Source organism: Streptomyces anulatus, from assembly GCF_014650675.1.
In the GTDB taxonomy this organism is placed as follows: Bacteria; Actinomycetota; Actinomycetes; order Streptomycetales; family Streptomycetaceae; genus Streptomyces; species Streptomyces anulatus.
This window is the reverse complement of the sequence record NZ_BMVK01000015.1, coordinates 115,009-170,475: the sequence shown is the minus strand read 5'-3', so window position 1 is coordinate 170,475 and position 55,467 is coordinate 115,009. Positions and strand designations below refer to the sequence as shown.

The window sequence follows — 55,467 nt, the reverse complement described above, 5'->3', positions numbered from 1 at the left end:
CGTCCCCGGGGCGGCGGGTGCTCGCCCCGCTGCCCCGGGCGTCGAAGGCGACCACCCGGTGCGTGGACGCGAACCGGGCCGCCAGCGCATCCCACTCGCCGGAATGCCCGGCCAGGCCGTGCAGCAGGAGCAGGGGCGGGCCGTCGCCGCCGTGGTCGGTGCAGAAGAGACGTACGGGGCCGGTCCCGCCCGCCGCTCCGCCCTCCTCGACCGTCACCGTCACCGTCGCTGTCACCGTTCCCACCCGACACTCCTGCCTCTCCCCGTGGCTTCCCCGTACTCCCCGGACCGGCCCGCCCGGCGGCACCGTCGCCCCGAACGCTAGCCTCGGGCGGAGGAGCCAACCACAGGTATGCCGACCACAGGTATGCCGACGGCTCACAGGAAGCGATGGTGGCGGCGATGGCGAAGATTCCGGCAACGGCAGTGGCGGCGAGCGGGCTCATCGGGGGCTACGGCGTCGCCCGGTGGACCGAGAAGCGGCCGCTCGGCGGCGTCGCGCTCGCCGCCGCCGGGTCCCTCGCCGCGTACGGGTGGAACCGCCAGGCCGGGCCCCGTGCCGCCGCCGGGCTGACCGTCGCCTACGTCGCCGCCTTCGCCGGATCGCACCCGCTCGCCAAGAAGGTCGGTGCGTGGCCCGCCGTCTTCGCCGTCGCGGGCGGCGTCGCCGCCGCGTCCTGGGCCGTCACGCGTCGCGCCGCGAACACCTGAGCCGCCCGCCGGCCCGACCTCGCCGCCGACGCCTGGGCCGAAGTGATCCGCCGCGGCGCTGAACACCCGCCGCACCCCGCCCGTACCTCCTGGCAACTCCCCGCGCAGGCGGGTGCGTACCCGTACGACAGGACGGGTACGCACCCGGAGCGGAGCCCGTCCGGGCTCCGGCGGGGCCGCTCAGCCGCTCAGCGCGTGCGACACCGTGTAGATCGCCAGGCCCGCCAGCGCGCCGACCACCGTGCCGTTGATCCGGATGAACTGGAGGTCGCGGCCGATGTGCGCCTCGATCTTCTTCGAGGTCTGGTCCGCGTCCCAGCCCGCGACCGTCTCGCTGATCAGCGAGGTGATCTCCGCGCGGTACGTCGTCACGACGTACACCGCGGCGTCCTCCAGCCAGCCGTCCAGCTTGCCCTGGAGCCGTTCGTCGCTCGCCAGCCGCGCACCCAGCGACATCAGCGAGGCGCGCGCCCGCATGCGCAGTTCGCTGCGCTCGTCCTCCGCCGCCGAGAGGATCATCGTCCGTACGGAGGACCAGGCCGAGGCGATGACGTCCTGGACCTCGCCGCGGCCCAGGATCTCCGACTTCAGCCGCTCCACCCGGGCCCGGGTGTCGGCGTCGCTCTGCAGATCGGACGCGAAGTCGGTCAGGAACGTGTCGATGGAGCCGCGCGCCGGGTGCTCCGGCATGTCCCTCATCTCCGTGACGAACCGCAGCAGTTCCTTGTAGACCCGCTCCCCCACCCGCTTGTCGACGAACCGCGGGGTCCAGCCGGGGGCGCCGCCCTGCACCGCGTTCATCACCGAGTCGCCGTGCTCCACCAGCCAGTCGTGCGCCCGTACGCAGACGAGGTCGACGACCTTGCGGTGGCCGCCGTCCGTGACGATCTTCTCCAGCATCTTGCCGAGGCCCGGGCCGACTTCCACCGCGTTCGCGCGCCGGGTGATGGCCTCGCCGACCACCGCCTGCACGTCGGAATCCCGAAGGACCGTCAGCGCACCGCGCAGGGCGGTCGCCAGCTCGGCGGTGACCCGGTCGGCGTGGGCCGGCTCCGCGAGCCACACACCGACCCTCCGACCGACCCCCAGAGCGTGAATTCGGTCACGAATGACGTCTCCGGAGAGAAAGTTCTCGCCAACGAAGGAACCGAGGGACTGTCCCAGCTGATCCTTCTTGGTGGGGATGATGGCTGTGTGCGGAATGGGCAGGCCGAGCGGGCGCCGGAAGAGCGCCGTGACGGCGAACCAGTCCGCCAACGCGCCCACCATCCCCGCCTCGGCAGCCGCCGCGACGTAGCCCGGCCAGCCCCCCACGCCTGAGTTCTTCGCCCAGGTGGCCAGGACGTAGACGAGCGCGACGAGCAGAAGGAGGCCGGTGGCCGTGAGTTTCATGCGCCGTACGCCGCGCTGTTTCTCCTCGTCGGCGGCGGTGTACGCGAACGAGGCCAGCGGGCCCGCACCCGCCCTCGGCCCCCGCACCCGCTCCGCCGTACGCTCCGACGACACCTGCGACTGCTCCGCCGTACGCTCCGACGGGTCCTGCGACTGCTCCGACTTCTGCACCGCGCCCTCGTCCTGCCCCTGCTCGCCGGATCCGGTCCGTTCCATCCGCTCCACCCGTCCGCGTGCGCCTCGCCCCCGTGACGTACGCATTGTCCCTACCTCCCCTACTCCCGGGCCGCACGTCGAGTTCCCGACGGCCTGTCGCATCATGGGACCAGCACGATCATCACAAGGAGAATCACCGCACATGCCCAGGCGCCAGGGGTATGCCCTGCTCATCGCCCTAGTGGCGGGCACCGCCGCGCTCGCCGCCGCCGTCGCCTTCGGTACGACGCTGCTCTCCGGCCCCCGGTCGACCCCGCTCCCGCCCGCCGAGACCCAGGCGGCGGCCCGTAACCCGGTCGACCCCGCGACCTCGGGCGGCAGGTGGGTCGCGACCTGGACCGCCGCACCCGTCGGCGCCGAACCGGGCACCGAGGACGGGCTCCCCGGGCGCACCATCCGTAACGTCGTGCACACCAGCGTCGGCGGGGAGGTCGCCCGCATCACCCTGTCGAACCTCTTCGGCACGGGCCCCCTGGTCATCGACCAGGCCACCGTCAACACCCGGCCGGTGACCTTCAAGGGCGCCGACTCCGTCACCGTCGCGCCGGGCAAACAGGTCGTCAGCGACCCGGTCGTGGTGCCCGTGGCCCCCGACTCCGACCTCCAGGTCAGCTTCCGCACCCCGCAGGCGGGCGGTCCGGTCACCTACCACCCCTACACGCACCAGACCTCGTACCTGATCGACGATCGCGGCACCTGGAGCAGCGCCCACTGGCGCTATCTGACCGCCGTGGACGTCCGCAGTGAGAGCGCGCGCGGCGCGATCGTCGCCTTCGGGGACTCCCTGACGGCGGGCAGCGGCTCCACCACCGACGCCAACGCCCGCTGGACCGACGTCCTCGCCGACCGGCTGGGCGGCCGGTACGGAATCGCCAACGCGGGCATCGCGGGCAACCGGGTCGTGGGCGTCGGCCGGGGCACCGGGGGCCAGTCGGGCACCGACCGGCTCGACCGCGACGTCCTGTCGGTCGCCGGGGCCCGGACGGTCGTCGTGGCGCTCGGCATCAACGACGTACAGCAGTACCCCCAGGAGGCCGACGCGCAGCGCATCGTGGACAGCCTGCGCGCCCTCACCGACCGGGCGCACGCCCGCGGGCTCAGGGTCGTCGGCGCGACGCTGACCCCGTTCGAGGGCTTCGCCACCTGGACGCCCCAGCGCAACGCCGTGCGCCAGGCGGTCAACGAGCAGATCCGGGCGGGCACGGTGTTCGACGCGTACGTGGACTTCGACGCGGCGGTACGCGACCCCGTCGCGCCGAACCGGATCCTCTTCTCGTACGACTCCGGCGACCATCTGCACCTCAACGACGACGGGTACCGGGCGCTCGGCGACCGGCTGGACCTGAAGATCCTGGACCGGGCCGGCACACCCCGGTCCGACGCTCTGTGAGGCGCTGAGGGGTCGCGTGGGGCCCGGCCCCTCAGAGTTCCTTGCGGCCGCCGCCCGCCGCGCCGCCGTCCGGGCCCTCCAGCCCGCGCCGGTGGCGCGCCTCCCGTTCCGCCTCCTTCGCCTCCTTCAGCCGGCGGCGCTCCGCCTTCGTCCGCTTGCGGTCCACCCCGACGCCGCCCATCAGGGCGAAGCCGGTGATCCGCACGTACGGGGCGTCCGGGGCGGGCTCGCCCTCCTCGTTGGAGCCCTCCCCGAAGCCGCCCATGATGCCGACGCCCCTGACGTCGACGTTCAGCTCCGGCGGCGCGGTCACATGGATGCCGCCCATGATGGTGATGCAGCGGATGACGGTCTCGCGGTCCTCGAAATGCGCCTCGCGCAGATCGATCTCGCCGCCGCCCCACATCGCGAACGCGGTGAACATCCGGCCGACCGTCCAGCGGCCCTTGCGGTTGAACCCGCCCCACAGGGCGAACGCCCCCTTCGAGGTGGCGTTGCCGCCGATCCTCGCGGGCCAGTTCGCGGCGGAGCCCCGCAGCGGGGCGGGGGCGGACGAGCCGACCGGAGCGACCACCGAGCCCGGTGCCGGAAGGTCCTGGACCAGCGGCTCCAACTCCCCGTGCGTGCGGGCCTTGTAGGCCGTTTCGAGGCGCTGGTCGAACTCGTCCATGTCCAGCCGGCCCTCGGCCACGGCCTCGCGCAGCAGTTCCGCGATCCGCTCACGCTCGGCATCGGAGGCGCGCATGTCCGGACTCTCACTTGTCATACCGCGCAGCCTATTGAACACATCCGTTCCCGGCACAGACATCCAGGCCCATGACCTGCGCGCGTCGCTCCGGCAGAGCGCCCGTCAGGGCGCGGACTCGTACATCCTCGCGATCACGGCCTCGATGTCCGGCTCCCGTACCGACAGGTCGACCAGCGGGTAGTCCGCGGCGATCCGTGCCACCAGCGGGGCCGCCGACGCGGCGGCGGGGAACGCCAGCCACTGGCGCGGGCCCTCCACCTTGACCGCCCGCAGCGCCGGACCGCCGCCCGCCCCCTCCGACTCCAGGACGATCGGGGGGAGTTCGCTCTCCAGGTCCACCACGAGCATGCGTTCGCTCTCCCCCACCTCGTGGAGGCCCTCCAGGGAACCGTCGTACATCAGACGGCCGTGGTCGATCACCATCACCCGGTTGCACAACTGCTCGATGTCGGTGAGGTCGTGCGTCGTCAGCAGGACCGTCGTCCCGCGCTCGGTGTTCAACTCCTTCAGGAACTGACGCACCTTGGCCTTGGAGATCACATCGAGGCCGATCGTCGGCTCGTCGAGATAGAGCACCTCCGGATCGTGCAGCAAGGCCGCCGCGATGTCGCCGCGCATCCGCTGTCCCAGGGACAGTTGACGTACGGGTACCTCCAACAGCTCTGCGAGATCGAGAAGTTCGACGCAGCGGTCCAGGTTCTCCCGGTAACGCCGGTCGGGGATGCGGTACATGCGGTGCATCAGCCGGTACGAGTCGCGCAGCGGCAGGTCCCACCAGAGGGTGGTCCGCTGGCCGAAGACGACACCGATGCGGTGCGCCAGGCGCGTACGTTCGCGGGAGGGGTCGATGCCCGCGACCCGCAGCCGGCCGCCGCTCGGGGTGAGGATGCCCGTCAGCATCTTGATCGTGGTCGACTTCCCGGCCCCGTTCGGGCCGATGTAGCCGACCATCTCGCCGCGGGCCACCCGGAAGCTGATGCCGTCCACCGCCCGCACCTCGCGGCGCTCGCGGCGCAGCAGTCCGGTGCGGCGGCGGACCTGGAAGACCTTCTCGACGCCGTCGAGGGTGATGAAGCCGTCGCCGCCGGCGCCCGTGGCCGGGCTCATGTCCGTGGCTGTGCCCACACCTGTGCCCGTGCCTGTGCCCGTGCCGTCACCCATGCCCGTACCCTCCTCCGTGATCATTCCCGGTCAACTGCCCGTGCTCCGGTACGCCCGCAGTCCCGTCCGCCACGCGAGCCCCGCCAGCGCCCAGCAGGCCACCGCCACCAGCGGCGGCAGGAACGCCACCCACTGCGGCAGATCGACCGGGTACTCCCGGTCCAGCACGTACAGCGCGGGCAGCCAGCTGACGAAGGCCAGCGGCACCACGAACGTCACCCCGCGCACGAGGTCCTTCGCGAAGATCGTGGGCGGGTACTGGAGCAGCGTCGTCCCGCCGTACGTGAAGGAGTTCTGCACCTCCGAGGCGTCCTGCGCGACGAACTGGAACGCCGCCCCCGCGACGAAGATCGCCCCGAAGATCGCCGCACCGCTCACCACCATCATCGGCAGCATCAGCACCTTCAGCGGCGTCCACGCGATGTCCAGCGAGACCAGCGCGTAGCCGAGCACCAGCAGCCCCTGCGTGATCCGCCCCAGCCGGCGCAGCGCGAACCGGTCCGCCGCCACCTGCGCCAGCACCGGGACCGGTCGCACCAGCAGGGTGTCGAGTGTCCCGTCCCGGACCCGGCGGCCCACCCGGTCCATCGAGCCCAGCAGCAGGTCGCACAGCCCGAACGCGGTGGCCGACAGCCCGTACAGCAGGGCGATCTCGGGCAGGGTGTAGCCGCCCAGCGCGTCGACGTGCGTGAACATCAGCAGGATCGTCGCGAAGTCGAAGGCCGTCACCGCGAAGTCGCCGAACAACGTCATGGCGAACGAGGCCCGGTACGCCATCGTCGAGCGCACCCACATGGCCATGATCAGCCCGTACGCCCGGACGCCCTCCAGCAGCCGGGACCGCTCCGGGAACGGGAAGGCTTCCGACACCTCCGTCACCGGGACCTTCTCGTCCGCCGCCACCGCGCTCTCAGCCACCCTGCACCACCACCCTCCTGGTCGCCGCGGTCTGCAGCAGCCGGCCCGCCAGCAGCAGCACCACCGCCCAGCCGCCCTGGAACGCGTACGCCTCCACCAGCCCCCACCCCGTGTGCTTGCCGAGGAACACATCGGCCGGGACCTGGAGCAGCGAGGACCACGGCAGCGCCCGCGCCACCTCCCCCAGCAGCCCGGGGAACAGGTTCAGCGGCAGCAGCATCCCGGAGAAGAACAGCCCGGCCAGCGACACGATCCGCATCGCGCCCGCCCCGTCCATCAGCCAGAACGCCGACATCGCGACCAGATAGCGCATCGCGAAACTGACCACCACACCCAGGAACACCGAGACGAAGAACGCCGGCCAGGTCCACAGCGATCCCGGGAGCGCCAGATCGAAGGCGAGCGCCCCCAGGAACATCGGTACGACACCACGCCCCAGCAGATGGAACGCCGCCCGGCCCAGATCCCCCGCCAGCCACCACAGCTGGAGGTCGACCGGACGGTACAGGTCGATGGCGATGTCCCCCGTACGGATACGCTCCGCCAACTCGTCCTCGAAGCCGCCGCCCATCATGGCGCAGGCCATCAGCAGGGCCTGCCCGAGCCAGACGTAGGTCAGCGCCTGCGACGTGTCGTACCCGCCGAGCTGCGGACGCGCGTCCCACAGGGCGACGTAGGTGTACGCCACGATGAAGCCGAAGACCGTGTTGGTGAAGACCCCCGCGGCCGTAGCCGTCCGGTAGGTGGCGTAGCGCCGGAACGCACCCCCCGCCACCACCGCATAGAGCCGCACGTCGTCCCCTCTCCCCCGCCACCACCGGCTCCCGACACCAAAGCGCACGAGCCTAGTGCAGGCGCCCCGGCCCCCGCGACCGTGTTTTCGGGACGGCGATGACGACCGGTGGAGGGAACGACCCGGGGAGAACCGAAGGTTTCCGGACTAAACGGGCACTATGGGAGAACTGACCACGCCCGAGGAGCCCCACGGACATGAGCGACGAGTCACAGCACTGGGCCCCCCGCGACCCCTCGGGCGCGGCGGCCGCACCCGGAAGCCACCACGAGGAGCCGCCCGGGAAGAGCGGGAAGAGCGAGAGGGGCCGGAAGAACGGCAGGAAGCGGCGCACCGGCTGGCGGCGTGTCATCCCGACCTGGCGGATGACGCTCGGCACCGTCCTGGGCCTCGCCCTCCTCCTCGGCGCCGGCGTCTTCGCCGCCTACCGGCTCATCGACATCCCGGCCGCCAACGCCGCGGCCACCGCCCAGTCCAACGTCTACCTCTACCGCGACGGCAGCGTCATCGCCCGGGACGGCGACGTGAACCGGGAGAAGGTCAGGCTCTCCCAGGTCCCCCCGACCGTCCGGCAGGCGGTCCTGGCCGCCGAGGACCGGGACTTCTACTCCGACGACCGCGCCGTGGACGTGAAGGCGATGGTCCGGGCCGGCTGGAACACCGTGACCGGCAAGGGCAAGCAGGGCGGCTCGACGATCACCCAGCAGTACGTGAAGAACTACTACCTCGGCCAGGAACGCACCGTCCTGCGCAAGGCCAAGGAAGCCATCATCGCGGTCAAGCTCAACCGCGAGGAGACCAAGGACCAGATCTTCGAGGGCTACCTCAACACCAGCTACTTCGGACGCAACGCCTACGGCATCCAGGCCGCCGCCCAGGCGTACTACGGCAAGAACGTCGAGGAGCTCACCACCGCCGAGGGCGCCTACCTCGCCTCCCTCCTGAACGCCCCCAGCGCCTACGACGTCGTCGCCCACCCCGACAACAAGCCCGCCGCCCAGAACCGCTGGAACTACGTCCTGGACGGCATGGTCAAGGAGGACTGGCTCGATGCGGCCGAACGGGCGACGACGGAGTTCCCCACCCCCGGCGAGACCAAACCGTCGACCGGGCTCTCGGGACAGCGCGGCTACATCGTGCAGGCCGTCGAGGACTACCTGAACCGGCGCGGCATCCTCGACGAGAAGACCCTCGCCACCGGCGGCTACCGCATCACCACGACCCTCGACAAGACCAAGCAGGACGCCTTCGTCAAGGCCGTCGACACCAACGTGACGGCCAGGACCAGCGCCGAACGCAAGGCCGACCGCAACGTCCGCGTCGGCGGGGCCTCGATCGTCCCCGCCACCGGCAAGGTCGTCGCCCTGTACGGCGGGATCGACTACACGAAGCAGTACGTCAGCAACGCGACCCGCCGCGACTACCAGGTCGGCTCGATCTTCAAGCCGTTCGTCCTCACCTCCGCCGTCGTCAACGGCTCCACCACCCAGGACGGCGAACGCATCACGCCCAACACCGTCTACGACGGCGCCAACAAGCGCATGGTCGTCGGACCGCAGGGCCCCACCGACTACGCCCCCGCCAACGAGGACGACGTCGACCACGGCGACATCACCGTGCGCACCGCCACCGACGAGTCCGTCAACTCCGTCTACGCGCAGATGGCCCAGGACGTCGGCCCCGGGAAGGTCCGGGACACCGCGGTCGCCCTCGGCATCCCCAACGACACCCCCGACCTCACCGCCTCCCCCTCCATCGCGCTCGGCACCGCCAACGCCAGCGTCCTGGACATGACCGAGGCGTACGCGACCCTCGCCGACCACGGCCGGCACGGCCGTCACGTCCTCGTCGAGAAGGTCACCAAGGACGGCGCGGAGATCGAACTGCCCGAGCGCACGACCGACCAGGCCGTCAGCCGCGAGGCCGCCGACACCACCACCGCCGTGCTGCGCAGCGTCGTGGAGGGCGGCACCGGCACGGCGGCCCTGGCCGTGGGCCGCCCCGCCGTGGGCAAGACCGGCACCGCGGAGGAGGACCGGGCCGCCTGGTTCGCCGGGTACACCCCGGACCTCGCGACCGTCGTCGCCGTGATGGGCCAGAACCCGGACACGGGCGCCCAGACCCCGCTGTACGGAGCCCTCGGCCTGCCCCGCGTCAACGGCGGCGGCGCCCCGGCCGAGACCTGGGCCGCCTACACGGAAGCGGCGCTGCGCTCCTCCCCGGCCCAGGACTTCGACCTGGAGACGGCTCCGGGCTCCGACGAGGAGGACGAACCCACGCTCGACGCGGACTCCGACAGCAGCACGGACCCGTCCGCCTCGTCGGAGCCCACCACCGGCCCCTCCGGCACCACGGAGAGCAGCCCGGCAGGCGACAGCACGGACACCGGCGGCACGGACACCGGCGGAACGAACGGCACCGCCGGCACCACCGGCGGCTCCGGAGAGACAGGGAGCACCGGAGGCACCGGAGGCACCGGCGGTGACGGCGGTGACGGCGGTGACGGCGGTGACGGCGACAGCGGAGGGACCTAGGACAGCGGGGGCGGCTCCGTCCATAGCCAAAAACAGGGAAAGGGCCTGGTGACACCGGTCACCAGGCCCTGAACAGCACGGGTCCTACAGATACAACCCGGTCGAATCCACCGAACCCTCGAACCGGTCGGCGGCCACCGCGTGCAGATCGCGCTCCCGCATCAGGACGTACGCCACGCCCCGCACCTCGACCTCGGCACGGTCCTCGGGGTCGTACAGCACCCGATCTCCGGGCTCCACCGTCCGCACGTTCTGCCCGACCGCGACGACGACGGCCCAGGCCAGCCGCCGGCCCACCGCGGCCGTCGCCGGAATCAGGATGCCGCCACCGGAGCGCCGCTCGCCCTCGGACGCGTCGTTCCGCACCAGCACCCGGTCGTGCAGCATCCGGATGGGCAGCTTGTCGTCGTCGGCGGAGCCGGTGGCGCCGCGATGGCCCTCGTGGGTGTTGTCGCTCACGCCCGCAACCTACCTGCCGGGCCCCGGACCGCACGCGTCCGGGTGCGGAACGCCTCCGGACGCGCAGCGACCACCACCGGTCACGTGCGGCGGCGCTTGGACACCGTGAGCAGCCCCACCACGCCGACCACCAGCAGAGCCGCGGGAATCACCCGCTCCAGCCGCGGGGAGCCGTCCTCCGCGACGAACTGCGCCTTCACCTCCGACACCGAGCGGTTCACCGCGACGAAGGCGCGGCCGGCCGTCCGGTCCACGGTCTGGGCCGCCTTCGCCCTGGCGTCTCCGATGATCGTCTTCGGGTGTACCCGCACCCCGATCTCGTCGAGCACCACAGCGAGCTGCTCGCGCCTGCTGATGATGTCCGCCTCGATCTGCGCAGGGGTCCTGGCATCCGACACTGCGCCGCCTCCGTGGTCGTCGTCCGGTAAACCTTCGTCTGAACCTTCATCGACAGTCTGTCAGCTCGAACCCCCGCACACCCGGCGGCACCCCTATTACCCTCGGTCCCGTCCGACCCGTGCACCACCCGAGGAGAACCACATGAGCGAGCGACTGAAGCCCGGCGACACCGCTCCCGCCTTCACCCTTCCCGACGCCGACGGCAACGAGGTGTCGCTCGCGGACCACAAGGGCCGCAAGGTCATCGTGTACTTCTACCCCGCCGCGCTTACCCCCGGATGCACCAAGCAGGCCTGCGACTTCACGGACAACCTCGACCTCCTGGCGAGCGCCGGGTACGACGTCATCGGCGTCTCCCCCGACAAGCCGGAGAAGCTCGCGAAGTTCCGCGACACGGAAAACCTCAAGGTCACCCTGGTGGGCGACCCGGCGAAGGAAACTTTGGAGGCCTACGGCGCCTTCGGCGAGAAGAAGCTTTACGGCAAAGTGGTGACGGGCGTGATCCGTTCCACCGTCGTCGTCGACGAGGACGGCAAGATCGAGCACGCGTTCTACAACGTGAAGGCGACCGGCCACGTGGCCAAGATCATCAGGGATCTGGGGATCTGACACCCGTCGGCCCGGGGCACCGGCCCCGGGCCACCCTCACAGGATCCTTCACGGGATTCCGGCGAATACGGCGATTCCGACCGGCGTCCGACCGGAGAACGTGTTCAGATCATGTGAGGGAGATCGCATCGGCCCACGAAGTCGGTTTGCGACCGCCATGACTGCGCAGAAGCTTTTCCTGGAACACACTCCGAGGAAAGGACCCGGCCATGGCGGCCCCCGACCCCCACCAGGCGGCCGACCCCGAAGCGGTCAAACGCCACCCCGCGCTCTTCCGGGCCATCCGGAAACGGCGGAACCCGCGGCTGCGCCGGACGGACATCACGGTCACCGACGACGCCGCGGTGAAGCGTGCCGTGAAGGCCGCCTCACTCGGTAACGCCATGGAGTGGTTCGACTTCGGGATCTACTCCTACCTGGCCGTGACGATCGGACACGTGTTCTTCCCGTCCGGGAACGACACCACCCAGCTCCTCTCCTCCTTCGCGACCTTCGCGGTGGCCTTCCTCGTACGGCCGCTCGGCGGCATGTTCTTCGGCCCGATGGGCGACAAGGTCGGCCGCAAGAAGGTCCTCGCGCTGACGATGATCCTGATGGCCGTCGGCACGTTCGCGATCGGCCTGATCCCCTCGCACGACACGATCGGCGTCTGGGCCGCGGTCCTGCTGATCTTCTTCCGGATGCTCCAGGGCTTCTCGACGGGCGGTGAGTACGGCGGGGCCTCGACGTTCATCGCCGAATACGCCCCCGACAAGCGGCGCGGCTTCTTCGGCAGCTTCCTGGAGTTCGGCACCCTGGCCGGCTACGTGGGCGCCGCGGGCCTCGTGACGGCCCTGTACGCCCTCCTGACCGACGCGCAGATGGAGGCCTGGGGGTGGAGGATCCCGTTCCTCGTCGCGGGCCCGCTGGGCCTGGTCGGCCTCTACCTGCGGCTGCGCCTGGACGAGACCCCGGCCTTCCAGAAGCTGGAGGGCGGCACGGCGCACGCGAGCGAGGCGGCGGACGGCGTCGAGTCCACGGCCAAGGGCGACCTCGCGAAGATCTTCCGGCAGTACTGGCCGACGCTGATCCTCTGCATCTGCCTGGTCGGCGCGTACAACATCACCGACTACATGCTGCTGTCGTACATGCCGACGTATCTCTCCGACGAACTCGGCTACAGCGAGACCCACGGCCTGCTGATCCTGCTGGCGGTGATGGTGTTCCTGATGCTGATCATCAGCCAGGTCGGCAAGCTCTCCGACCGCTTCGGCCGCAAACCGCTGCTGATGACCGGAATGCTGGGCTTCCTCTTCCTCTCCCTGCCCGCATTCCTCCTCATCCGGGTGGACGGCATCCTCCCGATCACGGTCGGCATGCTGATGCTGGGCCTCTCCCTGGTCTGCATGCTCGGCACGATGTCGGCGGCGCTCCCGGCCCTGTTCCCGACGAACGTCCGCTACGGGTCCCTGTCGGTCGGCTACAACCTCTCCGCGTCGATCTTCGGCGGCACGACCCCGCTGGTGATCACGGCCCTGATCAACTGGACCGGCTCCAACCTGATGCCCGCGTACTACGCGATGGCGGCGGCCCTGGTCGGCGTGATCGCGGTCGCCTGCATGAAGGAGACGGCCCAGCAGCCGCTGATCGGCTCCCCGCCGTCGGTCGAGACGGACGAGGAGGCGGCGGAACTGGTGCAGGCACAGGCACCGGAGCCGAAGTTCTGAAAGAACAGCACGCCGACTGTACGCACTCGTGAAACTCGCTCATCACCGCCGCCACCCGCCCGGTACGATGACATGCGTCTGGCGGCGGTGGTGCAACTGGCGACACAGCAGACTTAGGATCTGTGGCCCGTGAAACGGCTTGAGGGTTCGAATCCCTTCCGCCGCACCGAGAACGGCCTGCGAACCGAAGACTGGTTCGCAGGCCGTTTCTGTCACCCCGCCAACTCCCGCACCACCGGCACCAACGCCCGGAACGCCTTCCCGCGGTGGCTGATCGCGTTCTTCTCCGCCGGGGTCAGCTCCGCGCATGTGCGGGTCTCGCCCTCCGGCTGGAGGATCGGGTCGTAGCCGAAGCCGCCCGTGCCGGACGGGGTGTGGCGCAGGGTGCCGTTCAGGCGGCCCTCGACCACGCGTTCCGTGCCGTCGGGGAGGGCCAGGGCGGCGGCGCAGGCGAAGTAGGCGCCGCGGTGTTCGTCGGCGATGTCGCCCAGCTGGGCCAGGAGCAGGTTCAGGTTGGCCCGGTCGTCGCCGTGGGTGCCGGACCAGCGGGCCGAGAAGATGCCGGGGGCGCCGCCGAGGACGTCCACGCAGAGGCCCGAGTCGTCGGCGACGGCCGGGAGACCGGTGGCGCTCGCCAGGGCGTGGGCCTTGAGGAGCGCGTTCTCGGCGAAGGTGACGCCGGTTTCCTTGACGTCGGGAATGTCGGGGTACGCGTCCGCGCCGACGAGGTCGAGGTCGAGTCCCGCGTCGGCGAGGATGGCGTGGAGTTCGGTGATTTTCCCGGCGTTGCGGGTGGCGAGGATCAGGCGCTTCATGGGGCGATTATCGCCCCGGGCGGCCTGGGCGGGCCGTGGTGCCCCCGGCCCGGGCCGCCCGTGATCGACGGGACGACGTCCTACGGGCTGCAGACCTTGCCGATCTCCGTCGCCGCGTCCGTCACCGGGGTGATGTCGGGGGTGGCGTCGCCGGCCTCGATGGACTTGCGGACGCCCGTGACGCCCGCCTGGAGGTCGTCGACGGCCTTGGAGAGGTCGGCGTTGTCCGTGGTGTCGTCGAGCTTCTTCAGTTCGCGGTCGATCTCGTCCAGGGACTCGGAGGCCTGGGTGATGTCCTCGGAGGCGTTGGAGACGGCCTTCTGGAGGTTGCCGACGCTGGTGGCGATGGCGTCGGCGGTGCGGACGCAGTCGAGCGCCTTGTCGAGTCCTGCGCAGCCCACGGCCGTGGTCAGCGTCAGCAGGGTGGCGGCGGTGGCGAGTGCGAGGCGTTGGTGACGGCGCGATGCCATGGTTCGGTCCCTCCCCGGGGATCGTTACGTGGACGGACGCACGGTTCGACCCGTGCGCCCGTATCCGTAACGACGCTGTGCGGTGCTTATTTGGTTGCTTCTTTACCCGCGGAGGGCGGGTCGCTACGCGTCCTGGGTGCGGGCGAGCGCGTCGCGCTGGAGTGCGGCGAGGTCGACGCAGCCGGCGGTGGCGAGGTCGAGGAGCGCGCCGAGTTCCTTGCGGTCGAAGGGTGCGCCCTCGGCGGTGCCCTGGACCTCGACGAAACGGCCGTCCCCGGTGCAGACGACGTTCATGTCGGTCTCGGCGCGGACGTCCTCCTCGTAGCAGAGGTCGAGGAGCGGGGTGCCGTCGACGATGCCGACGCTGATGGCGGCGACGGTGTCGGTGAGCGGCTTGCGGCCGGCCTTGACGATCTTCTTGCCCTGGGCCCAGGCGACGGCGTCGGCGAGGGCGACGTAGGCGCCGGTGATGGCGGCCGTACGGGTGCCGCCGTCGGCCTGGAGGACGTCGCAGTCCAGGACGATGGTGTTCTCGCCGAGGGCCTTGTAGTCGATGACGGCGCGCAGCGAACGGCCGATCAGGCGGCTGATCTCGTGGGTGCGTCCGCCGATCTTGCCGCGTACGGCTTCGCGGTCGCCCCGGGTGTTGGTGGAGCGGGGCAGCATGGAGTACTCGGCGGTGACCCAGCCTTCGCCGCTGCCCTTGCGCCAGCGCGGGACGCCTTCGGTGACGGAGGCGGTGCAGAAGACTTTGGTGTCGCCGAAGGAGATGAGGACTGAGCCCTCGGCGTGCTTGCTCCAGCCGCGTTCGATGGTGACGGGGCGGAGCTGTTCGGGCGTGCGGCCGTCGATGCGAGACATGGGCCCGACTTTATCCGGTGGCGGGGGTGGCTCCGTTCGGGTGCGGTGGCGGCCGCCGTGGAGTGCGTGCGCGGGGGTGTGCGGACATGGCGCGGCCCCGTCCTCCGGCGGTGGACGGGGCCTGCGGTTTCCGGCGTGGGGTCAGCCGGTCACATCATGTCTTCGATGTCGGCGGCGATGGGGTCCGCGTCGGTGCCGATGACGACCTGGATCGCGGTGCCCATCTTGACGACGCCGTGGGCGCCGGCGGCCTTGAGGGCGGCTTCGTCGACCTTGCTGGGGTCGTGGACCTCGGTGCGGAGGCGGGTGATGCAGCCTTCGATCTCGTCGATGTTCTCGATACCGCCGAGCCCGGCGACGATCTTCTCAGCCTTGGTGGCCATGTCCTTCTCCCTGGTTTCGCGCGCAGACGGCCGCCCGCTGCGGGTCCGTTTCGTCACGGTAACGCACGGTTGGCCCAACTTCGCGGGCGGGTAACCGGACGATCCCGAAAGATGACGATCACCGGCGCCCTGCCTTCGGGACGGACCCCGGACCGTGACGCAACTGGTCTACACCAGTTTGCAACGACCGCCAAACGTGAAGTGTTCCGGGAGGACGCCCATGAGTTCGAGCGCCGCTGCGGTACCGCAGCAAAAATGGTGGAACGGACCGGTCCAGGGCTTGCAGAAGGTCGGGCGGAGCCTTCAGCTCCCGGTGGCCGTCCTCCCCGCCGCCGGTCTGCTCGTCAGCCTCGGCAACCTCTTCAGCTCCTACCTGGACGGCACGTTCTGGGACAAGACCTCCAAGGTCCTGCTCAACGGCGGCGGCGCGATCCTCGACGGCGAGCTCGGTCTGCCCCTGCTGTTCTGCATCGGCGTCGCCATCGGCTTCGCGAAGAAGGCCGACGGTTCCACCGCGCTGGCGGCCGTCGTCGGCTTCCTGGTCTACCGGGGAGTGCTGACCGCCTTCCCCATCGACGGCACCGTGACGGAGGCCCTGCCCGACGGCGAGCCGCAGAACCCCGGCGTGCTCGGCGGCATCCTGATCGGGCTGCTGACCGCGGTCGTCTGGCAGCGCTACCACCGCACCAAGCTGGTCGACTGGCTCGGGTTCTTCAACGGGCGACGCCTGGTGCCGATCCTGATGGCGTTCCTCTGCGTGATCCTCGGCGTGCTGTTCGGCCTGCTGTGGCAGCCGGTGGGCGACGCGCTGACCTGGTTCTCCAAGCAGCTGATCGACCTCGGCTCCTGGGGTGCGGCGATCTTCGGCTTCGCAAACCGGTTGTTGATCCCGATCGGCATGCACCAGTTCCTCAACACGTTCTTCTGGTTCCAGGCGGGCGAGTACACCGGAACGGACGGCCAGACCGTGCAGGGCGACATCTCCCGGTTCTTCGCCGGGGACCCGTCGGCCGGTCAGTTCACCTCGGGCTTCTTCCCGATCATGATGTTCGGCCTGCCGGCCGCCGCCCTGGCCATCACCCACTGCGCGCGGCCCGAGCGCCGCAAGGAAGTGGCGGGCCTGATGGTCTCGGTGGCGCTGACCTCGTTCGTCACGGGCGTGACCGAGCCGATCGAGTTCTCCTTCATGTTCGTCGCGCCGCTGCTGTACGGCGTGCACGCGGTGCTCACCGGGGCGTCGATGGGCATCACCTGGCTGCTGGGGGTGCACGCGGGGTTCAGCTTCTCGGCCGGGTTGATCGACTACGTCGTCAACTGGCATCTGGATACGAAACCCTGGCTGATCATCCCGATCGGCGCGTGCTTCGCGGTGATCTACTACGTGGTCTTCCGTTTCGCGATCACCAAGTTCGACCTCAAGACACCGGGGCGCGAACCGGAGGAGATCGAGAAGGAGATCGAGAAGGATCTCACCAAGTAGCGCGGCACGGTAAGAGCTGCGGGCCTTCGGACCCGGAGCGCACGGCACGTACAAGGCCCTCGGACCACCCGGTCCGGGGGCCTTCGGCATGTCACCGAAAGTGCCGGATCTGCTACTGCGAATAAGCAGGGAATTGCAGGTTCCTTATCTAACCCTCACCGTGCTAAAACTGGTCTACACCACTGAGTGGTCCAGACCACGGCTGTCTGCCGGCGTCTGTCGAGTCGCCGCCTCCCCGCATCAACGACCTGGGCGGCACCGTGTCCCATGGAGGAAGTTGATGACCACGGCTGAGACCGCACCCGCGGCCGAGAAGAAGAAGGGCGCCGGCGCGATGGCCGTCATGCAGCGCATCGGCCGCAGCCTCATGCTGCCGGTCGCCGTGCTGCCGGCCGCCGCACTCCTGGTCCGCCTCGGCGACAAGGACATGCTGGGCCGTGACTCGTTCCCGACCTTCGTCACGAAGCTCGCCGGCTACATGTCCGCGGGCGGCAACGCGCTCCTCGACAACATGGCGCTGCTGTTCGCCGTCGGCATCGCGATCGGCTTCGCGAAGAAGTCGGACGGCTCCACCGCTCTGGCCGCCGTCACCGGCTACCTGGTCTTCAAGAACGTGCTGTCCACGTTCACGGACCCGAACCTGGACAAGGTCGCCAAGGTCATCGACGGCAAGATCGTCATGACCGAGGCACCGGTGGACGCCAAGGTCCTCGGCGGTGTCGTGATGGGCATCGTGGTGGCCCTCCTCTACCAGCGCTTCTACCGCACCAAGCTGCCCGACTGGGCGGGCTTCTTCAGCGGCCGCCGTCTGGTCCCGATCCTCTCCGCCCTCGCGGGTCTGCTCATCGGTATCGTCTTCGGTCTGATCTGGCCGGTCCTCGGCACGGGTCTGCACAACTTCGGTGAGTGGCTCGTCGGCTCCGGCGCGGTCGGCGCGGGCATCTTCGGTGTCGCCAACCGTGCGCTGATCCCGGTCGGCATGCACCACCTGCTGAACTCCTTCCCGTGGTTCCAGGCGGGCGAGTACAACGGCAAGAACGGCGACATCGCGCGCTTCCTGGAGGGCGACCCGACCGCCGGACAGTTCATGACCGGCTTCTTCCCGATCATGATGTTCGCCCTTCCTGCGGCCTGCCTCGCGATCGTCCACTGTGCCCGCCCGGAGCGCCGCAAGGTCGTCGGCGGCATGATGTTCTCCCTCGCGCTGACCTCGTTCGTCACCGGTGTGACCGAGCCGATCGAGTTCACGTTCATGTTCGTCGCCCCGGTGCTGTACGCGATCCACGCGGTGCTGACCGGTGTGTCGATGGCGCTGACCTGGGCGCTCGGTATGAAGGACGGCTTCGGCTTCTCGGCCGGTCTGGTCGACTTCGGGCTCAACCTGGGCATCGCCACCAAGCCGTGGCTGCTGGTCCTGGTCGGTCTCTGCTTCGCGGTGGTCTACTACGTGATCTTCCGCTTCGCGATCACCAAGTTCAACCTCCCGACCCCGGGCCGGGAGTCGGACGAGGAGCTCGCCGAGCTGCAGAAGGCCGAGGCGAAGTAGCCTCCGCCGCGCCGGGTACGCCGAAGCCCCCGCTTCCCGAAAGACGTCTTTCGGGAAGCGGGGGCTTCGGCGTACCCGCCATGCGTACGGTCGCGTCACATCCGGCGTACGGGAACGTCCAGCCGGTAGAGCTGGCGGGAACCGCCCTCCGGTCCCGGGTCGGCCGGCTCGCCGGGGCGGAAGCCGAGCCGCTCGTAGAAGACGCGGGCCCCGCTCTCCACCGCCCCGGGGTGGTCGGGCCCGAAGGTGATCACCTCGACGGTGCCGGGCCCGGTGACGTACCGGCGCATCGCCTCCGCCATCAGCAGCCGGCCCACTCCGGCGCCCCGGAGGTGTTCGGAGGTGACGAGCCAGTGCACGTGGTACGTGGGCGGTTCGGCGCCGAACAGCAGTCCGCCGACGGGGCCGGACGCGTCGGCGGACTCGGCGACCAGCGCCGCCCCGTCACGGATGTGGGCTTCCACCGCGCGGTGGAAGCCCGGCTCCTCGACCATCGGCCCGAACCAGTGCTCGACCTGGGACGCCAGGGTCAGGAAGCCGTCGAGGTCGGCGTCCCGGGCGGTTCTGATCGTGATCATCCGAGCAGTCTCACAGAGCGGCCCGGCTCCGGATGGCACGTCCGGGGAACCCGGGCCGCCCGCCGCCCGCGCGGGGCTCAGAGCTCGTAGACCGCGCCCGGGGCCGCCAGTTCCACCGGGCCCGGGTAGACCGCACGGGCGTCGGCGGCGTTGCGGTCGGCGTCGGTCCACGGCGGGATGTGGGTGAGGACGAGCCGGCGCGCTCCGGCGCGGGCCGCGGCCTCGCCGGCCTCGCGGCCGTTGAGGTGCAGGTCGGGGATGTCCTCCTTGCCGTCGACGAACGACGCCTCGCAGAGGAACAGGTCCGCGCCCCGGGCCAGGTCCTCCAGCGCCTCGCAGGTCCCCGTGTCGCCGGAGTAGGCGAGGACGGAGCCGCCGTGCTCGACCCGGATGCCGAAGGTGTCGACGGGGTGGCAGAGCTTCTCCGTACGGACCGCGAAGGGGCCGATCTCGAAGGACTGGGACTTGAGGGTGTGGAAGTCGAAGACCTCGCTCATCGCCCGGTCGGAGGGGGTGTCCCCGTGGGCGACGGTCAGACGCTGCTCGGTGCCCTCGGGCCCGTAGACCGGGAGAGGGACGGGGCGGGCGCCGTCGTGGCGGTAGTAGCGGACGACGAAATACGCGCACATGTCGATGCAGTGGTCGGCGTGCAGATGGCTGAGGAAGATCGCGTCGAGGTCGTAGAGACCGACGTGGCGCTGCAGCTCGCCGAGGGCGCCGTTGCCCATGTCGAGGAGCAGCCGGAAGCCGTCGGCCTCTACGAGGTAGCTCGAGCATGCCGAACCCGTGGAGGGGAACGAGCCGGAGCAGCCGACGACGGTGAGCTTCATGGAGCGTGAACCTCCGGTACGCGGGAACGGGGAGGGTTCGTGCGATTCCGCCGGGGCTTCGTACGGTGCCTGCGGAATGGGTTCTGCGGTTTGTCGAGCGTAAGGCGCGAAACTCCGCGTCGCTCCTCCGCTGCCCTCCGTTGTGGGGGAACTCACCTGCTCTGTCACCGGTTCGATGGAAGCGCGTCCACCGGCCGCCCCGTCGTGCCCGTCCCGGCCGCCGGTACGGTCGGGGGATGAACACGTTCTGGTGGGTGGCGCTGGTCGCCGTGGTTCTGCTCGCGCTCGTGGCCGCGGTGGTGGACGGCCGGGGGCGCTCGGACCGCGGTCCCCGCTCGCGCCGGCCCCGGCAGCCGGTGGGGTCGGCCCGGCCGCCGTCGCGGCCGTCGCGGCCGTCGGGCCCTTCGGGTCCGGAAGGGCGTGGGGACGGGCGTTCGCCCCGGGCCGGTGAGGTGTGGTGGGCCGATGTGCCGTACGAGGACGGGCCCGGGTCGAAGGACCGGCCATGTCTGGTGATCTCGGTACGGGGGCGGGGCCGGGGGCGCACGGCGCTGGTCGCGAAGATCACCAGCAAGCATCACGAGGAGCGGCCCGGGGTGATCGCGCTGCCCTCGGGGACGGTCGGGGACCGGCAGGGGCGGCAGAGTTTCCTGGAGACGGACGAGCTGCGGGAGGTGCGGATCGCCGGGTTCCGGCGGCGGGTGGGGGCGGTGGATCCGGGGCTGTGGGAGCGGGTGCGCGGGCTGGGGGCGGGGTGAGGGGCGGGGCCGTTCCGGGGCGGGGCCCCGGGCCCCGCTCCTCAATCGCCGGAGGGGCTTGAGAGACGTCCCCAAGCGCCGGACGGGCTGGATGGGACCGGGGGCGGGGTCACGCCCAGAGCTGGCCCTGGAGGGTTTCGATCGCCGCTTCTGTCGTCTCCGCCGTGTAGACGCCCGTCGACAGGTACTTCCAACCGCCGTCCGCGACGACGAAGACGATGTCGGCGCTCTCCCCCGCCTTGACCGCCTTGTTGCCCACGCCGATCGCCGCGTGGAGGGCGGCGCCGGTGGAGACGCCCGCGAAGATTCCCTCCTGCTGGAGGAGTTCGCGGGTGCGGGTGACCGCGTCCGCGGAGCCCACGGAGAAGCGGGTGGTGAGGACCGAGGCGTCGTAGAGCTCGGGGACGAAGCCCTCGTCGAGGTTGCGCAGGCCGTAGACCAGGTCGTCGTAGCGCGGTTCGGCGGCGACGATCTGGATGCCCTCGCGGTTCTCGCGGAGGTAGCGGCCGACGCCCATGAGGGTGCCGGTGGTGCCGAGGCCCGCGACGAAGTGCGTGATGGACGGGAGGTCGGTGAGGATCTCGGGTCCGGTGGTGGCGTAGTGGGCGCCCGCGTTGTCCGGGTTGCCGTACTGGTAGAGCATCACCCAGTCCGGGTGCTCGGCCGACAGTTCCTTCGCGACGCGGACGGCGGTGTTGGAGCCGCCCGCGGCCGGGGAGGAGATGATCTCGGCGCCCCACATGGCGAGCAGGTCGCGCCGCTCCTGGGAGGTGTTCTCCGGCATGACGCAGACGATGCGGTAGCCCTTGAGCTTGGCCGCCATGGCGAGCGAGATGCCGGTGTTGCCGCTGGTGGGCTCCAGGATGGTGCAGCCGGGTGTCAGCCTGCCGTCCTTCTCCGCCTGTTCGACCATGTGGAGCGCGGGGCGGTCCTTGATCGAGCCGGTGGGGTTGCGGTCCTCCAGCTTGGCCCAGATCCGGACGTCCTCGGACGGGGACAGCCGGGGCAGACGCACCAGAGGTGTGTTGCCCACGGCCGCCAGCGGGGAGTCGTACCGCATCAGCGCATGCCGCCGGCGACGGCCGGGAGGATCGTGACGTTGTCGCCGTCGCTGAGCTTGGTGGAGATGCCGTCGAGGAAGCGGACGTCCTCGTCGTTGAGGTAGACGTTCACGAAGCGGCGGAGCTGCTCGCCGTCGACAATGCGCTCACGGATGCCGGTGTGGCGGCTCTCCAGGTCGGCGAAGAGGTCGGCGAGGGTGTCCCCGTTGCCTTCGACGGCCTTCGCGCCGTCGGTGTAGGTGCGGAGGATGGTCGGGATGCGGACCTCGATGGCCATGGCGTGGGCTCCTGTCGAAAGCGTGGAGGTGGCGTGGGGCGCGCGTTTCTGCCCCCGCGCAGGGGGTGGTGCGTGTGGGTGGGCGCGCGGACCGCGGCTCAGGCCGGGCGGCTCACGGGCAGGCTGCGGGTGGGACAGATCGCGCTGGCGAGCCTGCACAGGTCGACGTGCAGCCGCGCGACGAGCAGCGTGCCCGGCGTCTTGTTGCTCACGTCATGGGGAACCATGCGGGCATCGTATCGATTCCCTGTGCGGAAACCCGAGTGTCATATCAGATAGTGGATGGTGAGTGACCACTATGCGGGCAACGTGGGGCGGGCGAGACCTTCCGGCAGGTAGACGACCGTGGGCGCGCCGGTCTTCGGGTGGGTGCTGACCTCGGCGGCGACGCCGTACACCTCGCCCAGCAGTTCGGCCGTGAGGACCTCTTCCGGGGTGCCGGAGGCGACGACGCGGCCGTCCTTGAGGACGTACAGGCGGTCGCAGTAGTACGCGGCGAGGTTGAGGTCGTGCAGGGCGAGGAGGTTGGTGGTGCCGAGCTCGCGGACCAGGGAGAGGATCTCCAGCTGGTAGCGGATGTCCAGGTGGTTGGTCGGCTCGTCCAGGACGACGAGCGACGGCTGCTGGACCAGGGCGCGGGCGACGAGGGCGCGCTGGCGTTCGCCGCCGGAGAGGGAGGCGAAGGTACGGGGTTCGAGTGCGGCGATGCCGACCCGGGCGAGGGCCTCGGCGACCAGGGCGGTGTCGGCGGCGGTGTCCGCCTCCCAGAACCGCTTGTGCGGGGCGCGGCCCATCGCGACGACCTGGCCGACGGTGAGCTCGAAACCGGCGTGGCCGTCCTGCGGGACGGTGGCGATGCGCTGGGCGCGGGCCTTCACGGGGAGGGTGGCGAGGTCGTCGCCGTCGAGGAGGACACGGCCGTGGGTGGGGCGCAGGGTGCCGTAGACGCAGCGCAGGAGGGTGGTCTTGCCGCTGCCGTTGGGGCCGACGAGGCCGACGGTCTCGCCGTCGGCGGCGGTGAGGTCGACGGCGTCGACGAGGTGGCGGCCCTCGCCGACCCCGTACGAGAGGCCCTCGGTGCGCAGGGTGGTCACGGGCGGGCTCCTCGCGCGTACGGATGTGTCGGGCGGACTCCCTCGACGCGTGGCAGCTTCATGCGGGCGCTCCTTCGGGGCGGCGGCGGAGCATCCAGAGGAAGAACGGGCCGCCGGTCAGCGCGGTGAGGACGCCGACCGGGATGTCCTGCGGGGCGGCGAGCGTCCGGGCGGCCAGGTCGGCGAGGACCAGGAACACCGCTCCGCCGAGGGCGACGACCGGGAGCAGCGCGCGGTGCGCGGCGCCGACGGCCATCCGGGCCATGTGCGGGACCATCAGCCCGACGAAGCCGATCGCCCCGCTGTACGCGACGAGCGCCCCGGTCATGAGGGAGGCGAGGACGAAGACGGCGGCCCGGAAGCGGGCGGTGTCGAGGCCGAGGACGGTCGCGCCCTCCTCCCCGACCAGGAGCAGGTCGAGCGGCCGGGCCAGGGTGAGGAGGACGGCGGTGCCGACGACCAGGGTGACGGTGGGGAGCGCCAGCATGTCCCAGCGGGCCGCGCCGAGGCCGCCGAGGGTCCAGTAGAGGACTTCCTGGAGGTGGTCGGCGCGGGCGGAGGTGACCAGGATCAGGCTGGTCAGGGCGGAGAGGACGTAGGAGACGGCGACCCCGGCGAGGACGAGCCGGTTGGTGGTGAGGCCGCCTCCGCCGCGCGCCAGGGTGTAGACGAGGAGCAGCGAGAGCAGCGCGCCCGCGAAGGCGGCCGCCGGGATGGTGACGGTGGTGGCGAGGGTCGCGCCGATGCCGAGGACGATCACCAGGACGGCGCCGGTGGAGGCCCCGGAGGAGACGCCGAGGAGGAACGGGTCGGCGAGCTGGTTGCGTACGAGGGCCTGGAGGACGGTGCCGATGACGGCGAGTCCGGCGCCGACGACGATGCCGAGCAGCACCCGGGGAAGCCGGACGTCCAGGACGATCGTGCGGAAGGGGCTCGCGTCCGCCCGCCCGGTCAGGATGTCGAGGACCTGGCCGGGCGGGATGCGGACGGAGCCGAGGGCGAGTGCGGCGAGCACGGCGGCGGCGAGGAGCGCGGCGAGGACGCCGAGCACCAGGGTGTAGCGGAGCAGCCGCCGCGGTGCGGGGGTGCGGCAGCTCACGGGGTGGTGGCCCCCGGGTGGAGCTGGGCGGCGAGCTTGTCGACGGCGGCGGGGACGCGGACGCCGAGGACGGCGTCGGAGAGCGGCATGACCGCGAAGCGCTTGTTCTTGATGGCGGGGACGTCGGCGAGGGCCGGGTCGGTGAGGAGGCGCTTCTTCTTCTGTTCGACGGTGGTGGCGCCGTAGTCGTAGATCACGATGACTTCGGGCTTCCGGGCGACGACGTTCTCCCAGGAAGCGTCGCCGAAGGGCTTGTCGAGGTCGGCGAAGACGTTGGTGCCGCCGGCCCGTTCGATCAGTTCGTTGCCGATGCCTTCGCCGCCAGCGGTGAAGGCGGTCTTGTCGCCGCTGTCGTAGACGAAGACGGAAACGGGCTTCAGGTCGGCGAGCTTCTTCGCGGTGGCGGCGTTGTCGGCCTTGGCCTGCTTGATCCAGGCCTCGGCGCGGTCGGTGACGCCGAAGGTGCGGCCGACCTCGCGGATCTCCTCGTAGAGGGTGTCCATGGGCTGGTCGCCCTTGGTGCAGCTCTCGGTGTTGAGCCGGCTCTCGATGCCGGACTTCTTCAGCGCCTCGCGGCTGCGGCCGTCGCCTGCGGTGAAGGCGCTGCCGTAGCCGCCGTAGACGAAGTCGGGGTTGGTGGCGAGGACCTGCTCGTAGGAGGGGTACTCCTTGGCGATGACCGGGACGGACGCGTAGTCCTCTGCGTACTTCGGCAGGACCTGGTCGTCGAGGTAGGCGGTGCCGACGAGGGACTTCTTCAGGCCCAGTTCCAGCATGATCTCGGTGACGTGCTGGTTCATGGTGACGACGCGCTTCGGCGGGGCCTTGAACGTGGTGGTGACACCGCAGTTCTTCACGGTGTACGGGAATCCGTCGCTCTTCGCCGCGGCCTTGTCCCCGGTGGCGGTGGTGGCGCCGTCGGAGGAGGAGCAGGCGGTGAGGGCGAGCGGGAGCAGCACGGCGGCGGCTATGAGCGCGGGGGTGCGCCGGGACATGGCGAGGCCTCTCCGGGGGATTTCCGCGTCCCCTGGTCGATGCGAGAAGGCGGCGGGCCAGTTCCTGACTTCCGGGCCGCCCTCCGGTGCGACGTCGTCCGCTGGGGAGTCGTCCGCGTGGGAGGGGGCCCGGTCACAGTGGCGGGACCGTGCCGGATTCGCACCGGCTTCCTGGTTCCTGCTGCCTTGATTGGGTCTGGGGGCAGTGTGCCAGACCCGTGCGGGGGCCCTGCGGGGGCACCCTGGTGGGTCCCTGGTGGGTCAGTACGCCTCGACGACCCGCACGTCTTCCTCGGTGATCTCGCCGTCCACGATGCGGTACGAGCGGAACTGGAAGGGGCCTGCGTCGTCGGTGTCGGCGGTGGAGACCAGGACGTAGTGGGCGCCGGGTTCGTTGGCGTAGGTGACGTCGGTGCGGGAGGGGTAGGCCTCGGTCGCCGTGTGCGAGTGGTAGACGATCACGGGCTCCTCGTCGCGGTCGTCCATCTCGCGGTAGAGCTTGAGGAGGTCGGCCGAGTCGAACTCGTAGAACGTGGGCGAGCGGGCGGCGTTGAGCATCGGGATGAAGCGCTCGGGGCGGTCCGTCCCGGCCGGGCCCGCGACCACTCCGCACGCCTCGTCGGGGTGGTCGGCGCGGGAGTGGGCGACGATCTGGTCGTGGAGCGCCTGGGTGATGGTCAGCATGGCGCCAGGATATGCAGGCGGCCCCCCGCGTACCGGTGGGTGGTACGGAGGGGGCCGCATGCTGGACGCCGTCGGCCGTTGGGGCGGCCGGGGGCGGTCCGGGAGGAGGGCGGTGTGGGGCCCGCCCCCGGGGTCAGCGGGTCTCGGCGGAGGTCTTCTCCGGGGCCGACGGGTTGCGCGACTGGAGCGCCCGGTACGAGACGAAGAGGATGAGCGCCCACAGCGGTGCGCAGTAGAGCGAGATCCTGGCGTCCTTGTCGATCGCCATCATCACGATGACCATGCCGATGAACAGGAGCGCGAACCAGCTCGTGTACGGGGCTCCGGGGGCCTTGAACGAGGACTGCGGCAGCAGACCCGCGTCGGCCATGCGGCGGTAGCGGATCTGGCTGACCAGGATCATGATCCAGGCCCACATGCCGGAGATGGTGGCGAAGGAGACGACGTAGTTGAACGCCTCGCCCGGCCACTGGTAGTTGATCCCCACGCCGACGAGCATCAGGGCGGCGGAGAACGTGGTGCCCACGAGCGGCAGGCCGTTCTTCGTCAGCTTGGTGAAGGCGCGGGGGCCCTGGCCGTTGAGGGCGAGGTCGCGGAGCATGCGGCCGGTGGAGTACATGCCGGAGTTGCAGGAGGAGAGCGCCGCGGTGAGGACGACGAAGTTGACGATGGCGGCGCCGACGCTGAACCCCATCTCCTCGAAGGCCTTCACGAACGGGGAGACGCCGGGCTTGAAGGTGGACCACGGCACGACCGAGAGGATCATGATCAGCGCGCCGACGTAGAAGACGGCGATGCGCCACGGCACGGTGTTGATGGCCTTGGGCAGCACGGTCTTGGGGTCCTTGGACTCCCCGGCGGTGACGCCGACGAGTTCCACGGCGAGGAAGGCGAACATGACGATCTGGAGCGTCATGAGCGTGCCGGTGATGCCGTTGGGGAAGAAGCCGCCGTCGTTCCAGAGGTTGGCGACGGTGGCGGTGTCGCCGGCGTCGGAGAATCCGACGGTGAGGACGCCCGCGCAGATCAGGATCATGCCGATGATCGCGGTGACCTTGACCATGGAGAACCAGAACTCCAGCTCACCGAAGAGCTTCACGGAGATCAGGTTGGCGCCGTACAGAATGACGGTGAACACCAGGGCCGACAGCCACTGGGGAATGTTCCACCAGTACGTCATATAGGTGGCGGCGGCGGTGACTTCGGTGATTCCGGTGACGACCCAGAAGAGCCAGTAGGTCCAGCCGGTCACGAATCCGAAGAACGGGCCGAGGAATTCCCGGGCGTACTCCGAGAAGGAGCCGGAGACCGGGCGGTACATGAGGAGTTCGCCCAGTGCCCGCATGATGAAGAAGATGACCAGGCCCGCGATGACGTAGGCCAGGATGAGGCTCGGTCCGGCCCGGTCGATGGCTTTGCCCGCGCCGAGGAAGAGCCCGGTGCCGATGGCTCCGCCGATGGCGATCATCTGAATCTGACGAGCGCCCAGACCGCGCTGGTATCCCTCGCCACTGGTCCCGGAGTCCCCGGCGTCGCCGCCGGGCCGACCCTTGTCGATCTGTCCCTCGTCGACCTGCGCCGATGTCATGGTGATGCGCCTTTCTCCACGCCGATCCGCGCCTCACAAGGCTGCGGATCAGGTCCTGATCCCCCCGGATATGGATGGAGTGCCGCCGGCGTTCGGCCGGTTTGTGGCGCCCCCGGGAACAGGGGTGGCGTCCCCGGGCGGTCGTGAAGATTTATCACGGCCGTCACGGGGCACTGTGGGACATTCTGTGGCGCAGGACACAGGAAAAAGCGGGCAAGGGGTTCTGTCCGGCACGAAAAGGCCGGATCGCTTGGTGCGATCGTTATGCGGATCTGAGCGTCCGTTGAGCGAACGGAGAGGGCGCCCACCCCGATGTGGCGGGGGGACGCCCTCTCCGTTCACGGCATTACGGCATTACGGCATAAGTGCTTCGACGAGCGTTTCCTGGAGTGCGCCGAGCCAGAGGTAGGCCATCACCATGGGCTTGCGCGGATCGGTGTCGGGGAGCCGGTAGAGGGAGCCCTCGCCGCCCTCGTCCTCGTCGGAGACCTCCAGCCGGGTGCCGATGGTCAGGCGCAGGTCGTTGAGGGAGCGGAGCCAGCTGCGGCACTCGTCGCCGGTGAGGGTGAGGACGGCGCCGCCGTCCCCGGTGGGCGACAGCGCGTCCAGGGTGCGGACGACGGTGACGGCGTCGTCCCGCTTGCCGGAGCGCAGGTCGTTCTCGGTGAAGCGGCGGAACTCGGAGGACAGCTCGCGCAGCTCCTCCTCCGGCTTTCCGCCCTCGGCGGGGCGGTCGGGGCCCCCGTAGGCGTCGGGGAAGAGCCGGGCGAGAGCCGGGTCGGACGGCGGCTTGCTGGGGCCCTCGGCGAAGAGGGCGGCGAGCGGGTCCTCACCGTCCGCGGGCGTGTCGCCGGGGCCGATCAGTTCGAGCAGCTGGACGGCGAGGGAGCGCAGGATGGAGATCTCGACCTCGTCGAGCGCGACGGCCGCGCCGCCGCCTGGGGTGGCCTCGAAATGGCCGGCCATGGATTCTCCGATGGTGGGTCGAACGGGGCGGGTGAGGGCGGGGCAGGGGGCGGGCCGAGCCCCGGAGGGGTCAGTTGCGGTCCTGGGTGAGGGTGGCCCACAGCCCGTAGCCGTGCATGGCCTGGACGTCGCGTTCCATCTCCTCGCGGCTCCCGCTGGAGACGACGGCGCGGCCCTTCTGGTGCACGTCCATCATGAGCCGGTGGGCTTTGTCCTTCGGATAGCCGAAGTAGGCCTGGAAGACATAGGTCACGTAGCTCATGAGGTTGACCGGGTCATTGTGGACGAGCGTCACCCACGGGACGTCCGGCTCGGGGACCGCGAAGGTCTCCTCGGCCGAATCGGGACGTTCGATCTCTAGCGGGGTAGCAACGCTCACCTGTCCCATGCTGCCACCCGGGCGGGCCCCGCGCACAAACGGACCCCACATCTCGTCACTTTGACGAATAGGGGGTAGCATCCCAGCCATGAACTCAGCGGACCTCGGGCGACGGGTCGGCGTTCCGTCGACCGCGCTCTTCACCGACCAGTACGAGCTGACCATGGTGCAGGCGGCCCTCAAGGCCGGCACCGCCGACCGGCACTCGGTCTTCGAGGCGTTCACCCGCCGGCTGCCCGAGGGGCGGCGTTACGGAGTCGTCGCGGGCACCGGCCGGGTCCTGGACGCCGTGGAGAACTTCCACTTCGACGACGAGATGATCGGCTTCCTGCGGCAGCAGGACATCGTCGACGAGCCCACCCTCGAATGGCTGGCCGGCTACCGCTTCAGCGGCGACATCTGGGGCTACCCGGAGGGCGAGGTCTACTTCCCCGGCTCCCCGATCCTGCGGGTGGAGGGCTCCTTCGCCGAGTGCGTGCTGCTGGAGACGGTGATCCTCTCCATCCTCAACCACGACTCCGCCATCGCCGCCGCCGCCTCGCGGATGTCGGCCGCCGCCGGGGGCCGCCGGCTCATCGAGATGGGCGCGCGCCGCACCCACGAGCTCTCCGCCGTCGCCTCGGCCCGCGCCGCGTTCGTCGGCGGCTTCGACGCCACCTCCGACCTGGCGGCGGGCTTCCGCTGGGCGATCCCGACCGTCGGCACGAGCGCGCACGCCTTCACCCTGCTGCACGACACCGAGCGCGACGCGTTCCGGGCGCAGGTGGACTCGCTGGGCCGGGGCACGACGCTGCTGGTCGACACGTACGACGTGACCGAGGCGGTCCGGGCGGCCGTCGAGATCGCGGGGCCCGAGCTGGGCGCCGTACGGATCGACTCCGGGGACCTGCTCCTGGTCGCGCACCGGGTGCGGCAGCAGTTGGACGAGCTGGGGGCGACGGACACCAAGATCGTGGTGACCTCGGACCTGGACGAGTACGCCATCGCCTCGCTGGCCGCCGCGCCGGTGGACGCGTACGGGGTCGGCACCCAGCTGGTCACCGGGAGCGGGCACCCCACCTGCTCGATGGTCTACAAGCTGGTGGCCCGCGCCGGCTCGGCGGAGCCGGACGCCCCGCTGGTGCCGGTGGCGAAGAAGTCGCTCGGCGCGAAGTCGTCGAAGGGCGGCCGCAAGTGGGCCGCCCGCCGCACCGACGCGCACGGGGTCGCCGAGGCCGAGGTGATCGGCACCGGCCCCGCGCCCGGCGAGTCGGCGGGACGGCCGCTGCTGGTGGAGCTGGTGCGCGGGGGCGAGGTGGTCGCGCGGGAGCCCCTGGAGGCCGCCCGGGAACGGCACGTGGCCGCGCGCGCGGGCCTGCCGATGTCGGCGATCCAGCTGTCGCGGGGCGAGCCGGTGATCCCGACCGAGTACGCCTGAGAACGCCCCGGGGCGGGCCCTCGGGGGGCCGCCCCGGCGTCCGGACCGGCCGGGTCCGCAACCGGGGGTTTGGCGGACGGGCTTGATTGTGACGGTCCAGTGCCTAGGCTCGAACCCGCGGACACACCCGGACACCCCGGCATCCCCGTCCCGCCCGGCGCCACCCCGCTCCGGTCCCCACCCGCTCCCGCCCTCCCCCTCCGCTCCCGCCCCCACCGAAGGACACCCGCCATGCACCGCGCATTGATCGTCGTGGACGTTCAGAACGACTTCTGCGAGGGCGGCAGCCTCGCGGTGGCGGGCGGTGCCGACGTCGCCGCCGCCATCACCGACCTGATCGGCGACGCCCAGCCCGGCTACCGCCACGTGGTGGCCACCCGCGACCACCACATCGACCCGGGCGACCACTTCTCGGCCAGCCCCGACTTCGAGCACTCCTGGCCGGTGCACTGCGTCGCCGGTACGGAGGGCGTCGGCTTCCACCCGAACTTCGCGCCCGCCGTCGCCTCCGGCGCGATCGACACGGTGTTCGACAAGGGGGCGTACGCGGCGGCGTACAGCGGGTTCGAGGGCTCCGACGAGAACGGGATCGGCCTCGCCCAGTGGCTGCGCGACCGCGAGGTCACCGAGGTCGACGTCGTCGGCATCGCCACCGACCACTGCGTCCGGGCCACCGCGCTGGACGCGGCCCGTGAGGGCTTCGTCACGCACGTGCTGCTCGACCTGACCGCGGGCGTGTCCGGAGCGACCACGGAACGGGCGCTGGCGGAGATGCGTACGGCGGGCGTGAAGCTCTCCGGCACACCGGTCGTCCCGTAGGACACGTACCCCGCCGTGCGGGCGCAGCCCCCTACGCGGCCGGGCGGGCCGGTCCGGCGTACCCGGCGGGGCCCAGCAAGGCCCTGATCGGGTGCCACAGCTCCTGAGGCGACTGGGGCGCGAGGCCCGTCAGGCCGGCGGCCGGGCCCGCCTGCGGAGCGGCCCGCCACAGCAGACCGTCCGGATGGTGCAGCACCGCCGTGACCTCGTCCGGCGTGGGCGGCCGGTCGTTGCCGCGCAGATAGACCGCCCGCAGCCCCAGATTGCGCAGCCTGGTCAGGGCGCGCGCCCGGTTCGCCGCGTGCACCAGCACCCGTACCGGGGCCCCGGGCCCCGCTCCCGTACCGCCGCAGGGGCCTGTTCCGTCGGCCGGTCTGGTCAGGGTCAGTGCGACCACCACCGTGCCGTTCGGCAACCTGCAGAAACCTCCGCCTGCCATGCTCCGCGCTCCCCCGTGAGACGTCGTGTCAATAAGGATGTGAACAAGACGCACCTAAACACGATCGGCCGCCGCCCGCTAGGGGGCGACGGCCGATCATGGTTTGACCTGCGGTTTTACTTGATCAGCGACCCGAGGGGCTGACCAGCACGCTCATCGTCGAGCCGTTGCGGGGCTCCTGGACGATGGAGATGCGGGTGTTCGTGTCAGAAACCTTGACACTGCCCGTGGGGTTCTCCTCGTACCAGTAGGTGCCCTTGCGGTCGTCGAAGACCGGGTTGCCCAGGGCGGGCTTGATGTACAGCGGAACGTCCGCGTTGTGCAGCGTGAAGCCCTTGTTCGGGTACCAGCTGAACGGCGCGTCGAACGGCTGGATCTTGTTGCGCAGGAGCGAGCCGTCCTTCCACTTCAGCGGCTTCGCGTGCGCGTCGATCGGCAGGATCAGACCCTGGCCCGGGTGGACGGAGGTGTTGTTGTCCTTCTGGGAGGTGTCCCAGAGCCAGACCAGCAGACCGTTCTGGTACGCGTAGTGCTCGACCCAGTCCGGACGGGTGCCGGAGAAGCCGAAGTTGTACGGGCCGACCTTCAACGTCTCGTCGTAGGAGACGTACTGGCGGTTCTCCGCGATGTAGTACTGCGGGTAGTCCTGGGTGAAGGACTCGCCGATCCGCGAGAAGCCCTTCGCGGTCCAGCCGTTGTCGTCGCCCTCGGCGTTGTCCGAGAACAGCGCGGCGCCGTCGGCGGTGACGGTGATGGCGTCGGCCGCGAAGCCCTTGCCGCCCGCGCCGCCGTCCGTCTGGTAGCGGAAGCGGAGGTCGACCTTCTTGCCCGCGTAGGCGTCCAGGGAGAAGGACAGCTTCTTGTACGCGCCCGAGACGTCGGTCAGGGCCGGCTTGTCACTGGCGTCGCGCGGGATGGCCTTGCCGTCGGCGGTGCCGTCGAGCGCGGTCCAGCTGGTGCCGCCGTTGTCGGACACCTCGGTGTAGAGGTAGTCGTAGTCGGCCTCGATGTCGTACCAGCCCGAAAGGTCCAGCGTGGCCTTGGACTTGCCGGTCAGGTCGACCGAGCGGGTCAGGGTGTTCGACAGGTCGTCGCCCATGTCGCTCCACCACTGCTTCGCACCCTCGGCGGGCTTGACGACGGTGGTGGTGACGGCCTTCTTGGGCAGCTCGACGACGAGCGCCTGCGGGTTCTTGGTGTTGTACTCCGAGACGCCCAGCTTGTGCAGCGAGGTCTTGCCGGCCTTGGCCTTGTCGTAGTCGAGCCAGCCCAGCTGGAGCTTGTCCCACGAGGTCATGTCGCCCGGCAGGTTGCCGATCTCGCCCTTGCCGGTGCCGAGCCAGGAGCCCGCCGACATCAGGGACCAGAAGCCGACCGAGTTCTCGCCGCCGCCGGAGGTGTCGTACAGGTCCGGGAGGCCGAGGTCGTGGGCGTACTCGTGGGCGAAGACGCCCAGGCCGCCGTTCTCGGGCTGGACGGTGTAGTCGCCGACCCAGATGCCCGTGTCGCCGATCTGGGCGCCACCGGCCTTGTTGCCCGTGGGGCCGGTCGCACCGGCGTTGGTGCCGTACGCGTACCAGCGGTGCGCCCAGATGGCGTTGGTGCCCTCGGCGCCGCCGCCTGCCGACTCGTCCTCGCCGGCGTGGACCAGCTGGAAGTGGTCGATGTAGCCGTCGGGCTCGTTGAAGTTGCCGTCACCGTCGAAGTCGTAGCGGTCCCACTCGTCGTACTCGGCGAGGTTCGCCTTGATCTCCGCGTCGGTGCGGCCCTTGGCCTGCTGGTCGGCGACCCAGGCGTTCACGCCGTCGCGCACCGCGTCCCACACGTTGGCGCAGTTGGACTGGCCGCAGTAGTTGGAGCCGTAACGGGCCTCGTTGTACGGGACCTTGACCCAGTCGGAGACCTCTCCCTCGACCGAGTAGCGGCCCGAGGAGGTCTTCTCGTAGTAGGTCTTGAGCGAGTTGACGCCCTTGCCCTCGCCGAAGTAGAGCTCCTGGAAGTGCTCCTGGTTGTAGTCGGCCTTCCAGGCGGTGCTGTTGTCCTTCTTCGGGTCCGGCTTGGCGATCTTGTTGTGCGCCGGGCCCGGGGCTCCCCCGAACTTCTCGACGGGCGGCTTGGGGCCGTCGCCGTCCGGGTCGAACATGGTGGTGTCGTCGACCTGGTCGCCGAACTCCAGCAGGATGGTGAAGATCTTGTCGGTCTTCTCCCGGCCCAGCTCCACGTACTTCTTGTCGCCGAGCTTGACGACCTTGGAGCCGCTCCGGTTCGCCACCTTCTTGTCGCCGGACAGCACCAGCTCCAGCGCGGCCTCGCGCTGGGCGGCCTGCTCCTCGCTGAAGGGGCCCTCCAGGTTGTGCTCCGCGTGCCCCTTGGCCGGCGCCGGGTCACGGCGGTCGACGGTGGAGACACCGGAACCTGATGAGCTGTCATGCGCCTGGGCGGTGGCGAAGGTCGACGCCGTCGCAGCGGTCGCAGCCATGGCCACGACAACGGCGGCGGCGCGAAGCGCCCGTCTCTGATTGGTCACTTGATGCAGTCCTCCCCGGGCGTCCGCGCCGCGGCCAGGGGGGTATCAAACGGGCCGCGCGCGTAAACGCGTCACAAGTGACGACATTCGATCGGAGTTATGAGAGAAAAGACAGACCTTGACTTGAACAGACCAAGTGCACTATGCGGAGCGCTCTTCCGGTATGCGGACGGTATGTGAAGGGCATGGGAACGGTAAAGGAACGCCGGCGGCCCGGACCGGGCCGTTCGCCACGCCCCAACAGGCGCGTCGCACCGTCCGGTTGGTGAGAGGTGTGACTCCGTGCGCCCCCTGTGCACCGGTACCGTGTGTTAGGTCACGCTTACTACCGGTCCGGGTCGGGCATTCACCGTCGTAGGGTCGTTCGGCGCGCACGATCGTGCCGACCGCCGCCCGCCCATCCGACGTCCCGAGGACGGAAACCGCCATGCCGCGTCCGACTGCCGCACAGTTCGCCTACGGTTCGGCCACCGTCGTCGTCACGACGCTCGCCCTGCTGCTGCTGTTCCGCACGGAGTCCGGCGTCGGCGTCGCCGCCGTCGGCACGACCGCGCTGGCCCTCGGCCTCCTGGTCGCCGTACGCCTGCCCCTCCCCCGCCACCGTGGAGCGGAGGGGGCCGGACAGACGGCGACCGCCCGTGCCGCCGCCCGAACCCACCACGCCCTGGAGGGCATCGGGGCCCGGGAGCGGGTCCCGGCGGGCCGCTCGTCGGCTCCGGCGGACGAGCACTCGCTGCGCCGCTGAGCCGGCGACGGTCGCAGGACGGCCGCCCGCTAGCGGGCGGCCACCACGACCGTCTTGGCCGCCTTGTCCTGCAGCCCCTGCCGGTAGGGCTTGTCGGTGAACATCAGCACGATGTTGATCAGCCACCACAGGCACGGGCAGCACAGCAGCGCCGGGGCCCACAGCACGACGGCCCGCATCAGCGCGGCCCCGGTGTCGGGCACCCGCCCGTCGTTGAGCATCGCGACGCGCAGCTTCAGCAGCCGCTTGCCCAGCGTGCGGCCGTCCTTGTGGGTGAAGTACGTGTCGTAGGCGACGTAGACCACCAGGCCGATGATCGACCACAGCAACTGGTGCCCGCTGTACCCACTGGCGACCGCGTCGCCGAACCCGTCGTCGCCGTCCCCGTTGACGTCGACCGCGCCGCCCCACGGCAGCGAGATCAGGTACAGCGGGATCGAGATGATCAGGAAGTCGATGAGCCGCGCCAGGATCCGCTTGCCCGGCTCGGCGAGCGGCGGCATTCCGGCCAGCGGATCGGGCGCCCCGAAACCGCCGCCGCTGCCGTACGGGTCGTTCGGCGGGGGCGGAGGCGGCGGCGGGGGCGGCGCGCTGCCGTACGGCTGACCCTCGGACGGCGGCGAGGGCTCCTGCGGCTTCTTGAGGAACGGATCGTCGTCCTCGGGCGGCTGGCCGGGCGTCGGCTGGTCGTTGCTCATGGGGGCAGTGCACCCCGCACCACCGGGGCCCGCAACGGCTCAGGTGCGTTCGGGGGACACGGAGCGGCAAACGAGTCTAGACCGGCATGTCGCCGCCCGCCCGGCCAGTTCTTCCGATAAGCGGATGGGAAGGGGGGATCAGTCCGGACCTCAGCCCGCGACGAAGGTGCGGGCCGCCTTGTCGTGCCAGCACTGGCGCCAGGGGCGGTCGATCAGGCACCAGAGCACGTTGACCACGCCGATGACGAGCAGCCCCAGCACGCCGTAGACCAGCCAGCGGCGCAGGGCCGCGCCCAGCGTGGGCGCGTCGTGGGACTCGATGTCCCGTACGTCGAGCCCGCAGAGCTTCTTGCCCAGCGTCCGGCCCCACTTGGCCGTCGGCAACGCCTCCAGGAGGAAGCCGATGAGGAGGAACGCGGCGAGCAACGCGCCCAGCAGCGCACCGGTGGTGGAGTCCAGCAGCCAGACGGTGACCGTCTCCCCCGTCTCCTTCGCCGCGGTGATCTTCCGGTCGATGTGGTCGAGCGCCCGGGTCGCCAGCGGGACGGCCGCGGCCCCGACGGCCGCACCGAGCACGAGGCTGTCGACCAGTCGGGCGGCGAACCGCTTGCCGAGTCCCGCGGGCCGGGCCGAGGCCTGGTTGCGGGCGAGTTGCTGGAAGGGGTCGTCGACCGGTGGCTTCCAGGGCACGACGGGCTGGTCCGCGCCCGGCCCCTGGTGCTGGAGCTGGTGCGGTTGCTGCTGATGCTGCTGCGGCTCGGGCTGGGCCAGTTGGTGGACCTGCTGCGCCCAGGAGGCCGAGCCGCCGCCGGGGCCCGGCGTCAGCGGCGTGTGCAGGGCCGCCGGGGGCGCGGGGGCGGGGGACGGCGTGGACACCTGGGCGGGGGCCTGGACCGGCCCCTGCCGCACTTCCTGCGGTACGGGGGCGGGAGCCGGGGCCGGGGCGGGAGCGGGGGCCGGCAGTGGCGCCTGCTGCGCCTGTGCCTGCTGTGGCTGCGCGTGCTGTGGCTGCACATGTTGTGCCGGTGCCTGCTGCGCCTGCTGCGCGTGTTGTGCCTGCGCCGGCAGGGCCCGGGGCGTCGGAGCCGGTGCGAGGCTGTTCCGTGCCGCGCCCACGTTCTGCGGCCCCTGCTGCGTACCGGCGTTCGACGGTGCCGGGGCGGGCGGTCCCACCGCGCGGATCGTGACCGTCCCGTCGGTGGGCGGACGCGCCCCGGCCTCCTCGGCGGACCGGCCGACGCCGTCCCGCATCCCCGGCAGCGCGCCACCGGTCGGGTCCTGGGCCAGCGGCGCCCTCGGGTCGGCCTGCGGCGACGGGCGGCCGGCGGGCTCCTGCGCCGCCCCGCCCCAGTCGACCCGGCGGTCCCGGTCGCCGCCGAAACCGTTCTGGCGCGCGGCGTCCGCCTGCCAGACGGACGCGGCGTCCCCGTGGTCCGCGGCGGGTTCGCCGGATCCGGCCGGGGCCACCGGGCCGTCCTGGAGGCCCCCCTGGGGGCCGTCCTCCTCGTCGAAGAAGATCGGCCCGGTCTCCTCCACCGGCGCGGCCTGCGCACCGGCGGCGGGGGCGGCGGCCGGACCCGTCTGCCGGGGCGCGGGGCGGCTCGTGCCGGGGACCCAGGACGCACCGTTCCAGTACCGGACGTAGCCGGGGATGGAGGGGTCGGGGTAGTAGCCCTCGCGGGGGCTTTCGTCACCGGGTGCCGGAGTTGGCGCGCTCATCAGCGGGTCCCGTATCTCTTCGAGGCCTCAGGCCGTCCCCGCCGGGCGGGCGGACGGCCTCAATACAAGGGTCCACATCTATCAGACAGCCGCCCGCCCCCGGGCCGGTCCACCTGTTTGGGACCACTTTCGGGACCGCGCGAAGTTTTTTTGAGAAGTCGCGTAATAGATGGCGGGGAGGGCGCTCTCTCCTTGTGCGGGACGGTCACGGGGCCGGCCCACGAGCACCGGAAGGTTGTGCATTCCCATGATGAGCATCGTGGAACGTGAGCTGGAGCTGAAGCTGGTCCTGTCCCCCGAGCGGTCCATCCCGGTACCCGCCCGGCTGACGTACCGCACGAACGACCCGTACGCCGTGCACATCGCCTTCCACATCGGCTCCGAGTCGCCCGTGCACTGGACGTTCGCCCGGGAGCTGCTGGTGGAGGGCGTGTTCCGGCCGTGCGGGCACGGGGACGTACGGATCTGGCCGACGAAGGTCGCGGGCCGCAGCGTCATCTGCGTGGCCCTCACCTCGCCCGACGGCAACGCCCTGCTCGAAGTGCCCTCGGCCGCCGTGGCCGCGTGGGTGGAGCGGACCCTGCGGGTGGTGCCGCCGGGCGCCGAGAGCGACCGGCTCGGCATCGACGAGGCGCTGGCGGAGCTGCTGGCCCCGCTGCCGGCCGACGACCTCTGGCTGAGCGACCCGTGGTCGTCGGACGACGCGCCGTCCCAGGACGGCGAGGCGTGAGGGCGGCCGGACAGGAGGGCCGTTGTCAGAAGAGCTTGCCGGGGTTGAGGAGGCCGAGCGGGTCGAAGGCCGCCTTGATGCCGCGCTGGAGTTCGACGCCGGTCTCGCCCAGTTCGCGGGCGAGCCACTCCTTCTTGAGGACGCCGACGCCGTGTTCGCCGGTGATGGTCCCGCCCAGTTCGAGGCCGAGCGCCATGATCGCGTCGAAGGACTCGCGGGCCCGGCGGGACTCGTCGGGGTCGTGGTGGTCGAAGCAGACGACGGGGTGGGTGTTGCCGTCGCCCGCGTGGGCGCAGACGCCGATGGTGAGGTCGTACTCCTCGGCGATGGCCGCCGTGCCCGCGAGCATCGCGCCGAGCTGCGAGCGCGGTACGCAGACGTCGTCGATCATCGTGGCGGGCTTGACGGTCTCCAGTGCGGTGAGTGACATCCGGCGGGCCTGGAGGAGGAGTTCGGACTCGGCGGCGTTGTCCGCGGGGACCACCTCGGTGGCCCCGGCGGCGGTGCACAGCGCTCCGACGGCGGCGAGGTCGGCCAGGGGGTCGGGGGTGTCGAAGGCGCAGAGCAGCAGGGCCTCGGTGGTCTCGGGCAGGCCCATGGAGGCGAGCGCGTTGACGGCACGCACGGTCGTACGGTCCATCAGTTCGAGGAGTGACGGGGTGTGACCACGCTCCATGATCCGGCACACAGCGTCACAGGCGGCGGCTGCCGAGGGGAACTCGGCGGCGAGGACGAGCTGCTGGGGCGGCTGCGGTTTGAGCGCGAGAACGGCCTTGACGACGATCCCGAGGCTGCCCTCGGAGCCGACGAAGAGCCGGGTCAGGTCGTATCCGGCGACGCCCTTGGCGGTGCGGCGGCCGGTGGTCAGGAGCCGTCCGTCGGCGAGGACGACCTCCAGGCCCAGGACGTACTCGGCGGTGACCCCGTACTTCACGCAGCACAGGCCGCCGGACGCGGTGCCGATGTTGCCGCCGATGGTGCACGTCTCCCAGCTGGAGGGATCCGGCGGGTAGTACAGACCGTGTTCGTTCACCGCGCGTGACAGCACCGCGTTGACGACGCCCGGCTCGACGACGGCGATCCGGTCGACCGGGCTGATCTCCAGGATCCGGTCCATCTTCACCAGGGACAGCACGATGCAGCCGTCCGAGGCGTTGGCCGCGCCGGACAGGCCGGTACGGGCGCCCTGCGGGACGACCGGGACGCGCAGCGCGGTGGCGGTGCGCATGACGTGCTGGACCTGCTCGACCGTGCGGGGGAGCACGACGACGGCCGGGGTGCCGGCCTCGCAGAAGCTCGCCATGTCGTGGGCGTAGGACGCGGTGACGTCCGGATCGGTGATCAGCGCCTCGGGGGGCAGTCCCGCGCGCAGCCGTTCGAGGAGATCGCTCATGATCCAAGCGTGACACCCGGGGCCAATGGTGTGAACCCGTGGGCGGCGACGATCCCAAGGCGCGGTGTGCTCGTATGACTGACGCACAGTGATGGCCATGGATGTCATGCCGCAGCAGGATCCGGAGCCCCGCCGGCCGCCCGGGCCGTCCCCGCAGGACCCCTACGTGATGCCCGACGAAGGCGCCACCGCTGTACCCCCGCCGCCGCCCACCCTGCGGACGACGTTGCGCCGGGCCGCGTTCGGCGCGGTCGCCGCCGGGGTGCTGCTGGCCGGGGCGCTGGTGGCGGTGGAGGACGGGGAGGGCGACGGGCCGAAGGAGCCGGGGCCGGTCGAGCGGGCCGAGGCGGCGACGACCGCGGGCTCCCCGGCCTCGCTCTCGGACCTCACCGCGCTGATCGGGGACCGGCAGAAGTGGGTGGAGTCCCACCCGAAGGACGCCCCGTCCCTGGCGACGCTCGGCACGGCGTACGTGGAGTGGGCGCGGCGTTCGGCGGACACGGCGTACTACGCCCGCGCCGAGGAGACCCTGAAGCGTTCGCTGGAGGCGCGGGCGGGCGAGCGCGGGAACGGGGAGGCGTGGGTGGGCCTGGCGGCTCTGGCCAACGCCCGGCACGACTTCCTCGCGGCGAAGCGGTGGGGCGAGACGGTGAAGAGGCAGCAGCCGAAGGCCTGGAGCGTGTATCCGGTCCTCATCGACGCGTACACCGGTCTCGGCGACCAGAAGGCGGCGACCGCGGCGACGGAGAAGTTCGGCGAGCTGCGCAAGGGCGTTCCGGCGCTGGCCCGCACCGCCGAGCTGTACCGGGGCCAGGGCTGGCGCGAGGACGCGCTGGCCACCGCCCGGGAGGCGGCGGACCGGGCGACGCAGCCCGCCGAGAAGGCCGAGGCGCTGCACCGGCTCGGCGAGCTGGCCTGGGAGCGGGGCGAACCGGAGGAGGCGGTGGCGCAGTTCGACGCGGCGCTGCGTACGGACGCCGGTCACCACGCCTCGCTGGCGGGCCGGGCCCGGGCCCTGGTGGCGCTGGAGCGCACCGACGAGGCGCTGGCCGCGTACCAGAGCGCGCTGGAGAAGCTCCCGCGCCCGGAGTACGCCCTGGAGCTGGGTGAGCTGTACGAGTCGCTGGGGCTGGACGGGGACGCCCGCACCCAGTACACCGCGCTGCGGGAGATGGTGGCCGGGGCGAAGCGGGCCGGGGTCGACGAGTCCCTGGTGCTGGCCCGCTTCGAGGCCGATCACGGGGACCCGGACGAGGCGGTGGAGCTGTTGCGCGGCCAGTGGGCGAAGCAGCACCGCAGTGCGGCGGTGGCGGACGCGCTGGGCTGGGCGCTGCACCGGGCGGGCGAGTCGGAGGAGGCCCTGGAGTACGCGCAGCGGGCCGCGGACACGGGCGTGCGGAACGCCTCGTACGCGTACCACCTGGGGGTGATCCAGCGGGAGCTGGAGGACTACGGTCCGGCGCGCCGGAATCTGGAGCAGGCCGTGCGCACCAACCCGGCCTTCTCGCCGCTCGCCGCGCCGCTGGCCCGCCAGGCGCTGGAGGCGCTGGGCGAGCCGCCGCCGGGCGGGCCGGGCGACATGCAGCCGCTTCCTCCGCCGCCGGCACCGGAACCGAAACCGGAGCCGAAACCCGAGCCGAAAACGGAACCGAAGCGGGAAGCCGAGCGGGAGGCGGAGCGGAAGACGAAGCCCGAGGCCCCGGCTTCCTCGAAGGCCCCGGCTCCGGCTCCCGCCGCCTCGGAGGAGGCGGCGGCCGGGAGCGCGGCCCCGGCGGAGGGCGGCGCGTCGAAGAGTCCGTGACGGCCGACGGGTGCCGTGAACGACGTGGGCCGCCGCGGTCCGGGGTACTGCCCCGGGCCGCGGCGGCGTTCTGCGTGGGAGACGCGGATCAGAGGTTGCCGCGCTTCTCCTGCTCGCGCTCGATCGCCTCGAACAGGGCCTTGAAGTTGCCCTTGCCGAAGCCCATGGAGCCGTGGCGCTCGATCATCTCGAAGAAGACGGTCGGCCGGTCCTGGACCGGCTTGGTGAAGATCTGCAGCAGGTAGCCGTCCTCGTCGCGGTCGACGAGGATCTTCAGCTCGCGCAGGGTCTCGACCGGCACCCGGGTCTCGCCGGCCCACTCGCCGAGGGTGTCGTAGTACGAGTCCGGCGTGTCCAGGAACTGGACGCCGGCGGCGCGCATCGCGCGGACCGAGGCGACGATGTCGTTCGTGGCGAGCGCGATGTGCTGGACGCCCGCGCCGCCGTAGAACTCCAGGTACTCGTCGATCTGCGACTTCTTCTTCGCGATGGCCGGCTCGTTGATCGGGAACTTGACCTTGAGCGTGCCGTCGGCGACGACCTTCGACATCAGGGCGGAGTACTCGGTGGCGATGTCGTCGCCCACGAACTCCTTCATGTTGGTGAAGCCCATGACCTGGTTGTAGAAGCCGACCCACTCGTTCATCCGGCCGAGCTCGACGTTGCCGACGCAGTGGTCGATCGCCTGGAAGGTGCGCTTGGCAGCCGGCTCGACGATCGGCGATGCCGCGGTGAAGCCGGGGAGGTAGGGGCCCTCGTAGTCGGTGCGCTCCACCAGGGTGTGGCGGGTCTTGCCGTACGTGGCGATGGCGGCGAGGACCACGGTGCCGTGCTCGTCCTTGACCTCGTGCGGCTCGGTGAGGCCGCGCGCGCCGTGCTCGACGGCGTACGCGTACGCGGCACGGGCGTCCGGGACCTCGATCGCGAGGTCGACGACGCCGTCGCCGTGCTCGGCGACGTGGTCGGCGAGGAAGGTGCCCCACTCGGTGGACGGTTTGATCACGGAGGTGAGGACGAAGCGGGCGGCGCCGTTGGTCAGGACGTAACTCGCGGTCTCGCGGGTGCCGTTCTCCGGTCCGGAGTAGGCGACCAGCTTCATGCCGAAGGCGGTCGAGTAGTAGTGCGCGGCCTGCTTGGCGTTGCCCACGGCGAAGACGACCGCGTCCATTCCCTTGACCGGGAAGGGGTCGGCCTGCCGGGCGGTTTCGGGGCTGGTGTGCAGAGTCTCAGTCATGTTCGAAGGCTCTCCCCACATCGCAAGGTGCGCAATAGTTCACGTATCCGCTGGTCAATGTGTTCAGTCAGTCGCCATGATGGCCGGACTATCTGTACAGGGTGACCATCGAAGGCGGGCTCATGGCGATCGATCATCTGGACGGGCGGCTCATCGTGCTCCTGGCGCGCGAACCGCGGATCGGCGTCCTCGAAGCATCCCGGCGGCTCGGGGTGGCGCGCGGGACCGCCCAGGCGCGGCTGGACCGTCTTCAGTCGAACGGCGTCATCCGGGGGTTCGGCCCCGACGTGGATCCTGCGGCGCTCGGCTACCCGGTCACCGCGTTCGCCACGCTGGAGATCAAACAGGGCCAAGGGGCCGACGTACGCGCCCATTTGGGCGGCGTACCGGAAGTGCTGGAGCTGCACACCACCACCGGGCACGGCGACATGTTCTGCCGCCTGGTCGCCCGTTCCAACGCCGATCTTCAGCGGGTGATCGACCGGGTTGTCGGATTTGATGGCATTGTCCGGGCCTCCACGGCGATCGTCATGGAGAACCCGGTTCCGCTGCGGATCATCCCGCTGGTGGAACAGGCGGCCGAGGACACCGACCGTCCCGAGGGCCCGGGGCGTCATTGATCCGAAGGAGTGCCGTGTGAGCTTCTGGGAGTATCTGAGCACCCGCCACCAGCAGCTCCTGACGGACGCGTTCCAGCACGTCAGCGCGGTTTTCCAGTGCATGGTCATCGCCACCGTGCTGGGCGTGGTCATCGGCGTGGTGAGCTATCGCAGCGGCTGGGGCGGCTCGCTCGCCATCACCTCCACCGCCACGGTCCTCACCATCCCCTCCCTCGCCGCGATCGGCCTGCTGATCCCGCTGGTCGGCCTCGGCGTAGCGCCGACCGTGATCACCCTGACGCTGTACGGGCTGCTGCCGATCGTCCGGAACTCCATCGTCGGGCTGCGGGGCGTCGATCCGTCGCTGGTCGACGCGGCGACGGGCATCGGGATGTCGCGGCTGGCCCGGCTGTGCCGGGTGGAGCTGCCGCTCGCCTGGCCGCCGATCCTGACCGGGATCCGGGTCTCCACCCAGATGCTGATGGGCATCGCCGCCATCGCCGCGTACGCCTCCGGGCCCGGCCTCGGCAACGAGATCTTCCGGGGCATCGCCTCGCTGGGCAGCGCCAACGCGATCAACCAGGTCCTCGCGGGCACGCTCGGCATCGTCGTCCTCGCCCTGCTCTTCGACGCCGCGTACGTCCTGCTGGGACGGCTGACCATCCCGAGGGGGATCCGTGCCTGAGACCGAGACCGACACCGGGGCCGTCACCACGGGCGGGACCGCCGCCACCTCCGGGGCCACCATCCAGCTGGAGAACCTCACCAAGAGCTACCCGGGCAGCCCGAACCCGGCCGTCGAGAACGTCTCGATGGAGATCAGGGCGGGCGAGACCGTGATCTTCGTCGGTCCTTCCGGCTGCGGGAAGTCCACCACCCTGAAGATGATCAACCGGCTGATCGAGCCGTCGTCGGGCCGGATCCGGATCGGCGACGAGGACGTCACCGACATCGACCCGGTGAAGCTGCGCCGCAAGATCGGCTACGCCATCCAGTCCTCCGGCCTCTTCCCGCACATGACGGTCGCGGACAACATCGCCCTGGTCCCGAAGATGGTCGGCTGGTCCAAGTCCCGGGTGAAGGACCGAGTGGAGGAGATGCTCGACCTGGTGGGCCTGGACCCGCGCGAGTTCCACGGCCGCTATCCGCGCCAGCTCTCCGGCGGGCAGCAGCAGCGGGTGGGCGTGGCGCGGGCACTGGCCGCCGACCCGCCGGTGCTGCTGATGGACGAGCCGTTCGGGGCGGTCGACCCGATCACCCGCGACCACCTCCAGGACGAGCTGATCCGGCTCCAGCACGAGCTGCACAAGACGATCGTGTTCGTCACCCACGACTTCGACGAGGCGATCAAGCTCGGCGACCGGATCGCGGTGCTCCGGGAGCGCTCGCACATCGCGCAGTTCGACACCCCCGAGGCGATCCTCACCAACCCGACGGACGACTTCGTCTCCGGCTTCGTCGGTGCGGGCGCCGCCCTGAAGCGGCTGAACCTGACCCGCGTACGGGATGTGGGCATCGCGGACTTCCCGACGGTGACGGTCGAGGACCCGCTCCAGTCGATCTTCAACAAGCTGCGCAGCGGCCCGCACAACGAGCTGCTGATGCTGGACCGCCGCAACCGCCCGTACAAGTGGCTGCGGCGCGGCGACCTGATGCGGGCGCGCGGTTCGCTGGCGCGGGCCGGGCAGCTGGTGCACGACACGGTGACCCGGGACGCCACGCTGCACGACGCGCTGGAGGCGGTGCTGACCGACAGCGGGGGCCGGGTCGCGGTGACCGGGCGGCGTGGCGAGTTCATCGGGGTCGTCGACATGAAGACGCTGATGGACAACGTGCAGGAGCTGCTGGAGGCCGACCGGCTGACCGCGATGGAGCACCAGCACGAGCTGGAGGAGCTGCGGGTCCACCAGACGGAGCAGGAGCTGGAGGGGGGTGGCGGCGGAGTATGAGTCCCAGTCATCCGTCCGGTTCCGGCAAGGGCCCGGCGACCCCGACCCGTCCGCCGGGCGAGCACGACGTCAAGGGCCACGCGTTCCACGACGAGGAGAGCGACCCCTCCCCCGCCCCGGCCGCGCCGCAGCGCCGGTTCACCTGGCGGAAGCTGGTGGTCCTGCCGGCGGTGCTCGTGGTCATCGTGGTCGTCACCTACGTATGGATCACCAACATCCAGCTGGACTCGATCGCGGAGAACTCGCTCTCCGGCGGCAATGTGCAGCTGCGCTGGTGGCAGCATGTGCGGCTGACGGCGATCTCCACGTTCTGGGTGCTGATCATCGCGATCCCGCTGGGCATCGCCCTGACCCGGCGACGGCTGCGGAAGGCGGCCCCGGCGTTCACCGCACTGGCCAACATCGGGCAGGCGACGCCCGCGATCGGTCTGCTGGCGCTACTGGTGATCTGGCTGGGCATCGGTCCGCGGACCGCGATCATCGGCATCGTGATCTACGCGGTGCTGCCGGTGCTCTCCAACACGGTGGCGGGTCTGCGGGCGATCGAGCCGAACATGATCGAGGCGGCGCGCGGGATGGGGATGTCCGGCCGGGGCGTGCTGATGAAGGTGGAGCTGCCGCTCGCGGTGCCGCTGATCCTGGCCGGAGTGCGTACGGCGCTCGTCCTGAACGTCGGCACGGCGACCCTGGCGACGTTCGGCGGGGGTGGCGGACTGGGCGACCTGATCACCTCGGGGATCCAGACGCAGCGGATGCCGGTGCTGATCATCGGCTCGGTACTGACGGTGGTGCTGGCCCTGCTGGTGGACTGGCTGGCCTCGCTGGCCGAACTGGCGCTGACGCCGCGCGGGCTGGAGGAGCAATGAGGAGGAAACTGCTGCTGCTGGTGGTGCCGGTGCTGCTGGTGGGCGGCTGCGGGCTCAAGAGCGGTTCGCCGATGGTGGACGACGTGTCGCCGGGGTCGGTCGGGCAGGGCGAGCCGCTCAGGGGCGCGACGCTGACGGTGACGTCGAAGAACTTCAGCGAGAACATCATCCTGGGCCAGATGACCGGCCTGGTGTTCAAGGCGGCCGGGGCGGAGGTCCTGGACCGGACGAACCTGCCGGGTTCGATCAGCGCGCGCGAGGCCATCATCAACGGCGACGCCGACGCCCAGTGGGACTACACCGGCACCGGCTGGATCACCTTCCTCGGCCACGCGGACCCGATCGTCGACCCGAGGAAGCAGTACGAGGCGGTGCGGGACGAGGACAAGGGCAACGGGGTGATCTGGCTGCCGCCGGCCCCGCTCGACAACACGTACGCGCTGGCCATCAGCAAGAAGAACAACGCCAAGTACCAGCTGAAGACCCTCTCGGACGTGGCGGCGCTCGCCAGGAAGGACCCGGGTGCGGTGACGATCTGCGTGGAGAACGAGTTCGCCTCCCGCGACGACGGGCTGCCCGGCATGGAGAAGAAGTACGGGATGAAGATCCCGGCGGGCAACATCCAGAAGATGGACGCCGGGATCATCTACACCCAGGTGTCGGAGTCCGACTCCTGCCTGCTGGGCGAGGTGTTCACGACCGACGGCCGGATCAAGGCGATGAACCTGGACGTCCTGGAGGACGACAAGAACTTCTTCCCCAACTACAACGCCTCCCCGGTCATCCACGAGGCGACCTTCGAGAAGTACCCGGTGATCGCGGAGCTGCTGGACCCGCTCGCCCGGAAGCTGACGACCGAGGTCGCGCAGACGCTGAACGCCAAGGTGGACGTGGAGGGCGAGGACCCGCACGAGGTGGCGAAGGACTGGCTGGTGGCGGAGGGGTTCATCGAGGAGGGGTGAGTTACAAAGAGTTGTTGCAAACGATTCCTTGCAAAAAAGGCTTGCAAAGCTCTCTTTGCATCTCTACCTTCGAACCATGGCAGAGAACGAGGACGTCCGCCCCTACCGGTACGACGGCACCGACCGGAAGATCCACAACGTCGACGCCCGCACCTTGCGGGCCATCGCGCACCCCCTCCGGATGCGGCTGCTGAAAGCGCTGCGGGAGTCCGGCCCCGCCACCGCCTCCAAGCTCGGCGAGCGGCTGGGCGAGTCGAGCGGCGCGACCAGCTACCACCTGCGCCAGTTGGCCGAGTCCGGCTTGGTCGAGGACGCCCCGGAGCTGGGCAAGGGCCGCGAACGCTGGTGGCGGGCCGCCCACGACGGCTCGACCGTCGAGAGCGCCGAGTTCCGGACGCACGCCGACCCCGAGGTGCGCGGGGCCATCGGCTTCCTCCTCCACGAGACGGCCACGAGCCACGCCCAGGAGCTGAACACCTGGCTGGGCACGATGGACGACTGGCCGGACGAGTGGCAACGCAGCTGGGACATGAGCGACTTCACGATCCGTCTCACCCCCGAGCTGGCACTGGAGCTGGCCAAGAAGGCCCAGGAGCTCGTGGAGAGCTACCGGGGCCGCGTCCCCGACGGCACCGAGGGCTCGGCCGTCGTCCGCACCCATCTGCACACCTTCCCGCGCTCCTCCGAATGAGCGCCGCGAAGCCAACAGCCCACCACCCGAAGGGAATCGCCTTATGCATGCCGACGTACACCACCTCCTGCACACCGCCCGGGCGTCCGAACTCCATTGCCGGGCAACGGCGTTCCGCCTTCCCCGCACGAGTCTCCGCAGCCGCGTCGGCTGGACCCTGGTCGAGGTCGGCCTCCGGCTGACGCAGAGCCGGGACACGGCCGCGACCTCCGCGCCCCGCGCGGGCGCGTTCCGTACCGCGTAACGGCCCCACGACGGCCCTACGACCATCTCGGCCATCCCGGCCATCTCCGGGGAGACACCGCCATGGGGAACCGCACCCCGCTCGCCGCCACGCTCGCGGCCAACTCCATTTCCACCGCAGGCACTTCACTGACCCTGATCGGCGTCCCCTGGTTCGTCCTGGAGACCACCGGCAGCGCGGGCCGGGCCGGGCTCGTCGCCTTCTGCGCCACCCTGCCGATCGTCGTCGCCGCGCTGATCGGCGGACCGGTCATCGACCGGATCGGCCGCCGCCGGGTCGCCATCGCCTCCGACGCCGTGTGCGCGTCGGCCATCGCCGCGATCCCGCTGCTGCACTTCGCCGGCGTCCTCGACTTCTGGATGCTGTGCGCGCTGATGGCGGTCAACGGATTCGCCCACACCCCGGGCAACACCGCGCGCTACGTCCTGATCCCGGATCTGGCCGCGCACGCCGGCACCACGCTCCCCCGGGCCGCCAGCCTCTTCGACGCGGTCTCGCGCGGGGCCCGGATGGTGGGCGCGGCGCTGGCCGGCGTCCTCATCGCCTTCGCCGGCGCGGAGACGGCCCTGCTGCTGGACGCGGCGACGTTCGCCCTGTCGGCCCTGCTGATCGCCGCAGGAGTACGGGGCATCCGCGCGGCCGAGCCGCGGAAGGCCGAGGCCCCGGTCTCGCTCCGCGCCTACGGCTCCGAACTCCGCGAGGGATACACCCACTTGCTGGGCAACCGGCTGCTGCTGGCGATCGTGGTCATGGTGATGTTCATGAACGGCACCGACCAGGGCTGGTACGCGGTCCTGCTCCCGGTGCACGCGGAGGCCGAGCTGGGCGGCGCGACCGCCATCGGGCTGCTCACCGCGATGTTCGGGGCGGGCGGGCTGGTGGGGGCCCTGCTGTACGGGGCGGTGGGGCACCGGTTCTCACGGCGGACGGTGTTCACGGTGTGCGTGATCCTGTGCGGCGCGCCGAGGTTCCTGGTCGCGGCGGCGACCGGGACGACGCTCCCGCTCGCGGTGACGATGCTGCTCGGCGGGATCGCGGGCGGGGTGCTGAACCCGATCCTGACGACGGTCGTCTACGAGCGCGTGCCGGACCGGCTGCGCAGCCGGGTGTCGGGGGCACTGACGGCAGGCTGCGAGTTCGCGATGCCGCTGGGCGGGCTCGCGGCCGGGCTGCTGGTGGAGGGCGCCGGGGTGACGGCGGCGCTGCTGCTGATGGGCGGGGTCTACTTCCTGGCCACGCTGAGCCCGCTGGTGTTCCCGTCCTGGCGGACGCTGGACGACGCACCGGCGGCGGAGACCGCGGATTCCCCGGGGCCCTCCGCGGAGCCGCGGGTCAGCAGCCCGGCACCTTCCCGCCCGTCTCCAGGGCCTTGAGCGAGCCGACCGCGTCCTTCAGCGTGGAGACGGGCACGATCCGCAGCCCTTCGGGCCGCTCGGCCTCGGCCTGGGCGCACTCGGCCTTCGGGACGAGGAAGACGCTCGCCCCGTCGCGGTGGGCGGCCTGGGTCTTCATCGACACCCCGCCGACCGCGCCGACCTTGCCGTCCGCGCTGATCGTCCCCGTACCGGCGATGGTGCGGCCACCGGTGAGGTCGCCGCCGGAGCCGTTGCCGTCGAGCTTGTCGATGATGCCGAGGGAGAGGAAGAGACCGGCGCTCGGGCCGCCGATGTCGCCGAGGTCCACCTCGACCCGCATCGAACCGGGCTCGCGGTCCAGGTAGTTCAGGGCGGCGTCGACGGCGACGTTCTGCGACTGCTCCATGTCGTCGAGGTTGTGCTGCTCGATCTCCTTCTCGGAGCCGCCGGTGGGGTAGACGGAGTCGCGCGGCATGACCGCCCGGTCGGCACGGAACCAGCCGTCGATCACCTCGCCGATACGGACGTCCGCCTTCGGGCCGGTGGCGAGGATCGTCGTCATCCTCAGCTGCCCGTCGGTGGGCCGGGTCTCGGCGCCGGTGATGGTGATCACCGGCCGCCCGTCGTCCTTGCCGAGCACGTCCGCGGTCACCCCGGGCCGGGCCAGGGTGAACGGCAGCGGCGCGAAGGCCGCCGTACCGAAGAGGGCGAGGACGGGCAGCGCGCAGAGGGCGAGGACGCGGGGGCGCGTGAGACGAGTGAGCACGCACCCAATCTAACCGCCGCCCACCGGCCGGAACGCGCCCGGCGTACGCCGCCCCGCGCCCCTGGACGACGTTCCGCCCTCACGCGCTCACGCCCTCGGCGCCTACCGCAGCGCGTCGGCCACTTCCCGGGCGGCGTCGAGCACGCGGGGCCCGACCCGTTCCGGTACGGCGTCGGCGAGCATGACGACACCGACGCTGCCCTCCACGCCCGAGACCCCGACCAGGGGCGCGGCCGCCCCGCTGGCCCCGGCCTCGAGCTCGCCGTGGGTGAGGGTGTAGCCGGGGTGTCCGGCCTCCGTCGTCTGCCGGGCGGACAGGATGGCCCGGCCCGCCGCGCCCCGGTCCAGCGGATGCCGGAAGCCGGCCCGGTAGGCGACGTGGTAGTCGGTCCAGGTGGGCTCGACGACGGCGACCGCGAGGGCGTCGCTGCCGTCGACGAGGGTGAGATGGGCGGTGGCCCCTATGTCCTCGGCCAGGGAGCGCAGCGCGGGCAGCGCGGCTTCCCGGACGAGCGGATGCACCTGTCGGCCGAGCCGCAGCACACCGAGGCCGACCCGGGCGCGGCCGCCCAGATCGCGGCGTACCAGGGCGTGCTGTTCCAGGGTGGCGAGCAAACGGTAGACGACGGTCCGGTTGACTCCGAGCTTGTTGGACAACTCGGTGACGGTCAGGCCGTGATCGGTGTCGGCGAGCAGTTTGAGGACGCGCAGTCCTCGGTCGAGCGTCTGGGAGGTCTCCGCTGTCACGACGCCCTCTCCTCTTCGGGGTGAGCGACGACGGTCCTGCTCCGGCGGGGTTGCGACGCCGGTCCCAGCGGCGACGCACGGAGAGGCCGCCGGCCTGGCAAGGCACCGGCTGCGCTCCGCGGCGGCGTTGCCACGGGGCGTTCATATGGCGGGGACAGTAGCGAGCCAGTCCGCTCAGCGGAAGTCCTCGTCCAGAATCCGGTCTCCGCACCTGGAGCCCGGGAACGGCGCGCACATAAGGGCCGGTCAGCGGGACGACGTCCGGAAAGCGAACATCTACGCGCGTTCACGTGTCACGACACCGCCGCACGGCGCGTCCACGGATGTGAACCAACGTTAACAGTGCGTGAACGGCCACCGTGAAAATTTCCCGGCGCCGACGACCGGAAACATCTCCGCCGGTCCCGGGAGCACCGCCCCGGATGCCCGGGAACGCCGTCGGCCCGCACGGAGAGGGAACCTCCGTACGGGCCGACGAAACGGACGGCGCCGGGTCACGTCATCCGGGTCGCCCACTCCTGGACCTTCGCGATGCGCTGCTGGATCTGGTGCGCGGTGGCCTCCGCGCTCGGGGGGCCGCCGCAGACGCGGCGCAGTTCGTTGTGGATCACCCCGTGGGGCTTGCCGCTCTGGTGCGTGTAGGCGGAGACCGTGGTGTTGAGCTGCTTGCGCAGACTCAGCAGTTGCTTGTGGGTGACCACGGGCCGGGCCTCGGCGGGCTTCTCCAGGAGGTCGGCCTCCTCGGCCGGCTTCTGGCGGCTGTGCGCGATCTGCCGGCTCTGCCGCTTCTGGAGGAGGAGCTGGACCTGGTCCGGTTCGAGGAGCCCGGGGATGCCGAGGTAGTCCTGCTCCTCCTCGGAGCCGGGGTGGGCCTGCATGCCGAACTCGGCGCCGTCGTACAGCACCCGGTCGAAGACCGCGTCGGACTCCAGCGCCTCGAAGGGCAGCTGCTCCTCGGTCTCCTCGTCCTCCAGCCTCTCCGCGTCGGCGAGGAGCTTGTCCTCCTCCGAGAACGGGTTCTCCTCGTCGCTGCCCTTCTTCGGCTTGTCGAGCACGTGGTCGCGCTCGACCTCCATCTCGTTGGCGAAGTCGAGGAGCATCGGGATCGTCGGCACGAAGACGGACGCGGTCTCGCCGCGCCTGCGGGACCGCACGAAGCGGCCGACGGCCTGGGCGAAGAAGAGCGGCGTGGAGATGGTGGTCGCGTAGACGCCGACGGCGAGGCGGGGCACGTCGACGCCCTCGGACACCATGCGGACCGCGACCATCCAGCGCGACTCGTCCGCGCTGAACTTGTCGATCTTCTTGGAGGCGGCCTTCTCGTCGGAGAGGACCACGGTCGGCGTCTCGCCGGTGACCTTCTTGAGGATCTTGGCGTACGCGCGTGCCGACTCCTGGTCGGTCGCGATGACGAGGCCGCCCGCGTCGGGGATGCCCTTGCGGACCTCGGTGAGCCGCTTGTCGGCGGCGGAGAGCACGTTGGGGATCCACTCGCCGGTGGGCGCCAGCGCGGTGCGCCAGGCCTGCCCGATGGCGTCCTTGGTCATCGGCTCGCCGAGCCGGGCGGCGATCTCGTCGCCGGCCTTGGTGCGCCAGCGCATGTTGCCGCTGTAGCTGAGGAAGATGACCGGGCGGACGACGCCGTCGGCGAGCGCGTTGCCGTAGCCGTAGGTGTAGTCGGCGGAGGAGCGGCGGATGCCGTCGTTGCCCTCCTCGTACGCGACGAACGGGATCGGGTTGGTGTCCGACCGGAACGGCGTACCGGTCAGCGCGAGCCGCCGGGTCGCCGGGTCGAACGCCTCCTGGCAGGCCTCGCCCCAGGACTTCGAGTCACCGGCGTGGTGGATCTCGTCGAGGATCACGAGCGTCTTGCGCTGCTCGCAGCGGTTGCGGTGCAGCATCGGACGGACGCCGACACCGGCGTACGTCACGGCGACCCCGTGGTAGTCCTTGCTCAGCGGGCCGGCGCTGTACTCGGGGTCGAGCCTGATCCCTATCCGCGCGGCCGCCTCCGCCCACTGCTTCTTGAGGTGCTCGGTCGGGGCGACGACGGTGATCTGTTGCACGACATGGTGGTGCAGCAGCCACGACGCGAGGGTCAGCGCGAACGTGGTCTTGCCGGCGCCGGGCGTGGCGACGGCGAGGAAGTCGCGCGGCTGCTCCTGGATGTACCTCTCCATGGCGCCCTGCTGCCAGGCTCGCAGCTTGCCGGCGGTGCCCCAGGGGGCGCGGCCGGGAAAGGCGGGTGAGAGGTGGTGGGAGGCGGTGGTAGTAGTCACGGTCTCCGGTTCGGGGCTCTCGGGTACGTGGGGTGCTGTCCGCACCGGACCCGGCCCTTGATCGGCCCGGCCCGCGATACGACAACCGGGCCACCCTACCGGTGGGCCGGTGGAGAACCCGTACGAACGAGCCGCGCCGCAGCCAACGAGACGGTGTTCACATCGCGGCGACGACCAGCTTTCGCAGCCCCTGGGAGATCAGCTTGATCTCGTCCGTCCCACCCGTGGCGACGTCGATGACCGGTGGGGCCAGAGTGGTACCGCCGCTACTTCTCCCGTACGGCGACCCGGGTCGCCACCCACGCCCCCACCAGCGCCACCCCCGCCATCGGCAGGAACACGGCGGCGAATGCGCCCGGGTGCGAGCCGGAGGCCCCGGCCTCCACCGCCCCGTGCGCGGCCGCGCCCACCGCCCCGCCGCCGAGCGCGGCGAAGGCCGCGCCGCCGCCGGCCAGGAGCAGCACGTTGGAGAGCCCGTCGGATATCTGGAGGGCGGCGGAGTTGGAGCCCGCCTCCTCCGGGGCCGACAGCTTCAGCAGCAGGACGCTGGTGGAGGCGATCACCATGCCCATCCCGAAGCAGCCGAAGGCCCAGGCGACGGCGACGGTCCAGACCGGGACCCCCTCGATCAGCACGGAGGGCGCCACCGCGATCGAGGCGGCGACCAGCACCATGCCGCTGACCATCAGCCGCTCCCGGTGGGGCTCCATCCGGGGCCGGGACTGTACGAACGAACCGAGCGCCCAGGTCGCCCCGCCCACGGCCAGCGAGAGCCCGGCCATCGTCGGGGACAGTCCGCGCTGGGTGACCAGCATCAGCGGTACGAAGGACTCGGCGGCGATGAACGACCCGGCGGCGACCCCGCGCAGCAGCACCACCGAGGGCAGCCCGCGCGCCGCCCGTACGGTCCCGGTGGGCAGCAGCCCGCGGACGGCGGGCACAAGCAGGGCGACGCCGAGGGCGGCCGGCAGGAGGGCGAGCCAGTTCAGCTCCTGCCCCGCGTACTGGAGCAGCCCCGCCCCGGCCGAGATCCCCAGCGCGAGCCGGATCCGGCGGCGGTCGTACGGTTCGGTGGCGGCGGCCGGGTCCGCGGGTCCGGAGGCCGTCCGCCGGATCGCCGGGAGGGCCAGGACGAGCGGGATCACGATGAGGACCGGGATGCCGACGAAGACCCAGCGCCAGCCGAGGTGCTCGGTCACCGTCCCGGAGGCGAGCGGCCCGACGACGGAGGGGATCACCCAGCTCGCGGCGAACGCCGCCAGGATCGCGGGCCTGATGCGCTCCGGGTAGGCCCGCCCGATGACCACGTACAGGGCGACGATCACCAGCCCGCCGCCGAGCCCCTGGACCGCCCGGCCCGCGATGAAGACCCACATGCTGGTGGCCGCCCCGGAGAGCAGCAGGCCGACGCCGAACGCGGTGATCCCGGTGGCGAGCGGCTGGAGCGGCCCGCGCCGGTCGGCCCACTGCCCGGAGAGGACCATGGCGAACAGGCTGGTGGTGAAGTACGCGGAGAAGGCGAACGCGTAGAGAGGGATCCCGTTCAGCTCACGCGCGGCGACCGGCATGGCCGTGCCGACCGCCGTGGCCTCGAACGCGATGAGGAACACCACGGAGACGATGCCGATGCTGAGCGCCCGGTAGGTGCGCCCGAGGACCCCTTCGACGGCTGCGAGGGGGATGTCGGACAGCGGGTCCGGGGAGTGATCGTCGGTCGCGGGCGGCGCGAGGTGTGCGGCATCGGCGCCGTCACGCGGTTCGAGGGCGGTCATGGGCCCAGCGTAAGGGGCATGGAGCGGTTTGAACCCTGTCCAGGTGCGTACCGCACTCGGCCCTTGGTCGTAGGTCCCGAGCCCCGGACCCGGACCCGGATGTGAACGGCGTATGGCAGTCGCGTTGCGGCCCGGCCGGATTCCTTGAGGCGGCGGACGGCGGGCCGTAGCGTCGTGGACGTAACAGCGGCACCGCACCACGCCCGACCGTGTGCCCGAGAGGCTCAGGGGCTCGACTGCAACTCGAGTTACACCGGTTCGAATCCGGTCACGGTCTCCATCGCGAACCGGCCGTCCCCACGACAGGGGGCGGCCGGTTCGCCTTGCGCCGGGCGGTCGGTCAGCCGGCCTTCAGGGCCTTCATCACGTCACGGGTGTCGCTGATCAGATCGCCCCGGTAGGCGAGCATCTCCGGCTGGTCCACCACGTCGGGCAGACCGTTCCTTCCGCTGTCGATGTCCGGAGGAGACATCCAGGAGGACAGGGTCAGCGTCACGACGGCACCGCCTTCCACCACCTGCACGCGCATGGACTCGTCCTCCATGATCAGCAGATAGGCCAGATCACCGAGGTCCGGTACGCGCTCCACCCGGTCCACGCCCACGTCGTCGATCTCCGTCAGCGTGCTGCTCGCCTCGAACTCGGGGCGCGGGTCGGTCTCCTTGTGCAACTCGGCCGTGAGGGACGCCTGATAACCGGTGGACCAGCCCGAGGCCTCCGCGCCGTCCGGCGCCCGGACCGCCGCCACCGTGAAGTCGACGGTGCAGCGGATGCGGCGGAGGGCGGGGTGCTCGATGCCGTCCAGTTCGGTCGAC

General features: G+C 70.9%; 56 protein-coding genes, 2 tRNA genes and 1 riboswitch (2 of these 59 cut by a window edge). Of the genes, 23 read left to right on the top strand and 35 right to left on the bottom strand.

All coding sequences use genetic code 11. From position 1 onward, the window contains the following. Positions 1-244 carry the beginning of an alpha/beta fold hydrolase gene (locus IE272_RS29805; protein WP_373304212.1) on the bottom strand. Its footprint begins 605 nt before the window's first position, so only the first 244 of its 849 coding nucleotides appear in the window; its start codon is at positions 242-244; the stop codon falls past the left edge of the window. Between the two features lie 158 nt (positions 245-402). Between IE272_RS29805 and IE272_RS29800 the strand changes: the two genes are divergently transcribed. Then, positions 403-711, top strand: coding sequence for a hypothetical protein (locus IE272_RS29800; protein WP_050359779.1), 309 nt, complete (start codon positions 403-405; stop codon positions 709-711). Positions 712-891: 180 nt separating this feature from the next. On the opposite strand, the gene IE272_RS29795 is transcribed toward IE272_RS29800, so the two are convergent. Then, entirely contained in the window at positions 892-2,364 is a 1,473-nt protein-coding gene (locus tag IE272_RS29795; protein WP_190008905.1) for a DUF445 domain-containing protein, read from the bottom strand. 97 nt (positions 2,365-2,461) lie between these two features. Here IE272_RS29795 and IE272_RS29790 point away from each other — a divergent pair, with 97 nt between their 5' ends. Next, positions 2,462-3,709 (top strand): SGNH/GDSL hydrolase family protein, encoded by a 1,248-nt coding sequence (locus tag IE272_RS29790; RefSeq protein ID WP_190008903.1) that lies wholly within the window; start codon positions 2,462-2,464, stop codon positions 3,707-3,709. Between the two features lie 31 nt (positions 3,710-3,740). Here IE272_RS29790 and IE272_RS29785 read toward each other — a convergent pair whose 3' ends face one another. The 4 genes from IE272_RS29785 to IE272_RS29770 form a co-directional block, all read right to left on the bottom strand. Next, positions 3,741-4,454 (bottom strand): DUF1707 SHOCT-like domain-containing protein, encoded by a 714-nt coding sequence (locus IE272_RS29785; RefSeq protein WP_050359691.1) that lies wholly within the window; start codon positions 4,452-4,454, stop codon positions 3,741-3,743. A 105-nt stretch (positions 4,455-4,559) separates the two neighbouring features. Beyond that, positions 4,560-5,618 carry an ABC transporter ATP-binding protein gene (locus IE272_RS29780; protein WP_373304210.1) on the bottom strand — a complete coding sequence of 353 codons (1,059 nt, stop codon included), beginning with the start codon at positions 5,616-5,618 and terminating at the stop codon, positions 4,560-4,562. Between the two features lie 30 nt (positions 5,619-5,648). After that, the gene (locus tag IE272_RS29775; RefSeq protein WP_190008901.1) at positions 5,649-6,536 is read right to left on the bottom strand and encodes an ABC transporter permease; all 888 of its coding nucleotides are present in this window, start codon (positions 6,534-6,536) and stop codon (positions 5,649-5,651) included. Then, positions 6,529-7,329 carry an ABC transporter permease gene (locus IE272_RS29770; protein ID WP_056707268.1) on the bottom strand — a complete coding sequence of 267 codons (801 nt, stop codon included), beginning with the start codon at positions 7,327-7,329 and terminating at the stop codon, positions 6,529-6,531. Before IE272_RS29770 ends, IE272_RS29775 begins: the two co-directional genes overlap by 8 nt. A gap of 197 nt (positions 7,330-7,526) precedes the next feature. On the opposite strand from IE272_RS29770, the gene IE272_RS29765 reads away from it, so the two are divergent. Then, positions 7,527-9,863 (top strand): transglycosylase domain-containing protein, encoded by a 2,337-nt coding sequence (locus IE272_RS29765; RefSeq protein ID WP_190008899.1) that lies wholly within the window; start codon positions 7,527-7,529, stop codon positions 9,861-9,863. 84 nt (positions 9,864-9,947) lie between these two features. On the opposite strand, the gene IE272_RS29760 is transcribed toward IE272_RS29765, so the two are convergent. Both IE272_RS29760 and IE272_RS29755 read right to left on the bottom strand, forming a co-directional pair. After that, on the bottom strand, positions 9,948-10,322 hold the full coding sequence (locus IE272_RS29760; RefSeq protein WP_007450657.1) for a GroES family chaperonin: 375 nt from the start codon (positions 10,320-10,322) through the stop codon (positions 9,948-9,950). Between the two features lie 80 nt (positions 10,323-10,402). Then, positions 10,403-10,720 carry a DUF3618 domain-containing protein gene (locus IE272_RS29755; RefSeq protein WP_050359687.1) on the bottom strand — a complete coding sequence of 106 codons (318 nt, stop codon included), beginning with the start codon at positions 10,718-10,720 and terminating at the stop codon, positions 10,403-10,405. 142 nt (positions 10,721-10,862) lie between these two features. Between IE272_RS29755 and bcp the strand changes: the two genes are divergently transcribed. The 3 genes from bcp to IE272_RS29740 all read left to right on the top strand — a co-directional run bounded on the left by bcp (position 10,863) and on the right by IE272_RS29740 (position 13,202). Next, positions 10,863-11,330, top strand: a complete 468-nt coding sequence (gene bcp / locus IE272_RS29750; RefSeq protein ID WP_056707274.1) for a thioredoxin-dependent thiol peroxidase — start codon at positions 10,863-10,865, stop codon at positions 11,328-11,330. A 209-nt stretch (positions 11,331-11,539) separates the two neighbouring features. Continuing rightward, positions 11,540-13,036, top strand: a complete 1,497-nt coding sequence (proP, locus tag IE272_RS29745; protein WP_050359685.1) for a glycine betaine/L-proline transporter ProP — start codon at positions 11,540-11,542, stop codon at positions 13,034-13,036. 81 nt (positions 13,037-13,117) lie between these two features. Then, a tRNA-Leu gene (locus IE272_RS29740) sits at positions 13,118-13,202 on the top strand. A gap of 46 nt (positions 13,203-13,248) precedes the next feature. On the opposite strand, the gene rdgB is transcribed toward IE272_RS29740, so the two are convergent. From rdgB to IE272_RS29720, 4 genes are all read right to left on the bottom strand, one after another. Next, positions 13,249-13,851, bottom strand: coding sequence for an RdgB/HAM1 family non-canonical purine NTP pyrophosphatase (rdgB, locus tag IE272_RS29735; protein ID WP_050359684.1), 603 nt, complete (start codon positions 13,849-13,851; stop codon positions 13,249-13,251). An 80-nt stretch (positions 13,852-13,931) separates the two neighbouring features. Continuing rightward, the gene (locus IE272_RS29730; RefSeq protein ID WP_050359683.1) at positions 13,932-14,321 is read right to left on the bottom strand and encodes a hypothetical protein; all 390 of its coding nucleotides are present in this window, start codon (positions 14,319-14,321) and stop codon (positions 13,932-13,934) included. Positions 14,322-14,444: 123 nt separating this feature from the next. After that, positions 14,445-15,182, bottom strand: a complete 738-nt coding sequence (gene rph / locus IE272_RS29725; protein WP_018958495.1) for a ribonuclease PH — start codon at positions 15,180-15,182, stop codon at positions 14,445-14,447. A gap of 149 nt (positions 15,183-15,331) precedes the next feature. Beyond that, positions 15,332-15,622, bottom strand: coding sequence for a PTS sugar transporter subunit IIB (locus tag IE272_RS29720; RefSeq protein WP_073741300.1), 291 nt, complete (start codon positions 15,620-15,622; stop codon positions 15,332-15,334). A 163-nt stretch (positions 15,623-15,785) separates the two neighbouring features. Between IE272_RS29720 and IE272_RS29715 the strand changes: the two genes are divergently transcribed. Together IE272_RS29715 and IE272_RS29710 are read left to right on the top strand one after the other, a co-directional pair. Beyond that, positions 15,786-17,045, top strand: coding sequence for a PTS transporter subunit EIIC (locus IE272_RS29715; protein ID WP_050359682.1), 1,260 nt, complete (start codon positions 15,786-15,788; stop codon positions 17,043-17,045). A 280-nt stretch (positions 17,046-17,325) separates the two neighbouring features. Next, positions 17,326-18,591, top strand: a complete 1,266-nt coding sequence (locus IE272_RS29710; RefSeq protein WP_073741299.1) for a PTS transporter subunit EIIC — start codon at positions 17,326-17,328, stop codon at positions 18,589-18,591. 95 nt (positions 18,592-18,686) lie between these two features. On the opposite strand, the gene IE272_RS29705 is transcribed toward IE272_RS29710, so the two are convergent. Further along, positions 18,687-19,169, bottom strand: a complete 483-nt coding sequence (locus IE272_RS29705; protein ID WP_190008897.1) for a GNAT family N-acetyltransferase — start codon at positions 19,167-19,169, stop codon at positions 18,687-18,689. A 77-nt stretch (positions 19,170-19,246) separates the two neighbouring features. Then, on the bottom strand, positions 19,247-19,999 hold the full coding sequence (locus tag IE272_RS29700) for an MBL fold metallo-hydrolase (RefSeq protein ID WP_190008895.1): 753 nt from the start codon (positions 19,997-19,999) through the stop codon (positions 19,247-19,249). Between the two features lie 236 nt (positions 20,000-20,235). Between IE272_RS29700 and IE272_RS29695 the strand changes: the two genes are divergently transcribed. Beyond that, entirely contained in the window at positions 20,236-20,757 is a 522-nt protein-coding gene (locus IE272_RS29695) for a type II toxin-antitoxin system PemK/MazF family toxin (protein ID WP_190008893.1), read from the top strand. 109 nt (positions 20,758-20,866) lie between these two features. Here IE272_RS29695 and IE272_RS29690 read toward each other — a convergent pair whose 3' ends face one another. The 10 genes from IE272_RS29690 to clpS all read right to left on the bottom strand — a co-directional run bounded on the left by IE272_RS29690 (position 20,867) and on the right by clpS (position 28,909). After that, a complete protein-coding gene (locus IE272_RS29690; protein ID WP_007450630.1) occupies positions 20,867-21,817 on the bottom strand; it encodes a PLP-dependent cysteine synthase family protein in 951 nt (316 codons plus the stop codon). After that, the gene (locus IE272_RS29685; protein ID WP_006124874.1) at positions 21,817-22,095 is read right to left on the bottom strand and encodes a MoaD/ThiS family protein; all 279 of its coding nucleotides are present in this window, start codon (positions 22,093-22,095) and stop codon (positions 21,817-21,819) included. The genes IE272_RS29690 and IE272_RS29685 overlap by 1 nt, the downstream gene beginning before the upstream one ends. A gap of 98 nt (positions 22,096-22,193) precedes the next feature. Further along, positions 22,194-22,322: a putative leader peptide gene (locus tag IE272_RS39160; protein ID WP_256123298.1), complete on the bottom strand. Its 129-nt coding sequence runs from the start codon at positions 22,320-22,322 to the stop codon at positions 22,194-22,196. Positions 22,323-22,391: 69 nt separating this feature from the next. Beyond that, the gene (locus IE272_RS29680) at positions 22,392-23,189 is read right to left on the bottom strand and encodes an ABC transporter ATP-binding protein (RefSeq protein ID WP_190008891.1); all 798 of its coding nucleotides are present in this window, start codon (positions 23,187-23,189) and stop codon (positions 22,392-22,394) included. Positions 23,190-23,247: 58 nt separating this feature from the next. Further along, complete coding sequence (locus IE272_RS29675) at positions 23,248-24,288, bottom strand: FecCD family ABC transporter permease (protein WP_050359678.1); 1,041 nt, start codon at positions 24,286-24,288, stop codon at positions 23,248-23,250. Beyond that, on the bottom strand, positions 24,285-25,283 hold the full coding sequence (locus IE272_RS29670; protein ID WP_050359677.1) for an ABC transporter substrate-binding protein: 999 nt from the start codon (positions 25,281-25,283) through the stop codon (positions 24,285-24,287). Before IE272_RS29670 ends, IE272_RS29675 begins: the two co-directional genes overlap by 4 nt. Positions 25,284-25,321: 38 nt before the next feature. After that, positions 25,322-25,513, bottom strand: a riboswitch (cobalamin riboswitch). 31 nt (positions 25,514-25,544) lie between these two features. Then, complete coding sequence (locus tag IE272_RS29665) at positions 25,545-25,967, bottom strand: M67 family metallopeptidase (protein ID WP_007450621.1); 423 nt, start codon at positions 25,965-25,967, stop codon at positions 25,545-25,547. 133 nt (positions 25,968-26,100) lie between these two features. Then, on the bottom strand, positions 26,101-27,555 hold the full coding sequence (locus tag IE272_RS29660; RefSeq protein ID WP_190008888.1) for an amino acid permease: 1,455 nt from the start codon (positions 27,553-27,555) through the stop codon (positions 26,101-26,103). Between the two features lie 354 nt (positions 27,556-27,909). After that, the gene (locus IE272_RS29655) at positions 27,910-28,521 is read right to left on the bottom strand and encodes a DUF2017 domain-containing protein (RefSeq protein ID WP_007450616.1); all 612 of its coding nucleotides are present in this window, start codon (positions 28,519-28,521) and stop codon (positions 27,910-27,912) included. A gap of 70 nt (positions 28,522-28,591) precedes the next feature. Continuing rightward, entirely contained in the window at positions 28,592-28,909 is a 318-nt protein-coding gene (gene clpS, locus IE272_RS29650) for an ATP-dependent Clp protease adapter ClpS (protein ID WP_026290599.1), read from the bottom strand. A 79-nt stretch (positions 28,910-28,988) separates the two neighbouring features. On the opposite strand from clpS, the gene IE272_RS29645 reads away from it, so the two are divergent. Then, positions 28,989-30,317 (top strand): nicotinate phosphoribosyltransferase, encoded by a 1,329-nt coding sequence (locus IE272_RS29645; RefSeq protein WP_050359675.1) that lies wholly within the window; start codon positions 28,989-28,991, stop codon positions 30,315-30,317. 231 nt (positions 30,318-30,548) lie between these two features. Beyond that, positions 30,549-31,136: an isochorismatase family protein gene (locus IE272_RS29640; RefSeq protein WP_047176859.1), complete on the top strand. Its 588-nt coding sequence runs from the start codon at positions 30,549-30,551 to the stop codon at positions 31,134-31,136. Positions 31,137-31,167: 31 nt separating this feature from the next. On the opposite strand, the gene IE272_RS29635 is transcribed toward IE272_RS29640, so the two are convergent. Both IE272_RS29635 and IE272_RS29630 read right to left on the bottom strand, forming a co-directional pair. After that, positions 31,168-31,575, bottom strand: coding sequence for a hypothetical protein (locus IE272_RS29635; protein ID WP_190008886.1), 408 nt, complete (start codon positions 31,573-31,575; stop codon positions 31,168-31,170). A gap of 124 nt (positions 31,576-31,699) precedes the next feature. Further along, the gene (locus IE272_RS29630; protein WP_190008884.1) at positions 31,700-34,102 is read right to left on the bottom strand and encodes an immune inhibitor A domain-containing protein; all 2,403 of its coding nucleotides are present in this window, start codon (positions 34,100-34,102) and stop codon (positions 31,700-31,702) included. A gap of 427 nt (positions 34,103-34,529) precedes the next feature. On the opposite strand from IE272_RS29630, the gene IE272_RS29625 reads away from it, so the two are divergent. Then, on the top strand, positions 34,530-34,847 hold the full coding sequence (locus IE272_RS29625) for a hypothetical protein (RefSeq protein ID WP_056707291.1): 318 nt from the start codon (positions 34,530-34,532) through the stop codon (positions 34,845-34,847). 29 nt (positions 34,848-34,876) lie between these two features. Here IE272_RS29625 and IE272_RS29620 read toward each other — a convergent pair whose 3' ends face one another. Next, positions 34,877-35,545 carry an RDD family protein gene (locus IE272_RS29620; RefSeq protein WP_056707294.1) on the bottom strand — a complete coding sequence of 223 codons (669 nt, stop codon included), beginning with the start codon at positions 35,543-35,545 and terminating at the stop codon, positions 34,877-34,879. A 150-nt stretch (positions 35,546-35,695) separates the two neighbouring features. Further along, positions 35,696-37,264, bottom strand: a complete 1,569-nt coding sequence (locus IE272_RS29615) for an RDD family protein (RefSeq protein WP_190008882.1) — start codon at positions 37,262-37,264, stop codon at positions 35,696-35,698. Between the two features lie 247 nt (positions 37,265-37,511). Between IE272_RS29615 and IE272_RS29610 the strand changes: the two genes are divergently transcribed. Then, positions 37,512-37,994: an SsgA family sporulation/cell division regulator gene (locus IE272_RS29610; RefSeq protein WP_056707300.1), complete on the top strand. Its 483-nt coding sequence runs from the start codon at positions 37,512-37,514 to the stop codon at positions 37,992-37,994. 25 nt (positions 37,995-38,019) lie between these two features. Here IE272_RS29610 and IE272_RS29605 read toward each other — a convergent pair whose 3' ends face one another. Next, on the bottom strand, positions 38,020-39,387 hold the full coding sequence (locus IE272_RS29605) for an FAD-binding oxidoreductase (RefSeq protein ID WP_050359670.1): 1,368 nt from the start codon (positions 39,385-39,387) through the stop codon (positions 38,020-38,022). Between the two features lie 97 nt (positions 39,388-39,484). Between IE272_RS29605 and IE272_RS29600 the strand changes: the two genes are divergently transcribed. Continuing rightward, complete coding sequence (locus IE272_RS29600; RefSeq protein ID WP_190008880.1) at positions 39,485-41,188, top strand: tetratricopeptide repeat protein; 1,704 nt, start codon at positions 39,485-39,487, stop codon at positions 41,186-41,188. An 88-nt stretch (positions 41,189-41,276) separates the two neighbouring features. Here IE272_RS29600 and hppD read toward each other — a convergent pair whose 3' ends face one another. Next, positions 41,277-42,422 (bottom strand): 4-hydroxyphenylpyruvate dioxygenase, encoded by a 1,146-nt coding sequence (gene hppD / locus IE272_RS29595; RefSeq protein WP_032791591.1) that lies wholly within the window; start codon positions 42,420-42,422, stop codon positions 41,277-41,279. Positions 42,423-42,544: 122 nt separating this feature from the next. Between hppD and IE272_RS29590 the strand changes: the two genes are divergently transcribed. From IE272_RS29590 to IE272_RS29555, 8 genes are all read left to right on the top strand, one after another. Further along, positions 42,545-43,042 carry an Lrp/AsnC family transcriptional regulator gene (locus tag IE272_RS29590; protein ID WP_190008878.1) on the top strand — a complete coding sequence of 166 codons (498 nt, stop codon included), beginning with the start codon at positions 42,545-42,547 and terminating at the stop codon, positions 43,040-43,042. Between the two features lie 16 nt (positions 43,043-43,058). Continuing rightward, complete coding sequence (locus IE272_RS29585) at positions 43,059-43,706, top strand: ABC transporter permease (RefSeq protein ID WP_050359669.1); 648 nt, start codon at positions 43,059-43,061, stop codon at positions 43,704-43,706. Continuing rightward, positions 43,699-44,970 (top strand): ABC transporter ATP-binding protein, encoded by a 1,272-nt coding sequence (locus IE272_RS29580; protein ID WP_056707306.1) that lies wholly within the window; start codon positions 43,699-43,701, stop codon positions 44,968-44,970. Before IE272_RS29585 ends, IE272_RS29580 begins: the two co-directional genes overlap by 8 nt. Further along, positions 44,967-45,836 (top strand): ABC transporter permease, encoded by an 870-nt coding sequence (locus IE272_RS29575; RefSeq protein ID WP_056707307.1) that lies wholly within the window; start codon positions 44,967-44,969, stop codon positions 45,834-45,836. Before IE272_RS29580 ends, IE272_RS29575 begins: the two co-directional genes overlap by 4 nt. After that, entirely contained in the window at positions 45,833-46,798 is a 966-nt protein-coding gene (locus tag IE272_RS29570) for a glycine betaine ABC transporter substrate-binding protein (protein ID WP_050359667.1), read from the top strand. Before IE272_RS29575 ends, IE272_RS29570 begins: the two co-directional genes overlap by 4 nt. 76 nt (positions 46,799-46,874) lie before the next feature. After that, positions 46,875-47,489: an ArsR/SmtB family transcription factor gene (locus IE272_RS29565; RefSeq protein WP_050359666.1), complete on the top strand. Its 615-nt coding sequence runs from the start codon at positions 46,875-46,877 to the stop codon at positions 47,487-47,489. A gap of 43 nt (positions 47,490-47,532) precedes the next feature. Beyond that, positions 47,533-47,733: a hypothetical protein gene (locus IE272_RS29560; RefSeq protein ID WP_057663192.1), complete on the top strand. Its 201-nt coding sequence runs from the start codon at positions 47,533-47,535 to the stop codon at positions 47,731-47,733. A 62-nt stretch (positions 47,734-47,795) separates the two neighbouring features. Continuing rightward, on the top strand, positions 47,796-49,106 hold the full coding sequence (locus IE272_RS29555) for an MFS transporter (RefSeq protein WP_190008876.1): 1,311 nt from the start codon (positions 47,796-47,798) through the stop codon (positions 49,104-49,106). Here IE272_RS29555 and IE272_RS29550 read toward each other — a convergent pair. The 4 genes from IE272_RS29550 to IE272_RS29535 all read right to left on the bottom strand — a co-directional run bounded on the left by IE272_RS29550 (position 49,066) and on the right by IE272_RS29535 (position 54,652). Next, complete coding sequence (locus IE272_RS29550) at positions 49,066-49,854, bottom strand: S16 family serine protease (RefSeq protein ID WP_050359663.1); 789 nt, start codon at positions 49,852-49,854, stop codon at positions 49,066-49,068. The genes IE272_RS29555 and IE272_RS29550 overlap by 41 nt on opposite strands. A 102-nt stretch (positions 49,855-49,956) precedes the next feature. Further along, positions 49,957-50,601, bottom strand: a complete 645-nt coding sequence (locus tag IE272_RS29545; protein WP_018958460.1) for an IclR family transcriptional regulator — start codon at positions 50,599-50,601, stop codon at positions 49,957-49,959. Positions 50,602-51,095: 494 nt separating this feature from the next. Beyond that, positions 51,096-52,880 (bottom strand): DEAD/DEAH box helicase, encoded by a 1,785-nt coding sequence (locus tag IE272_RS29540; RefSeq protein ID WP_073741280.1) that lies wholly within the window; start codon positions 52,878-52,880, stop codon positions 51,096-51,098. Between the two features lie 266 nt (positions 52,881-53,146). Continuing rightward, positions 53,147-54,652, bottom strand: a complete 1,506-nt coding sequence (locus IE272_RS29535; RefSeq protein WP_190008874.1) for an MFS transporter — start codon at positions 54,650-54,652, stop codon at positions 53,147-53,149. A 205-nt stretch (positions 54,653-54,857) separates the two neighbouring features. Between IE272_RS29535 and IE272_RS29530 the strand changes: the two genes are divergently transcribed. After that, a tRNA-Cys gene (locus IE272_RS29530) sits at positions 54,858-54,932 on the top strand. Positions 54,933-54,992: 60 nt separating this feature from the next. Here IE272_RS29530 and IE272_RS29525 read toward each other — a convergent pair. Continuing rightward, positions 54,993-55,467 carry the 3' portion of a hypothetical protein gene (locus tag IE272_RS29525; RefSeq protein ID WP_057663195.1) on the bottom strand. Its footprint extends 299 nt past the window's final position, so only the last 475 of its 774 coding nucleotides appear in the window; its start codon lies off the right edge, out of view — the gene reads right to left on this strand; the stop codon is at positions 54,993-54,995.

Coding starts and splice junctions, on each gene's coding strand:
- IE272_RS29800 (WP_050359779.1), top strand. CDS start 403: ATGGCGAAGATTCCGGCAACGGCAGTGGCGGCGAGCGGGCTCATCGGG.
- IE272_RS29795 (WP_190008905.1), bottom strand. CDS start 2,364: ATGCGTACGTCACGGGGGCGAGGCGCACGCGGACGGGTGGAGCGGATG.
- IE272_RS29790 (WP_190008903.1), top strand. CDS start 2,462: ATGCCCAGGCGCCAGGGGTATGCCCTGCTCATCGCCCTAGTGGCGGGC.
- IE272_RS29785 (WP_050359691.1), bottom strand. CDS start 4,454: ATGCGCGCCTCCGATGCCGAGCGTGAGCGGATCGCGGAACTGCTGCGC.
- IE272_RS29780 (WP_373304210.1), bottom strand. CDS start 5,618: ATGGGTGACGGCACGGGCACAGGCACGGGCACAGGTGTGGGCACAGCC.
- IE272_RS29765 (WP_190008899.1), top strand. CDS start 7,527: ATGAGCGACGAGTCACAGCACTGGGCCCCCCGCGACCCCTCGGGCGCG.
- bcp (WP_056707274.1), top strand. CDS start 10,863: ATGAGCGAGCGACTGAAGCCCGGCGACACCGCTCCCGCCTTCACCCTT.
- proP (WP_050359685.1), top strand. CDS start 11,540: ATGGCGGCCCCCGACCCCCACCAGGCGGCCGACCCCGAAGCGGTCAAA.
- rdgB (WP_050359684.1), bottom strand. CDS start 13,851: ATGAAGCGCCTGATCCTCGCCACCCGCAACGCCGGGAAAATCACCGAA.
- IE272_RS29730 (WP_050359683.1), bottom strand. CDS start 14,321: ATGGCATCGCGCCGTCACCAACGCCTCGCACTCGCCACCGCCGCCACC.
- rph (WP_018958495.1), bottom strand. CDS start 15,182: ATGTCTCGCATCGACGGCCGCACGCCCGAACAGCTCCGCCCCGTCACC.
- IE272_RS29715 (WP_050359682.1), top strand. CDS start 15,786: ATGAGTTCGAGCGCCGCTGCGGTACCGCAGCAAAAATGGTGGAACGGA.
- IE272_RS29710 (WP_073741299.1), top strand. CDS start 17,326: ATGACCACGGCTGAGACCGCACCCGCGGCCGAGAAGAAGAAGGGCGCC.
- IE272_RS29705 (WP_190008897.1), bottom strand. CDS start 19,169: ATGATCACGATCAGAACCGCCCGGGACGCCGACCTCGACGGCTTCCTG.
- IE272_RS29700 (WP_190008895.1), bottom strand. CDS start 19,999: ATGAAGCTCACCGTCGTCGGCTGCTCCGGCTCGTTCCCCTCCACGGGT.
- IE272_RS29695 (WP_190008893.1), top strand. CDS start 20,236: ATGAACACGTTCTGGTGGGTGGCGCTGGTCGCCGTGGTTCTGCTCGCG.
- IE272_RS29690 (WP_007450630.1), bottom strand. CDS start 21,817: ATGCGGTACGACTCCCCGCTGGCGGCCGTGGGCAACACACCTCTGGTG.
- IE272_RS29685 (WP_006124874.1), bottom strand. CDS start 22,095: ATGGCCATCGAGGTCCGCATCCCGACCATCCTCCGCACCTACACCGAC.
- IE272_RS39160 (WP_256123298.1), bottom strand. CDS start 22,322: ATGGTTCCCCATGACGTGAGCAACAAGACGCCGGGCACGCTGCTCGTC.
- IE272_RS29670 (WP_050359677.1), bottom strand. CDS start 25,283: ATGTCCCGGCGCACCCCCGCGCTCATAGCCGCCGCCGTGCTGCTCCCG.
- IE272_RS29665 (WP_007450621.1), bottom strand. CDS start 25,967: ATGCTGACCATCACCCAGGCGCTCCACGACCAGATCGTCGCCCACTCC.
- IE272_RS29660 (WP_190008888.1), bottom strand. CDS start 27,555: ATGACATCGGCGCAGGTCGACGAGGGACAGATCGACAAGGGTCGGCCC.
- IE272_RS29655 (WP_007450616.1), bottom strand. CDS start 28,521: ATGGCCGGCCATTTCGAGGCCACCCCAGGCGGCGGCGCGGCCGTCGCG.
- clpS (WP_026290599.1), bottom strand. CDS start 28,909: ATGGGACAGGTGAGCGTTGCTACCCCGCTAGAGATCGAACGTCCCGAT.
- IE272_RS29645 (WP_050359675.1), top strand. CDS start 28,989: ATGAACTCAGCGGACCTCGGGCGACGGGTCGGCGTTCCGTCGACCGCG.
- IE272_RS29640 (WP_047176859.1), top strand. CDS start 30,549: ATGCACCGCGCATTGATCGTCGTGGACGTTCAGAACGACTTCTGCGAG.
- IE272_RS29635 (WP_190008886.1), bottom strand. CDS start 31,575: ATGGCAGGCGGAGGTTTCTGCAGGTTGCCGAACGGCACGGTGGTGGTC.
- IE272_RS29625 (WP_056707291.1), top strand. CDS start 34,530: ATGCCGCGTCCGACTGCCGCACAGTTCGCCTACGGTTCGGCCACCGTC.
- IE272_RS29620 (WP_056707294.1), bottom strand. CDS start 35,545: ATGAGCAACGACCAGCCGACGCCCGGCCAGCCGCCCGAGGACGACGAT.
- IE272_RS29615 (WP_190008882.1), bottom strand. CDS start 37,264: ATGAGCGCGCCAACTCCGGCACCCGGTGACGAAAGCCCCCGCGAGGGC.
- IE272_RS29610 (WP_056707300.1), top strand. CDS start 37,512: ATGATGAGCATCGTGGAACGTGAGCTGGAGCTGAAGCTGGTCCTGTCC.
- IE272_RS29605 (WP_050359670.1), bottom strand. CDS start 39,387: ATGAGCGATCTCCTCGAACGGCTGCGCGCGGGACTGCCCCCCGAGGCG.
- IE272_RS29600 (WP_190008880.1), top strand. CDS start 39,485: ATGGATGTCATGCCGCAGCAGGATCCGGAGCCCCGCCGGCCGCCCGGG.
- hppD (WP_032791591.1), bottom strand. CDS start 42,422: ATGACTGAGACTCTGCACACCAGCCCCGAAACCGCCCGGCAGGCCGAC.
- IE272_RS29590 (WP_190008878.1), top strand. CDS start 42,545: ATGGCGATCGATCATCTGGACGGGCGGCTCATCGTGCTCCTGGCGCGC.
- IE272_RS29575 (WP_056707307.1), top strand. CDS start 44,967: ATGAGTCCCAGTCATCCGTCCGGTTCCGGCAAGGGCCCGGCGACCCCG.
- IE272_RS29570 (WP_050359667.1), top strand. CDS start 45,833: ATGAGGAGGAAACTGCTGCTGCTGGTGGTGCCGGTGCTGCTGGTGGGC.
- IE272_RS29565 (WP_050359666.1), top strand. CDS start 46,875: ATGGCAGAGAACGAGGACGTCCGCCCCTACCGGTACGACGGCACCGAC.
- IE272_RS29560 (WP_057663192.1), top strand. CDS start 47,533: ATGCATGCCGACGTACACCACCTCCTGCACACCGCCCGGGCGTCCGAA.
- IE272_RS29555 (WP_190008876.1), top strand. CDS start 47,796: ATGGGGAACCGCACCCCGCTCGCCGCCACGCTCGCGGCCAACTCCATT.
- IE272_RS29535 (WP_190008874.1), bottom strand. CDS start 54,652: ATGACCGCCCTCGAACCGCGTGACGGCGCCGATGCCGCACACCTCGCG.